Source organism: Pseudomonas sp. 382, from assembly GCF_002759075.1.
GTDB classification, from domain to species: Bacteria; Pseudomonadota; Gammaproteobacteria; order Pseudomonadales; family Pseudomonadaceae; genus Aquipseudomonas; species Aquipseudomonas vlassakiae.
This window is the reverse complement of sequence record NZ_PEMX01000025.1, coordinates 1-56,963: the sequence shown is the minus strand read 5'-3', so window position 1 is coordinate 56,963 and position 56,963 is coordinate 1. Positions and strand designations below refer to the sequence as shown.

Genomic DNA, 56,963 nt, shown 5'->3' with positions numbered 1-56,963 from the left:
GCATCGGCGCGGTCGGGTGCGCCTGCAGGTAATCGCTGCCGCGGTCGCGGAAATAGCCATCCTCGCCCCACAGCCAGCCACACCCACTGGTGCTGGAAATAATCAGGGCGAGTGCGGAAAGACCAGCCAGTCGCTTCATGCGGTGTACTTCCTCTTAAACCAGTACGCCGGACTGGCGCAAGGCAGTACGGACTTTTTCGTGGCAACCTTCGCTCAGCCAGGTCAGCGGCAGGCGAATGCCCTTGTGCATCAGGCCCATTTCCACCAGCGCCCACTTGACAGGGATCGGGTTGGCTTCGCAGAACAGGTCTTTGTGCAGCGGCATGAGTTTTTCGTTGATAGCGCGGGCCTTCTCGGCATTGCCCTCAAGGGCGGCCTCGCACAGGTCGGCCATGCCGCGCGGGGCGACGTTGGCGGTGACGGAAATGTTGCCCTTGCCGCCCATCAGGATCAGCTCGACGGCAGTCGGGTCATCGCCGGACAGGACGATGAAATCCTTGTCGACACCCTCGAGAATGGCCTTGGCACGGGCCAGGTCGCCGGTGGCTTCCTTGATGCCGATGATGTTCTTGACCTTCGACAGGCGGATCACGGTCTCGGCCTGCATGTCGCAGGAGGTGCGACCGGGCACGTTGTAGAGGATCTGCGGAATGTCGACGGCTTCGGCAATGTGCTTGAAGTGCTGGTACAGGCCTTCCTGGGTCGGCTTGTTGTAGTACGGCACGACCAGCAGGCAGGCGTCGGCGCCGGCATTCTTGGCGTTCTGGGTCAGGTGCACGGCTTCTGTGGTGGAGTTCGCACCGGTGCCGGCGATCACCGGGATCGGCTTGTTGCTGCGCTTGACGCGCTCGACCACGTGCTTGATGACCAGGATGTGCTCTTCGACATCGAGCGTGGCCGACTCACCGGTGGTGCCGACTGCGACGATCGCGTGGGTGCCGTTTTCCAGGTGGAAGTCTACAAGTTTGTCGAGGCTGACCCAGTCCAGACGCCCTTGTGCATCCATGGGTGTGACCAACGCCACCATACTGCCCGCAATCATGTAACTGCTCCTGCCGGAAAAAGAGAGCGGTAATGGTACTGGGGGCATCGGCCTTGCACAAGCGAAGCAGGCGGGCGGAGCATTCCCCTCGGCGCCTTATTTCGCTACCCTTGATCCTTTGATCGGTGCAGCGCGGCCCGCCGGGCCGCCGACCCTGCTCCCCGGCCAGCGTCCACGTCCTCGCATGCGAGCCCCGGGCCCTGCCGACAGGAGGCTTTCGCCCGTCCTGCACCGACCGCTCATCGCTTTAGGAATGCTGCATGTCCACCCCCACCGTCCGCGAACAATTCCTTGTCATCAGCGCCTTGGGCCCCAACCCAATGGAGCTGGCCAACGTCCTCAGCCGCGCCGCCTTCGAAAACCGCTGCGCGGTGGTCACATCGCGCCTGAGCCGCCACGGCGAGACCAGCGCCCTGGTGCTGCAGGTAGGCGGCAGCTGGGATGCCCTGGCACGCCTCGAAGCCATGCTCCCGGGCCTGGGCAAGAAACACGGCCTGACCCTCGACGTGGTGCGCAGCGCCGACCAGGAAGTGCGCCCGCAGGCCCTGCCCTATGTGGCCTACGTCAGCGCCGCCTATCGCCCGGACATCATCAACGAGCTGTGCCAGTTCTTCCTCGACCACCGCGTCGAGCTCGAAGCCATGACCTGCGATACCTACCTGGCGCCGCAGACTGGCAGCAGCATGCTCAACGCCCAGTTCACCGTGATCCTGCCGGCTGGCACGCAGATCAGCTGGCTGCGCGACCAGTTCCTGGACTTCGCCGATGCCCTGAACCTCGATGCGCTGATCGAGCCATGGCGTCCACAGAACCCCATGTAAGGAAACCGACCATGGCAGTAGCTCTCGACCAACCCGTCGCCGACTTCCAGGCCCAGGCCACCAGCGGCCAGACCGTCAGCCTTGCCGAGCTCAAGGGCCAGCAGGTCGTGGTGTACTTCTATCCAAAGGACAGCACCCCGGGCTGCACCACCGAAGGCCAGGGTTTCCGCGACCAGCATGATGCCTTTGCCGCCGCCAACACCGTGGTGTTCGGCGTGTCACGCGATGGCATCAAGTCGCATGAAAACTTCAAGGCCAAGCAAGGCTTCCCGTTCGAGCTGATCAGCGACAAGGACGAGGCCCTGTGCCAACTGTTCGACGTGATCAAGCTGAAGAAGCTGTATGGCAAGGAATACCTGGGCGTCGATCGCAGCACGTTCCTGATCGACAAGGATGGCGTACTGCGTCAGCAATGGCGTGGCGTGAAAGTACCGGGGCATGTGGATGCCGTGCTGGCAGCGGCCCAGGCCTTGAATAAAGCCTGAGTTTGACTGGGGCTGCTTTGCAGCCCTTCGCGGGCACGCCCGCTCCCACAAGGACTTGCACGATTCCTGTGGCAGCAACTGTCTTGCCCACATGTTGAAAGCTGGCGCCATTCCTGTGGGAGCGGGCGTGCCCGCGAAGGGCCGCAAAGCGGCCCCAGTTACATTCACAACATCGGCGAGACGCTCGGCTCCTGCCGAGGCCAGGCATCCAGCACAGCCTTGATCAAGGTCGCCAGCGGGATCGCAAAGAAGATCCCCCAGAAGCCCCACAGCCCCCCAAACAGCAGCACCGCGCAGATGATCGCCACCGGGTGCAGGCTCACCGCCTCGGAGAACAGCAGCGGCACCAGCACGTTGCCATCCAGCGCCTGGATGATCGCGTACACCGTCATCAGGAAAATGAACTGGTCGCCCCAGCCCCACTGGAACAGCGCGATCAACGTCACCGGCACGGTCACGACCACCGCGCCCACGTAGGGCACCACCACCGACAACCCCACCAGCAGCGCCAGCAACGCGGCGTAATTGAGCCCCAGGCTGATGAAGGCTATGTAGGTGGCGATCCCGCAGATCAGGATTTCGATGCCCTTGCCGCGAATGTAATTGGCGATCTGCCGGTTCATCTCGCTACCCACGCGGTTCAGCAGGGTGCGCTGACGCGGCAGGTAACCACTGACCCAGCGCCCGATCAGCTCGCGGTCCTTGAGGAAGAAGAACACCAGGATCGGCACCAGCACCAGGTAGATCATCGCGTTGACCAATAGCGGCAGGCTCGACAGCGAGAAGGTCAGCGCCCACTGCCCGAACTTGCCGATTTCGCCGCGCACCGACTCGATCGCATGCAACACCTGCTCGTCCGACACCAGGTGCGGATAACGCTCCGGCAGCAATAGCAGCAATGACTGCCATTTGCCGAGCATCCCCGGCAATTCGTTGAACAGCGTAATCAGCTGATGCCAGAGCAGCGGCACCAGCACCAGCATGAACACCGCCAGCGCCCCCATGAACAGGGCGAACACCAGCATCACCGCGAACCGGGTCGGCATCCGCATGCGCTCCAGGGCATTGACCAGGCCCTGCATCAGGAATGCCAGGACCATACCGGCCAGCACGGGCGCCAGCATGCCGCCGAGGGTGAGCACTGCGGTGAAGGCGAGGAACAGCAGGACCGCCAGCACCACCGCTTCCTCATCGGAGAAGTAGCGCTCTATCCAGTCGCGAAGCACTTTGAACATTGACGATCCTTCGGTTGGCTCAGGCCTTGCGGAGCCAGTAGGTATAGGTACCGGCCTCGGCCGTTTCTTGCAGCAGGGTATGACCGGCAAGCTTGGCGAAAGTGCGGAAGTCGCGCTGCGAACCTGCATCGGTGGCGACGACTTTGAGGATCGCACCGCTGGCCAGGCGATTGAGTTCCATCTTCGCCTTGAGCAGCGGCAACGGGCAGTTCAGCCCGCTGGCGTCGAGTTCGGCGTCGCAGGTCAGGGGGTCACTCATCGGGTGCGTCTCCAGGGCGAGGCAGAAAGTCTTGGGGAAAGCTCGGTAGCATACCGCCACTGGTCGGCTCCGCGCGACCCGGCTACAGTAAGGCTTTTCATCGACGCGAGCTTCTGCATGAATCTACTGCGCCCTACCCTGCTGGCGCTGGCCTGCCTCATGGCCCTTCCAGGCCACGCCGACGACCTGCCGTCACTGGGCGACGCCAGTTCCGCCATCGTTTCACCCAAGCAGGAGCACGACCTTGGCCGCGCCTGGCTGAGCCTGCTGCGCGGCCAGGTCAACCAACTCAACGACCCACAGCTCAAGGACTACGTCGAAACCACCGTCTACCGCCTGGCCGAAACCAGCCAGCTGCAGGACCGACGCCTGGAATTCATCCTCATCGACAGCCGCGAACTCAACGCCTTTGCCGCGCCGGGCGGCATCGTCGGCGTCAACGGCGGCTTGTTCCTCAATGCCCAGACCGAAGGCGAATATGCCTCGGTGCTGGCGCACGAACTCGCGCACTTGTCGCAACGCCACTTCGCCCGCGGTGTCGAGGCCCAGCAGCGCATGCAACTGCCGATGATGGCGGCCCTGCTGGCTGGCATCGTGCTGGCGGCGGGCGGCGCCGGTGATGCCGGCATCGGCATGATCGCCGGTACCCAGGCGGCGGCTCTCCAGGAACAACGGCGCTTCTCGCGGCAGAACGAACAGGAAGCCGACCGCGTGGGCATCCAGAACCTGGAAAGGGCCGGCTACGACCCGCGCAACATGCCGACCATGTTCGAGCGCCTGGCGCGCCAGTACCGCTACGATGCCAAGCCGCCAGAATTCCTGTTGACTCACCCGGTAACCGAATCGCGTATCGCCGACACCCGCAACCGCGCCGAGCAGGCGCCCAAAGGCGGCGTCGAGGACAGCCAACGCTACCAGCTGATCCGCGCCCGCGTGGCACTCACTTACGAGGGCACCCCAGGTCTGGCAGCCAAGCGCTTCCGCGCCCAGCTCGACGAAGATCCAAAACTCGATGCCGCCCGCTATGGCCTGGCCCTGGCGCAGATCAAGGGTGGCCAGCTCAACGAAGCGCGAGAAAACCTCAAGCCATTGCTGGCCAAAGCGCCCAACGACATTACCTACAACCTGGCGCAGATCGACCTGGATATCACCAACAACCGCCTGGCCGACGCACAGCAACGTGCCGAGCGCATGCAGGGGCTATACCCGGCCAACTACCCGCTGAAACAGGTACGTGCCGACCTGCTGGTGAAGCAGAACAAGCCCGCCGAGGCCGAGAAGGTGCTGGAAGACCTGCTCAAGAGCCGACCGGATGACCCGGACGTCTGGTACGACATGGCGGAAGTGCGCGGGTTGTCGGGCAATACCATTGGGCTGCATCGGGCGCGCGCCGAATACTTCACGCTGGTGGGGGATTTCGACCAGGCGGTACAGCAGCTGGACTACGCCAAGCGGCGGGCGGGCGGCAACTTCCCGCTGGCTTCGCAGATCGACCAGCGCCAGCGCGAAATCATGGAGCAGAAGCGCATGGTTCAGGAAATGATGGGCCGCTGAGATCCTGGGGCCGCTTTGCGCCCCATTCGCGACACAAGGCCGCTCCTGCATGGGTACGCGATCGCCTGTAGGAGCGGCCTTGTGTCGCGAATGGGCCGCAAAGCGGCCCCAGCAATCTCAAGCGTTACCGGAGAGCTTCAGGCGAGCCGCCTGGGTAAAGTCGAGCATGCGGTTCAGCGGCTTGATGGCCTTCGGTACCAGCGCCGGGTCAACGAAGATCTCGTTGCTCCCGTGCCGCAGGCAATCCAGCACCCGCTCCAGGGTATTCATCGCCATCCACGGGCAATGCGCGCAGCTGCGGCAGGCCGCGCCGTTGCCGGCCGTCGGCGCTTCGACGAATTCCTTGTCAGGGCACAGCTGCTGCATCTTGTAGAAGATGCCGCGGTCAGTGGCGACGATGAAGGTCTTGTTCGGCAGGGTTTGCGCTGCCTTGATCAGCTGGCTGGTCGAGCCCACCGCGTCGGCCAGCTCGATGACCGCTTCCGGCGACTCCGGGTGTACCAGGATGGCGGCATCCGGGTACAGCGCCTTCATATCGGCCAGCTGGCGCGACTTGAACTCTTCGTGAACGATGCAGGCACCGTCCCACAGCAGCATGTCGGCACCGGTCTGCTTCTGGATGTAACGGCCAAGGTGCTGGTCCGGGCCCCAGATAATGGTCTCACCGTTATCCATCAGGCTTTCGACGATCTCCAGCGCGCAGCTGGAGGTCACCACCCAGTCCGCCCGTGCCTTCACCGCAGCAGAGGTATTCGCATAAACCACCACGGTACGCTCGGGGTGCTGGTCGCAGAAGGCCGAGAACTCTTCGACCGGGCAGCCCAGGTCGAGCGAACAGGTGGCCTCCAGGGTCGGCATCAACACGCGTTTTTCCGGGGTGAGGATCTTGGCGGTTTCGCCCATGAAGCGCACACCCGCGACGATCACCGTCTCGGCAGGGTGGTTCTTGCCGAAGCGGGCCATTTCCAGCGAGTCGGACACGCAACCGCCCGTCTCTTCAGCCAGCGCCTGGATGACCGGGTCGCAGTAATAGTGGGCTACCAGCACGGCGTTCTGGGCTTTCAGCTCGGCAGCGATGGCCGCACGGTATTCGGCCTCCTGCCCGGCGGTCAGCGGGTTGGGCTGCTTGGCGTCAAGGTGGGCCTGAACCAACAGGCGTTCGGAAATCTGGGTCATGATCGCTGGACCTGCAGGCGCGCGTGCGCGTCAAATCGAGTGTATCACCCGGCCCTGGCAGATCGGCTAGGGGTGCCGGACGGCAGGCGTGCCGCCACGGCCCTCTGCGGGCGCGGATTATTATCGGACGCCGAAGGCTACAGACAATCTGGGGAATTCAAAAGCGGTTTTTGTAATGCCTGTGCTGGCCTCTTCGCGGCTAAAGCCGCTCCCACAGACCTGTGCTGACCTCAGGCGCGAGGTGATCCCTGTGGGAGCGGCTTTAGCCGCGAAGAGGCCAGCACAGGCAGAACATCAGCCCTGCGGTTGCATGGCGGCAAAATGCGCCGCCAGCAACATGGCGAACGCTTCGACGGTCATCTTCTTGCCGTTGAAATCGACCATGCCATCGGCATAGTGCAGGCTCGACACCACATCGTTGCCCTGCACGGTGGCCAGGCCGCTCTGCAGCGCCATCATGCCGACCATCTCCCCGGCCTGGCCGGACTGCATGGCAATCGCCTGGGCATCGGTCTGCCCTTCCAGCAGCGCCTGCAAGGTCGCCAGGTCGCCGATCATCGGCTTGGACAAGGTCAGCTTGCTCTTCACTTCGGTGATCAGTTGCTTACTCAGCTGGTCTGGCGGCAGGTCGAACGAAGCCGGGTTGGAAAAGTCCATCGACAGTTCGAAGCGGCTCTCGCCATTGGCAGTGCGCAACGCCAGGTTCTCGATCGCCAGCTTGGGCTTGGAGGCCAGCAACTGTTGCAGATCGCCGTGGAACCGGGCTTTTTCCGCCTCATCCATCTGGATTTCCGGCACCGGTTGACCGGCAGCCTGGGCCGCTTCGAACTCCGGCAGGTGGGCCTGGTACCACTTCGACAATGACTGCAAGGCCGGCGCATTGAGCGACTTGATGCTCACGCCCATCTGCACATTGCCGACCGCACGGCCATCCCAGGTGATATCAGCCACCCGATAATCCACGCGACCCGCCACGGTGTCGGGGCCATCCAGGGTCTGCTGGACAGTCTGCTGGAGCCCCTTGAGCACCAGTTCCTGCTGCTTGTCACCCAAGGTCGCCCTGGCCTGCGCCAACAGCATGTCGACCTCGCCGACGTATACGGCGTCGTGCTTGCTGGCCGTAAGGTTGCCGCCAACCTTCAGGCCCGAAAGTTCGAGGGTGGTTGGCGGCTGGTCGTCGCCGACCAGCTTCATCTCGAAGCGATCCGCGCTGCCGTGGAATTTCGACGCCTTGCCTTCCTGATCACCGCTGACCTCCAGGGTCATGCCGGAGAAGTCCAGGCTGCTGCCATTGGCCTCGGTGTGCTTGAGCGGTGCCACGGTGATGGTGCTGTCGACGTTGCCAGCAAAGCCCAGGCTGGTATGCGCGCGGATCGGCGATTGCTCGCCTGCCGCAGCGAACCACGGGGCAGTCAGGTCATCCTTCTGCAAGCTGCTGTTGCTGGCGGCCAGCACGGGCATCAGTTGCAGCGCCTTGACCCGCGACCATGGGAACGGGCCGTGTTCGATCTGGTCGGTCATGCCCAGGTCGAAGCTGAGCACTTCGCCATGGCCGAGGTTGATGTCCTTGGCCTTGAGCCGATACTGCGCCGTGCTGCTGAACAGATGCTGATCGAGGGATACCAGCTCAACCGTCATGCTCCCGCCATGACTGACCAGGGCTTTTTTGAGCTGTTCGTTGCTGCGGCTGACAGCGTTTTCCAGCTCCCCCGGCAGTTGCTTGCCGGTGTACCAGGCGCCAGCGGTGGTCACGACGGCGATGGCGATGGCCAGGCCGCAAAGAATGCCTACTGATTTCTTCATGAATAGAACCGATCGATGTCCATATGGGCAGATTCGCAGCCAATCGGCTGCGAGGGGTGCAAAAGGATATCATTGCCGCGCCAGACGAGTGACGGCCTCAAGGCAGAAAGGATGAATTTGCGAAGCGTCCGACAATCGTTCATTTTTACGAACATCGAGCTCGCTCGAAACCGCAAAAAAACGCGCAAAAATCGAACATTCAGGGTGTTTACCTAATAAATATTTCAATTTCGCAACATCTTGTCATGTTTAACTTGACGCCTCCCTACCAATCGTTTTTTATTTTCACCACCTCGCTCAGCGCCCGATCCACGAAGAAGAAAAAGTCGCGCCGTCATGATGCTCGGATGCCCCTGCCCGCACGCTTCAACCTCCTCGCCAAGGCACTGCAAGCCTGACGTCGGCGCCTAGCCCGCGCCTATCTCTGCTCCAAACAAAAAGGTGAACAACATGGAGCCACACCAGCATGCAGCATGACCACAACGCCACCGGCAACGGCCAATTCCGTAAATCCCTGCGCCTCTGGCACGTGGTCATCATCGGTCTGGCGTACCTCACGCCGATGACCGTGTTCGACACGTTCGGCATCGTGTCCGGCGTTACCAACGGCCACGTTCCCAGTGCCTATCTGCTGGCCCTGGCCGGCGTTCTGTTCACCGCTGTGAGCTACGGCACACTGGTACGCCGGTTCCCGCAGTCCGGCTCCGCCTATACCTACACCCAACGCGCCATCAACCCGCACGTTGGCTTCCTGGTCGGCTGGTCTTCGCTGCTGGACTACCTCTTGCTGCCCATGGTCAACGCCCTGCTGGCCAAGCTCTACCTTTCGGCGATGTTCCCTGAAGTGCCGGCGTGGATGTGGGTGGCCGGCTTCGTCACCCTGATCAGCCTGATCAACATGCGCAGTATCAATCTGGTCGCGCACTTCAACCTGTTGTTCGTGGTGGTGCAGCTGATGATCATGTCGGTGTTCATCTACCTGTGCATTCGCGGCCTGGGTCAGGGCGAGGGGCTGGGGAGCACCTGGAGCCTGACCCCGTTCGCCGACCCGCAGACGCAACTCAGCGCCCTGGCTGCCGGTGCAACCATCCTGTGCTTCTCGTTCCTGGGCTTCGACGCAGTGACCTGCCTGTCCGAAGAAACCAAGGAGCCAGGCAAGATCATCCCGCGGGCGATCTTCCTCACCGCCCTGATCGGTGGCGTGGTGTTCATCGCCGTGTCGTACTTCATGCAGGCCTACTTCCCGACCAACGCACGCTTCCACGACCCGGAAGCAGCATTGCCGGAAATCGCCTTGTATGTCGGTGGCAAGCTGTTCCAGTCGGTTTTCATCGCCTGCACGGTGATCAACACCATCGCCTCGGGCCTGGCTTCGCAGACCAGCGTATCGCGCCTGCTGTATGTGATGGGCCGCGACAATGTGATCCCGAGCGGCGTGTTCGCCCGCCTGCACCCGCGCTACAAGACGCCAATCGTGAACATCGCCGTGGTCGGCGTGATCGCCCTCTCGGCAATCTTCTTCGACCTGGTCACCGCCACCTCGATCATCAACTTCGGCGCCCTGGTCGCGTTCAGCTTCGTCAACCTGTCGGTGATCTGCCACTGCTACCTGCGCGAGGGCAATCGCCAGGGGCTGGCCAACAAGATGAAGTACCTGGTGCTGCCAACCATCGGCTTCTGCATCATCGCCAAGCTCTGGCTCGACCTCAACGAGAACTCGTTGATCTTCGGCGGCCTCTGGGCACTGGCGGGGCTGCTGCACCTGGCGTGGCTGACCAAGGCCTTCCGGGTCTCGCCACCGAACTACGTCGCTGATTGACTCCAGCCACCGACAACGCCCGCGCCTGAACGCGGGCGTTGTTGTTGCCCGATAAGGAAAGTCCTCATGCTGCTGCGTCGCCTGTCCATCCAGTGGAAGATCACCCTGCTCACCGGCCTCTGCCTGCTGGTCATCGTCGCCTCGCTGGTCGCCAGCTCACTGACCCAGTCGCGGCGTAGCGCGGCGCTGGTCAACCAGGCCAGTACCGAAATGCTCGAACACAGCGCACGCCTGCGCCTGCAGGCCCACGCCGAAACCCAGGCGCTGCGCATCCAGCGCTACTTCATGGACGCCTACCAGTACGGCAACGGCTTCGCCCGCCTGGTACAGGTGCTCAAGGCCAAGGGCGGCACCGACCTGCGCGCCGAATTGACCCGCCAGGCCCATGCCAGCCTGGCCGGCAACCCGGACGTGATCGGCCTGTACCTGGTGTTCCAGCCCAATGCGCTCGACCATCTGGATAACCAGTTCATCGGCCAGGAGACCAGCGGCAGCAACGAAAGCGGGCGCTTCTCATTGTATTGGTCGCAACCTCGCCCAGGCACCCTGGACCTTGAGGCGATGCCCGAATCGATGCTGAACGACAATAGCCCTGGCACCAATGGCCTGGCCAGGAACCGCTGGCTGACCTGCCCGCAGGAAACCACCCGGGCCTGCGTGCTCGAACCCTACCTCGACGAGGTCAACGGCCACCAGGTGCTGATGACCAGCATCGCCCTGCCCCTGCTGGAAAACGGCAAGGTGGTGGGCGTGGTCGGTCTGGACATCGGCCTGGATAACCTCCAGCAACTGAGCCTGGATGGCCGCCAAGAGCTGTTCGATGGCCAGGGCCAGGTCAGCATCGTCAGCGCTGCCGGCCTGCTCGCAGGGCATAGCCGTGACGCCAGCAAGCTGGGCCAGCCGCTGGACAAAGAAGTGGACCAGGGCCTGCTGCGCGTCACCCGGCCGTTCGCGCCGATCCCCGACGCCACCCCGTGGCAGGTGCAACTGGAGCTGCCTGAGGCAGTGCTGCAAGCGCCGGCCCTGGCCCTCAACCAGCGCCTGGACGCTCATAACCAGAGCGCCAACCTGACCAGCCTGCTGATCGGCCTGGGCGCCGCCATCATCGGCCTGCTGCTGGTCTGGCTGACGGCGCGGGGCGTGACCCGGCCGATCCTCGCCGTGGCCGACCGGCTGAAAGACATCGCCAGTGGTGAAGGCGACCTGACCCGTCGCCTGGACTACGCCCGCCAGGACGAACTGGGCCAGCTGACAGGCTGGTTCAACCGCTTCCTCGACAAGCTCCAGCCGGTGATCGCCCAGGTCAAAGGCTCGCTGCTCGAAGCCCGCGGCACCGCCGACCAATCCGCCGCTATTGCCAGCCAGACCAGCAATGGCATGCAGCAACAGCAGCGGGAAATCGAACAGGTCGCCACCGCCGCCAACGAAATGAGCGCCACCGCTCAGGATGTCGCCCACAACGCGGCCCAGGCCGCCCAGGCTGCACGCGGCGCCGATCAGGCCAGCCGTGAAGGCTTGCAGTTGATCGCCAGCACCCGCCAGAGTATCGACCAACTGGCCACCGGCATGGACGCCGCCATGGGCGAGGCCCGAGCGCTGGAGCAGCGCAGCGAGCAGATCGGCTCGGTGCTTGAGGTGATCCGCGCCATTGCCGAGCAGACCAACCTGCTGGCGCTCAATGCCGCCATCGAAGCCGCTCGCGCAGGCGAGGCCGGGCGTGGCTTTGCCGTGGTCGCCGATGAAGTGCGCAGCCTGGCCCAGCGCACCCAGGTGTCGGTGGAAGAGATCCGCCAAGTGATCGAAGGGCTACAGCAAGGCACCCAGGACGTGGTTGGCGCCATGCATGAAGGCCAGCGCCAGGCTCAGGCCAGCGCCACGCGCATGGAGCAGGCGCTGCCCGCACTGGAGCGCATCGGCGAGGCCGTGGCGGTGATCAGCGACATGAACCTGCAGATTGCCTCGGCGGCCGAGGAGCAGAGCGCGGTGGCCGAGGAAGTGAACCGCAATGTGGCCGGGATTCGCGACGTGACCGAATCGCTCGCGGGCCAGGCGGATGAATCGGCACGCATCAGCCAGGCGCTAAATCGCCTGGCGAATCAACAGCAGGCATTGATGGAACAGTTTCGCGTCTAGCCTGTAAGGGCCTCTGCCCGCTCCCACAGGAATATCGCCCAGCGAGCTGCGCTGTATCTGTGGGAGCGGGTTCACCCGCGAAGGGGCCAGCACAGCCAACATAGAAACATCGCTATTTACCGAGCACACCCCATGCAAACCGCAACCCGTTCTTCCTTCTTCGATATCACCAGCGAACAGGGCCTGTTACGCACCTCGATCGCCGTTACCTTGTTCATCGCCACCATCGGTATCGGCTTCGGCCTGGCCTCCGGCTCTTTCTCGATCGTCTTCGACGGCGTCTATTCGCTGGTCGACGCCAGCATGAGCGGCCTGTCGCTGGTGGTGGTCAAACTGATCACCTCGCACGCCACCAGTCTGCAACTCTCGCGCAAGCTGCGCGAGCGCTTCACCATGGGCTTCTGGCACCTGGAGCCGATGGTCCTGGCACTCAATGGCATCCTGCTCAGCGGCGTCGCCATCTACGCGCTGATCAACGCAGTCAGCAGCCTGCTGCAAGGCGGCCGCCACCTGGAGTTCGGCATCGCCATGGTCTATGCGCTGCTGACCGTGGTCGCCTGCGCGACCATCGCCGTGGTGGAACATCGCGCCAACCGCAAGCTCAAGTCAGACTTCGTGCGCATGGACGTCAAAGGCTGGGTGATGTCGGCCAGCATCACCGCCGCCCTGTTGATTGCCTTCTGCTTTGGTTACGCCGTGCAGGGCACGCAATGGGAGTGGGTATCGCCGTACATCGACCCGGCGGTACTGGCACTGGTCTGCCTGGTGATCATTCCGCTGCCGCTGTCGGTGGTGCGTCAGGCGCTGTCAGAGATTTTTTTGGTGACACCGGGCGACCTCAAGCTGCATGTCGACACCATCGCCCGACAGTTCGTCGCCAGGCACGGCTTGAAGTCCTACAAGGCCTACGTGGCCAAGGTCGGGCGCTCACGCGAGATCGAACTCTATTTCATCGTGCCGGCGGACATGCCGCCGCGCTCGATCGCCGAGTGGGATGCCTTGCGTGACGAAGTCGGCGAGGCAGTCGGCGGCGAAGGCCCGGATCGCTGGATCACCGTGGTGTTCACCGGTGACCCGGCCTGGGCGGAGTAACCCCCGCGTCAATACTCGCGGCCGTCCAGCTGGCCGAGGTCAGCAGCCAGTTGCAGGCGCGCGGTGTACCAGTCGACCACCGACGCGACCCGCCGTTGCTGCGCGTTGGCCAGATCGTTCTGGGCATTGAGCAGCTCGATGATGCTGCCGACGCCGGCCTTGTACCGCCCCAGCGCCACCCGGTGCGACTGACGGGCACTGGCGACCAGCCGACGGCTGATGACCAGCGCCTGGGTGCGCGCCTCCAGGGATTGGCGGCTGCGCCAGACACTCAGGGCGATGGCCCGCTGCGCACCGTACAGGTCCTGCTCCCGCGCCGCCGCTTCCGCCTCGGCCGCCCGCGCCCGGCGGCGGGCCAGAAAGCCATCGAAGATCGGCACGCTGACCTGCACGCCCACGGTCCAGGTTTCGATCTGCTGCCGCGAGGCCACCTGTTCGACCGGCGTATCCTCATGCCGGTAGTCGCTGTACAGCGAGATGGTCGGCCGCCCCTGGGCCCGCTCCGCCTCGGCCTTGGCCAGGCTGGAGGCCCATTGGGCGCGAGCGCTGTCCACTGACGGGTGGGTCTGCCGGGCCTGCTCCATCAACGCATCGACACTTTGCATGAAGCGCGCTTCCTGGCCTTGCGGCTCGTCCAGTGCTTCCAGGCGCAGCGGCGCGGAAGGCGACAGGTTCAAAGCGCTGGCCAGCGCACCGCGGGCAATGGCCAGGTCACCTTCGGCCAACACCCGCTCCAACTGCGCCTGCTCGAAGGTGGTCTGTGCCTGCAAGCGATCAGCGCGCTCCCCTGCCCCGGCCTGGTGCTTGGCGGTGGTCACCCGCAAGCTGTCGGCCGCCAGCGCCTCGATGCTGCGCCGGGCTTCGAGCAAGGCACTGCTGGCCTGCACCTGGTAGAACGCCTTGCTGGTGCCGAGTACCACCTGCTGGATCTTTTCCACCCGACTGCTGCTGGCCGCATTGAGCAACTGGCGGGCGCTTTCCACCCTGGCGTCGCGCAGGCCGAAGTCGTACAGCACCCAGTTGAGGCTCAGCCCATAGCCGCTGGTCCGGGCGTCGAGGCTGGAGTTGGCTTCGGGAAAACCGTCATAGCGCGTTTTGCGGTTGGCCCGGCCACTGTTCGCCTGCCCCTGCAAGGTCGGCCAGTAGGCCGAGCGTTCGGCCTCCATGCTGGCCTGGCTGCTCAATTCCGTACGCCAGGCGGCCTGCAGCTCGGGGTCGGCGCACAAGGCCATGGCCACGGCGCGGGACAAGGACAGCGGCCGGTCGGCAGGCCATGGTCCGGGGCAGGCTTGCAGGGGCTGCGCGGCCTGGCCCTGAAGGCCGCACAGACAAAGCAGCATGGCCAGCATTGCGCGGCGCTTCATGATGCGCTCGTCAGCCGCCCGTCGAGCAGCGCCACCACCCGCTGGGCCGAGCGGATGGTATCCGGCCGATGGGCGACGATCACGCGGGTTATGTGCAGCGCTTCCAGCGCCTGGTTGACGGCCGCCTCGCGCTGGATGTCCAGGTGGCTGGTGGCTTCGTCGAGGAACAGCAGCTTCGGGCGGCGGTACAGCGCGCGGGCCAACAGGATACGCTGCTTCTGCCCGCCGGAGAGCACTGCGCCCATGTCGCCGACCAGCGTGTTGTAGGCCATCGGCATGCGCGCGATGTCGTCATGCACGGCAGCCAGGCGTGCACACTGTTCGATCCAGGCCGGGTCGGCGTCGGTGGCGAAAAAGCTGATGTTGTCGGCGATCGAGCCGGCGAACAGCACGTCGTCCTGCAGCACCGTGGCGCTGATCCGGCGCAGCCGGCTTACCGAGCGGGCGTCGATGGGCTCGCCATCGAGCAGTACCTGCCCTTCCACCGGTACGAGGATGCCCAGCATCACGTTCAACAGCGTACTTTTGCCGCAACCTGAAGGGCCGACGATGGCCAGCGACTCACCCGGTTCGATGACCAGCGAAACGCCGTCCAGTACCCACGGCTCGTAGGCGTTATAGCGGAACCTCAGCTGACGCACTTCCAGGCGCGGCACCGGCCCTGCGTCTGCCTCCGGCAATGGCGGTGACTGCGGTTCGGCGGCCTCCAGCACAATGTCCGACAGGCGCTCACCATGCAGGCGCAGCATCACCACGTCGACCAGCTTGTCGATCAGCCCGGACACGCGGCTGTTGAACTGGTCCTTGTAGGCACTGAAAGCGATCAGCATGCCGGCGCTGAGCGCACCGTCCATCACCTGCCGGGCGCCCAGCCAGATCACCAGCAGGGTCACCAGGCCGAACAGCAAACCGTTGAAGGCGCGGTACAGCAGTTGCAGCTTCTGCGGCCGCAAACCGGCATTGATCTCGTCGATCAGCAGGCCACTCCAGGTCGTCGCGCGCTGCTCCTGATGAGCGAACAGCTTCAGCGTGCGCACGCCGCGCATGGTTTCGAGAAAATGGCTCTGCTGCCTGGCTGCATGCACCAGTTCATCTTCGCTGGCCCGTCGCAGCGGCCCGAACCAGGCCCAGCGCGCCAACCCGTACAGCAGCATGGCAAACACCGCAATGAACGCCAACGGCGGGCTGTAGAGAAACATCAGGGCCAGCGTGACCACGGTCATCAGGCCATCGAGCAGGGCTTCGATGAACGAGGTGGTGAGGGTGCGCTGGATCGCCTTGAGCGAACTGAAGCGAGAAATGATATCGCCCAGATGGCGCCGCTCGAAGAACGCCACCGGCAGGCGTACCAGGTGGTTGAAGACATTGATCTGCCACTGGCTGCCAAGCAGCGTACCCAGGTACATCAAGGCCCACGAACGCCCCAGCGACAGCACCTGCTGGGCCAGCAGCATCAGGCCGAAGCCGATGGCCAGCACCGCCAGCAGGTCACGATCGGCACTGACCAGCACTTTGTCGATCACCGTCTGCATGAAGAACGGCGCCAGCACCGTGCACAGCTCCAACGCCAGGCCCAGCGCCAATACCTGGGCGAATACGCTGCCAAATCCCTCGACCTTGCCCAGCAAGCGCCGCAGGGACAGCCGCGTCTTCACCACGCCTGGCTGGAAATCGCTGTGAGGCCATAGCTCCAGGGCGACGCCAGTGAAGGCCCTGGAGACCTCTTCGAGGCCAAGCTTGCACACCCCGCGCGCCGGGTCATGGATGACCACGCCCCGCGGGCCGACCTCCTTGAGCACCACGAAGTGATTGAACTCCCAGTGCAGTATGCACGGCAGACGCAATTGCGGCAGTGCCTCCAGCTCCAGACGCAGCGGTCGCGTGGCCAGGCCCAAGTGACCGGCCATGGCCATCAGTTGCTTGAGCGTGGCCCCTTTCATGGAAGGCGCGAGCTTCTGGCGCAGGCCCTGCATGTCATGCACCTGGCCGTGATAGGCGGCAACCATCGCCAGGCAGGCCTGGCCACATTCGGCAGCCTCGACCTGCAGCATCACAGGCAGCTTGCGGCCGATGCCAAAGCTCAGGGAATGGTAAAGGCTCACAAGCGTTTTCCTATGCCGCGCAGGGGCTCGAGCAACCATTCGTAGAGCGGCAACTCCTCCAGCATGATGTCCGCGTCCAGCTGCATGCCGGAGCGCAGGGGTTCTTCACCGCCGCGGGCGAACAGACTTTGTCGCTCCAGCGTGACCTTGACCCGATACAGCGGCCCTTGTTCGCGCAACGCCTCGGAGGGCACGCCAACGCTCATGACCTCGTCAGCCGGCATGGCGCTGCGGGAAACCGAGGCGACGGTACCGCGGGCCAGGCCAAAATGCTGGTAGGGGAAGGCCTGGTAGCGCAGCAGCACCGTATTCCCTGGCCGCACGAAGCCGGCCGAGCGGCTGGGCACATGGAGCTCCGCATAAAGGCGGCTGTCCTGCGGTACCAGGCTAAGCAGCGGGCGACCGGTATCGGCGCGCGCCCCGTTGACCACGCCTAGCGCCGCCACCTCCCCGGCCACCGGGGCGGTGATCATCACTTGGCGCTTGACCTCGCTTTCCAGCAGGCTGCTCTGGCTCTCCAGCAGCCGGCGCTGCAGCTCCGCCATCTGCTTGGTCTGCTGGTAAGGCAATTCGGCAAGTTCGGCGCGCAACGCGGCGCTTTCGTTGCGCAGGGCCAGCAGCGAGCGGTTCAGTTCTTCGGCGCGCAGGCGCATTTCCAGCACGGCATCCTGGCGGGCCTGGAGCAGGTCACGGGAAACGAAGTCCTGACGTTGCAGCTCGGCGTAGCGTTCGGCGATACCCTGGGCCAGCGCCAGGCGCTGGCGAGTGAGGGCAATCTGCGCGGAGACTTTTTCCTGTTCACCTTCCAGCATGCCGAGGCGACGGGTCTTGCCCTCATGTTCTTGCTGGTGAAGCACGCGGGTTTCGGCAATTTCGTCGGCCAGGCTGTTGTTGCGCCTGGCAAGCAGGCGGCTGATGGCATCCTGGTTGGCAGCTGCCTCACCGTTGCGGGTGTCACTGGCCAAGGTCAACAGGACCTGTCCCGCCTTGACGTGCTCGCCATCGCTGATCTGAAGGTCCTGCACCACTCCAATCTGCGGGGCGAAGACCTTGATCACCCCGGCCTCGGGCACCAGCACGCCGCTCACGGCTTCACGCCGCGTGTAGCTGGCAAAGGTGATGAACAGGCCTACGGCAATGCAGAACAGCAGCGCACAGGCGCTGGCGATGCGCAAGGAGGGTGGCGATACCAATATCACGCTGCCCAGGTCGTTGCGGGCCCCTGATTGCAGTGCTTCCTTACGAAATAGCATTCCCTGGCCTACTTCTGGCAGTTGCGAAATCGCCCGCAGCAAGTCCGGCATCGGGCCAGGCCAGACTAATCAAGCCAGTCACAACGGGCACTAGTACAGATGCACTAGTGCGCGACGCAGCGAGAACGGCATCACATTGTGGCACTAGGACACTAGGTCACCCGTGCTATTGCTTCAAGCGGCAGCCCCTTCACATGATTTGCCAGGTCCGGTAAACGCTTTGCCGGTGACGGAACAACACAACTTGAAGAGGACTCATCCGTGAATACCGAACTTGAAAACCTGCGCACACTCGACGATGACGAACTGGAACAGGTCAGTGGTGGCATTTCAGCTTTTGGCTACCACGCCGATGCCAGCGTCGTTAACTATGGCCAAGGCTCGATCTTGCATGTGAGCTGGGGCAGCAACGGCGGCAAGTACAACTTCTTCGAACTGAAGCTGTGCTGATTGGCCAGGCCCGCAGCCTTTGAGGGTGTGGGCCTTTGCCGTTCTTGAAAGCCCAGAACGACAAAGCCCGCGACCATTGCTGGTTGCGGGCTTTGTGTTACTGCATATGGTGGGTCGTGTAGGATTCGAACCTACGACCAATTGGTTAAAAGACAATTGGGATCTAGGCCGATAATTCCACCTAGGGAGGGGTTTTCAGCACCATTCCGCGCCTAGGCACGCAGCCTCTAATGAAATCCACATTAGAGGCATGGCAATGACACATCCGAAGAAAGCAAAACGAGCAGGTAAGGTTTCAACCAAAGGCGGCACCGGTAAATCCACCGGCTCCACCAATCTGGGGGCATTCACAGCAGACGCTGGGTTGCGCACCCTCCTCATCGATCTGGACCCCGTCCAGCCTTCCGCATCCTCCTATTTCCCCCTGGAGTACACTGCCCCGGGCGGCATTTTCGAGCTGCTGTCGTACAACGAGACCGACCCGGCCAAGATCATCTCCCGCACGTCGATCAAGAATCTCGACGTCATCATTTCGAACGATGCCAACAACCAGCTCAACAACCTCATACTGCAGGCGCCTGATGGCAGACTGCGACTAGCCAACCTGATGTCGGCTTTCGATGCCGATTACGATCTCATCCTCTTTGACACCCAGGGCGCCCGCTCTGCGATGCTGGAGATGGTCGTTCTTGCATCTGATATCATCCTCTCCCCCCTCCCCCCGAACATGTTGGCCGCGCGCGAATTCAGCCGTGGAACCATCCATATGATGGATGGCCTGCGCAGTTACGCTCGTCTCGGCCTCACCATTCCCCACATCAACATCATCATCAACGGCCTGGATGAAACTGCTGACGCGCGCGAGATCCACCGCACCGTCCGTGAAATCTTCGACGGGAACCCAGACTACACCGTCCTGCAATCGATCATTCCAGATGCCGTCATCTTCAAGAAAGCCGCGAGCCAAGGCGTGCCGGCGCATCGGCTTGAATATCGTCAACCTTCGAACCGTAAGTCGCCGGCGGCGCTGAACATCATCCGCAGCTTGGCGATCGAGGCCTTCCCTGAGTGGACGGACCGCTTCGAGGCAATGACCGAAGAGCGTGTAGCCCAAATCGTCAAAGAAGGGCGCTGAGATGGCCAAGAGACCCATCGTCATCACCGATGCCAGCGACATCACTACCGAACTGGTTCTGCAACTCGGGAGAACGCACTCCGCCAAGGACCTTCGCAGCGTCCAAACCCGGCTCACCTCCATCGCAGGTGATCTGCGCAAGTTCGGGTATCACTGGAATAAAGAGTCTGGGCTACTCGGAAAACTCGGAGAGCACCTGACCGATGCTCAACGGCAGCTTCTGCTCGACGCATCGCGCCTGGTTGAATCCATCGGCAACAACGTTACTCATGCCAAGGAAAAACTTGTTCGGACCGAGAAGGACACGAAACGCCGGCAAGATGCCCGTGATGCACTGGCGAAGCAGCTCGTTGCGCGTACATTCCCCTTGCCCACCGAAACCCATGAAGAACGGCTCGAGACGATCAAGGCTGCACTCATCCTGAATCGTGCACGACAGTTCCATACCTCCTACAACCCATCTGAATTCAACCTCTACGTCAGGAGCGATCTGAAGACGCCTGATCGACTCTACGGGGCCTCACCTGAGCAACACCGGGTCGGGAATATCCAAACACTCCGTTACTTCATGATCAGCGACCTGACCAGCCACCTTGCTTATGACGATGGTTCGTCGGTTGAGGAACGTCTGCGACTCCTGCAGGAGAAAGTGGCCGAAGCTGTTGGCCTGGCTGCCTTGACAGCAGACGAACGCGAGACCCTGCGCCTGTGGAAAGAGGCTCTCTCCCCCGATGGGGCGAAGCAGGAGGGCCAAGCATGAACAACGTCAGCCAACAGCAGCTCGACCTTCTCTGGCACACCTTGGGTCTGTCCGCCGAAAACAGACACCGGCGCACAGTTAGCCGCAATTACTTTCTCACAAGCCCAGGTTGCAGCGATGCACGACAGCTCGACGTGCTCGTCGCAGCAGGGCTCATGTCGTGCGGAAAGCCTCCAGCTTTTTGTCCCCAGGATGAAGTTGTTTATCGCGCTACGAGTCAGGGCCAGCACTTCGCAGAGACCAGCCTCCCTCCGCTACCAAAACTCACTCGGTATGACGAGTTTCTGGATGCAGACAGCGGGCTTGAGTTTCACGAATGGCTCGGGATCGAAAAACCCACGATTGAGCATCGTTGTAAGTCATTCGGCTACAGCGAAGTGGGCAGCCTGATCTCTATAGAGTCCGGCTGTCGCATGAGCTCAAGCCGTGCTACGGGCGAGTGGTGCAAGACCAAGAAAGACGCCAAGGCCAGTTACAAAGCGGCCTTAGCGGCTTCGAAGGCTCATCGCGCGGAGGCTGCATGATGAATCCTGCCTCTATTTCCCAGTTCGCTGGCACGCTTTGCCTGTACCTCATGAACTGCTCTGTGGCACTGGCGACCGCCTATGGCTTGGGTTCGATCTTCAAAGCCCCGCTCGCCGAAATCGCTCTGCAGGGTTCGGTCTACTCGGCCTATGCGCTCGGCACGGTCGGGACGCTGAATCTCCTGGTGCTGATCGCATCAGCTATGCGTGGACAACCTCGCCAACTTGGGGAGGGCTCCTGATGGACAAGCAGAAGATCCTCGACAAAGTCACCAAGCTGATGGCCTTGGCCAACAGCCCAGGGGCAAACACGAACGAGGCAGCAATCGCATTGCGCCAGGCCCGCTCGCTCATGGCCCAGTACAACATCGACGCAGACGAACTGCGGGCCAGCCAAGTTCTTGAAGCAAGTATCCCCACGGGCACACGTCGATCCCCAGCGGATTGGTTGCATGCCCTCGCCGGAACATGTGCAGCCGCATTCGACTGCAGCCACCTCTCTTACTACCACCCATTGAAGGGTTACTGCTTCAAGTTCCTGGGCAAGGGTATCGGTCCGGATCTGGCTGCCTATGCCTACAGCAGCCTCGTCCTGCAGTTACAGAAAGCACGTCGCGAGCATGTCTCGCAGCAGAAACGGTGCCAGCTGAAGACCAAACGACGCCGCGGCCAACTGTTTGCGGAGGGTTGGATTGGAGCAGTGGCCTACAAAGTTCGAGAGTTCGCGGGTGACCTGGCTCCGGAGATCAAGGCTGAGATCACGGCCTACTTGACCGTGCATCACCCTGACTTGAAGCAAAGCGACATCACGCCAAGCGAAGCCAAAGGCCACGATCGTAGCTCTCTGTACGCAGGTATTCGGCAAGGCCGGCATGCTCAGCTCCACCACGGAGTTGGCCGCACCGAACAGCCTGGCATTTCCCACGGGGGTGCCAGATGACCGACCTGAGCTATTCACCTCCTCACTCCATGGAGGCGGAACAGGGCGTCCTGGGCGGGCTGATGCTGGACAACGAAGCCTGGGATCTCGTCGGTGACCTACTGCAGGCAGATGACTTCTTTCGGGGCGAACACAGGCTGATTTTCACCGCTATCCAAGAACTGTCAGAGAAAAACAGCCCTTTCGACGTGGTCACGATTTTCGAGCAGATGGCCGTCCCCGAGGAGGTTGGAGGACTTTCCTACCTGGCAGAGCTGGCCAAGAACACCCCGTCTGTAGCGAATATCCAATCGTATGCGGAGATCGTGCGTAATCGCGCACACCTTCGTCGCATCATGTCCCTGTGTTTCCAGGGGACACGGGATGCAGCTGAACTTGCTGCTGACGCGGCGGAGGTTCAGGACACGCTCGAGCAGAAGCTGTTCGCGCTGGGCGAAGGTCGCGTTGTACGTGAATTCGCCAACATGAACGAGGCACTGCTCTCTGTCGTCGACAAGATCGACGCGAATTTCAACGGTCATGTGACCGTAACGGGGGTGCCAACAGGCATCACCGATCTCGATGAAATGACGCGCGGCCTGCAGCCAGCAGACCTGATCATCGTCGGCGCGCGCCCATCCATGGGCAAGACCTCGTTCTGCTTGAGCATCGTAGATGCCGCGCTGAACAGTAAGCCTGACGAGATCGTGCTGGTTTTCAGCATGGAGATGCCTACCGAGGCCCTCATCTACCGAATGCTGGCAATTTTGGGCCACATCGACCTGAGCAGGCTCCTGTCCGGTCAGTTGCAGGACGAGGACTGGCCCAAACTCTCCGCCGCCGTGCATCGCATGAGCGCATACGGCAACCGTCTGGTCATCGATGACAGTGCAAACCTCACTCCTGCTGCGATGCGCGCCAAGGTTCGACGCGCTAGCCGGCGCTTTGGGAGGCCCTGCTTGATCATGGCGGATTACCTGCAACTCATGCGCTGCCCTGGGCAAGAGAACCGGGCCAATGAGATCAGCGAGATATCTCGTTCCCTCAAGGGAATCGCGAAGGAATTCAACTGCCCCTTCGTAGCTCTTTCTCAGCTCAACCGGGCTCTGGAGCAACGTCAGAACAAACGACCAGTCAACGCCGATCTGCGCGACAGCGGAGCGATCGAGCAAGACGCCGACATCATCCTCTTCGTGTACCGAGACGAGGTGTACAACGAAAACACCGAGTTCAAGGGGATTGCCGAGCTGATTATCGGCAAACAACGCCAAGGGCCTACGGGCTATGTACGCGCAGCCTTTATCGCCAACCAAACTCGCTTCGCAAACCTCACTGCTGACCATTGGCAAGGAGCTGCCGCATGACGCTCACAGAATCCCATCTGATTACGCATGGCTGCCTTAACTGTGGCCGGCACTTCGCGCTTCATCAGGTACGGCAGGTGCATCCTGCTGAGCATACCCCTGAAGGTGAGGCAGAGGTTCTGGTATGCCCGGTCTGCGGCAGCTATGACCCCGTTCCTCTCTCGGAGGTGCCCAATGCAGGCTGAGCAGATCTACCCTTCGATCCCTGCAATCGCAAACACCGACCAATCGGCCTTGGCATTCGCGCACCAGTCTGGCGTAAACGCGGTTTGGCTGGATGCTCTCAGCCAGGTTGTCTCACGGCTCACCCAGTTCGGTGAAACCACGGTGCCTGTTGAGCTGAATGAGGCTCTGCAAGAGCTTGCACAGCTGCAGTACGTCGAGCTGGAAAGCCATGATGCTGGAACGCTGGCAGCGACCCTCCTTGGCCAACCAGCCCTGCTGACCAATTACTTCTGGTCAGTATGGGTACCAAGGCACCTCCTGAGCTGCGGTCTGAAGGTTGCAGTAACCCCCCATCTGACCAGCTCCGTGGACGAGGCTCATCACTGCACCGTGGTCTTCCGGATTCCTGGATCGCGCGAGACTGCACGTGAGTTCCTCACCGACCTGGCCACCCAATATCCGGGCTGCACCCCGGAAATCGTGGCCATCCAAGCGGGTGATGCACTTTGCCCGAAGGAGGCCGGATCCAATGCGTAACCTTCTTCGCGGCGCCCACGACAGTGTCCGCCGGCTTGCTGAGTTTGCCCTCTCCGAGGGCTGGACTCTCTCCAGGTCCAATAGCGGCCACCTGAAGTTCAGCAAGTCCGGCTTCGCACCGATTTTCACTTCCTGCACACCTAGCGACCACCGTTCCGAGCGCAACACCCGGGCGTTGCTTCGACGTGCGGAAGTCCAAAACAGCTCCTCGCGGGGGATTCAATAATGCCGATCCGACACGTAATTATTCACCAGCTCGACAAGCAGCCCGACGGCAGCCCCGCCGTCCTTCATGCCCGTGACACTGAGCTCCCACCGTCCGATGCTATCGTGAGTCTCCAGGGCGACCTGAACGACAGCTACAACGCCAAGCAAGGCAAAGCGTGGGGCTTCTTCCATGGGGAGTCGGGTGCGTACCCATTCAGCGGTTGGCTGAAACAGTACCTGGAGGAGCAGCAAGACTTCACCAGCTTCAGCCGTGTGTCTGTCGAACACCTGCAGAAACTGCTTGAAGAGGTCAACCTGTCCACCGGTGGCCACGTGTTCTTCAGCCATTACCAACAAGGCTTGACTGAGTACTTGATGATCGCTGTCCTCCAGCAGGTCGAAACCGTCAGCCTGGACGGTGATCTTAATGTTGTAGCCTCTCGCTACCTGGACACCAGCAACTTCTCCTGCGCGGCCCGGATCAACCTGAGCGAGTGGCGCAACAACCCTAACTCGAAGCAGTACATTTCCTTCGTTAAAGGCAAAAACGGCAGGAAGAGTTCGGACTACTTCCGCGACTTCATCGGGTGCCAAGAAGGCGTCGACGGGCCAGGTGAAACCCGCACGCTTCTCAAGGCATTCACCGACTACGTCGAGAAAGAGGATCTCCCAGAAGAAAGCGCCCGGGAGAAAACCCACGCGCTGCTCGACTATGCCACCACCCAAACGAAGCTGGGGCAGCCCCTCTCTCTTCAAGAGCTGTCCCAGACTCTCGATGAAGACCGCCCTCAGGCGTTTTACGACCACATCCGCAATAGCGACTACGGCCTATCCCCTGAGATCCCGGCCGATAAGCGCACACTCAACCAGTTCCGCCGTTTCACCGGCCGCGCCGAAGGTCTGTCGATCAGCTTTGAGGCGCACCTGCTCGGTTCCAACGTCACCTACGACGCCGACACCGGCTCGCTGACGATCAAGAACCTGCCCACTCAGCTCACCGACCAACTCAAACGCCGCCAGTAAGGAGAACCACCATGAACGCAACCAATTCCCGTACCGCTGACAAGTTCGTGGTTCGCCTGCCGAATGGCATGCGTGAACAAGTGGCAGAAGTCGCCCGCAAGAACCATCGTTCCATGAACAGCGAAATCATCGATCGCCTCGAGCAATCGCTACTCAACGGTCAATTTGAGCCGGCGCAGAAAGCCCAGGGCGACGGCGCCAACGCAGAGGAGTTGAGATCCGAGCTGACCCGCGCATACCGGATCATCGATCGCCTGTTGCAAAATGCTGTTCCAACTCAAGACGACATTCAGGAAGTGCTGCACCTGGTTCGCCACTCTCCTCTGGCTCACCCGCACGTTGCTGCGGTAGGAGCTTGAGATGGCCGCTACAGACCTCAAAGCCAAGCTTCTCGCTCCAGGCTTCACCCCTACAGGCACCACCGCGGCCATGAGTGACCCTATCGCGGACACCCCATTGGTGCTGACTGTCGAGCAGGTCCTCCCTTGGGAGGATAACCCTCGTACCACTCGCAACCCACGATACGATGAACTCAAGGAGTCGATCCGCCACCGTGGCCTCGACACCCCTCCGCCTGTAACACGCAGACCTGGAGAGGAAAAATACCGGATCCGCAACGGTGGGAACACGCGAATCACAATTCTGAAGGAGCTGTTCCAGGAAACTGGCGACGAAAGGTTTCAGAGGATTAATGTTCTGTTCCGCCCATGGGATCAGATCCGAGGCGAGATCGTGATGCTCACCGGTCACCTGGCCGAGGATCTCAAAGGTGAGCTCAAATTCATCGAGAGAGCTGTCGCGGTGGGTCGAGCGAAGGCGCTTTATGAGGAGGAAAGCGGCGAGACCATTTCCCAGCGCGAGCTCGCTCGACGCCTATCTAAAGATGGGTACCCTATTTCTCAGTCCCATATCAGCAGGATGCTGGATACCCTGCAATTTTTGCTGCCTGCAGTGCCTGGTTTGCTCTACTCCGGTCTCGGTATCGACCGGATCACGAAAATAATCGCGCTGAGAAAATCTGCATTGGCTTGCTGGGACAAGCATTACAGCAATGAAGGCGTTGACTTCGAAATGCTGTTCCAGGACGTCCTTGCCCAGTTCGAGGGAGAAGCGGAAGAATTCCTGTTCCAGCGCTTCCAGGACGAGCTCATCGGCACGATGAAAAAATCGCTGCAGCTCGGCTACGAGGACATTCTGCTGGAGATTACCCAGCAGCAGGATAAGCTCCGTCGCTCAACGCCAGTGGTAGAAGTGCCGAGTACCGGCAAGTCCAGTAATCATCCCGCCAGTCTTTTGGGTACTGGTACAGCTTCACCGGTACCGGTACCGGCATCGCAACAGCTACCTGAAGCTACTGGGAGTTCGCCGAAGCCTTCTCAGCCTCCCCACCAGCCAGCTGCTCCAATGCCGGGAGCTTCGCTCACACCAGAGCAAGAGCAGGAACGGATTGCAGGGCATATCGCGTCCCCAACGAACCTCAGCCAGCGGGTGATCGAGACAAAAGCGAAGGTTGCCGCCCTCAGCGGGGAAACGCTGCCCGATTTCAACTCGAACTGCCTGGTCGCCATCCCCGTGCAAGCCGGCGGACTGCACCCCATTACCGACCTCTGGTACATCGAGCGTCAGATTGACCAACCTGGCGAGTTGCGCAACCAGGTAGCCCAACTGGCCGTGGAGATCCTCGAATCTGTCAACGGCCCTGGCGATATCCAGGTAATCGATGGAAGGATCGGGTTCAAGTACAAACAGCCGGAGACCGAAGTTGAAGTCACTGCAACAGCTCAACATACGCTGACACTGCTTCAGTCATTGAGCGGTGCGATGGCTATCGCACTCAAGATGCTGAACGAGCAACCAAACCCTGCCAGTGCATTGGGCGAATTTGAGTTTGCTGCCGGCCTGGGCCAACTGCTGCTGGGCCAACCTCTGGGTGCTGAGCAGGCACCAGGTGACGAAGGTCGTTTGAGTGACGGTGCGCTGGTCAAGTTATTCCGCATCATTCGGCTGGCTCGACGCCTGATCGACTTGGAAATCGAAGAGTTCAAACGGTCCTCGCCAGTCCAGGACAACTGAACACTCGATGAGATGAATGGGAGGGAGTCTCAATGTCCAAGTCAACACTTAACGAAGCGGTTCTCTCACAGCTGCTTGACCTCATGCGTAACGGTCAACTTCAGCGCTGTGTAGAGATGGGAGTTGAACCAGAGGTGCTGGGCCAGATCCAGCACCCAACAGTCCTCAGTTTGCTCCGCAATACCCCTGTTTCATGGGTCAACGTGTCAATCAACAGCTCAATGATCCTCAAGCTGCTGACCGGCGCCGCGCGTACAGAAGAGGAAACTCGGCTTATCGAGCGCGCGATCCGGCTGGGGGCCACGACCAGCTTGCTCGGCAAGTTCTTCGGGCTCACACCTCAAGAGATAGCCTTGCAGCGTACCGTCATTGGGGTGCGTGCCCCACGCGGTCGATGGCCAGAGCTCTCTGAAGATCAGGATCACCATATTTGGCATCGCTGGACCAAGTTGATGGATGAGCACCGCGTCGAGCTCGAGGACAGCTTGGCCATGCTCGACGTGGCCATGCTGGTTGCCGAGGAGCTGAGCACGGACGGTCTCACGCTTGCGCAGATCTGGTCACGGATCACTCAGTGGGTCGAACAAGGCTTGTATCCAGGCAGCACTGAACGCTCCCGAGTCACTGAGCGACGACAGCTCACCCTTTTGGATGAGGGCGGCCTACGTCATGTCGATGAAAGCGGCACCGCCTCTATCCATCCTGGAGAAGGCGATCAGAGAAGATGAAGCTCACACGGTTCCCGATTTCCACGCTCCTAGATTCGGCCTCGGGGCAACTCGAGGCCCATGTGCAGAAGAAGAGAGCTGAGGACACCGCCCCTACTGCAGCGCCTGCTACACCCTACTCCGGGATAATTTTCAGCGGAAATCCGCATGAAACGGTCCCGCGTAAACTCCTACTCGACAATCGGTTGACCCCCTTGGAACGCAATTGCTGGCAAGTCTTTCGACTGCTGGTCAATGAAGATGGAATCACGGCTTTCCCCACCTATGACCAACTGCGGCCCTACCTCGGCATGAATCCAGGTAAACACGCCTCTAGAGAAACCGTGGCAAAAGCCTTGACGGTGCTCCGTCTGACCCGCTGGTTAAGCCTGGGCCGGACGGTGCGGAATGAGATCAACGGCCAGGTTCAGGGGAACGTCTACCTCCTACACGACGAGCCTGTCACGCCGGCGGAGGCCCTGGAGTTCGACAAGGACTATATGACCTTGCTGATGCAATCCATGGAGCATCAGAACAAAGCGATCAAGGACATCGCGGCAATTACCTGGAGAGAATTCACCAGCGATCCAGACGTTGGGCGACGACTTCCCTCGCGCATTGACACGATTAGCGATCGACTGAACGCCCAGACCTGGGCAGTTGAAACCAAACAAAATGCACTGCCTGCGCCTGAGTTCGGAATCCGAACTCAGCAAGACTTAGCCGTGGATGGACTGAGTTCGGAATCCGAACTCAGTACGAACTCAGCGAAACAGGGGGCCCTCCCCCTCAGTTCGGATTCCGAACTCAGCCTGAAACCACTGAGTTCACCCTCAGTTCGGATTCCGAACTCAGCTAGTACGTATACAAATACAGACAAGTCTGTATCTAAAAGCTCTGTACAACCGCGCGAGAGTGCAGGTGTGAACTGGTTACTTGCCCTAGATCTCCTCAAGCCAGAGGACCGTGTGAAGGCACGTGAGATCATGGGGCCGGTACCGGAGAATCTCCGAGAGGCGGTGATCAACCAGTGGAAGCATCGCTGTACTAGCGGGAGTGTCGCCAAGCCCCTCGCGTACCTGACGAGCCTTGCAGGCAAGGCCATACGGGGTGACTTCAACGCAGAGTGGAGCCCTACAGCGCCTGCTGCAACTCCGACGTCATCGCCAGCGGCCAGCGTGGTAGCACGGCCCACTCAGCCCGCCGTTCCCAAGCCGGCACCGACAGCGACTGCGATGCAGACAGCAAATTCCGCGCTGACCTCGCTGCAGGCCCTGCTTGACCCTCGACGCCGCGTGGAGCCCACCGATGAGTGATTGGATGGGTTCTACGATCACCCTGGGATTTGCCTCTGTTGTGATTGGTATGCTGGCGGGCCGCGTTTGTACCTGGGGCGCTTGCTGCCTACCTGCACTCCTCAAGCGCCAATGGCAGCGGGATGCACGGGAACTGCTGGGGCTGGATTCAGAGAAACATTCCGACCTTCAACCGGCCAGAACCCCTTCGCGAGTAATCTGGACCGCGCAGATTAGCTGCGCTGCGTTGTCACTCGTGGTGACAATGCATTTTGGGCCAACTATGCAGGCCTTCTGTGCCCTGCTGTTTACCTGGATGCTTCTGGCTTTGAGCTTGATCGACAGTGAGCACCACCTACTGCCGGATTCGCTGGTAATACCAGGACTCTGGGCCGGCTTAGTCCTCAACTCCTTCGGACTGTTCACGGTACTGCAGGACGCTCTTTGGGGGTGTGTCGTTGGCTTTGGCTTCTTCTGGTCTGTGAGTCAACTAACCGGACTAATCACTGGCCGAGAAAGCATCGGTAGAGGCGACATTAAGCTGTTGGCATTGATGGGTGCGTGGGGTGGCCTACAGGTACTTGGCTGGACTGTAGTTTGCTCTCTGCTAGGTGCAGGTCTAGCCGCAATGCTTCTCATACTCCTGGGAAAGCGATCTACCGACGCAAGAATTCCATTTGGTCCGTTCATCTCCGCCGCAGGCTGGAGCGCATTTGTGATTCTAACTCATTGATTAATAACCCATGGACCATTAGTCGAGTGATGCGGCCCGCATCATTCACCGGCATCGACACCGGCGCGAGCCAGGTCGAGTGGTTCCACCGGAATCCCCTGATAGTGAGGCCCGCATCATTCACTGGCACCGACACCGGCGCGAGCCAGGTCGAGTGGTTCCACTGGAACCACCTGACAGTGATGCGGCCCGCATCATTCACCGGCACCGGCACCGCCGTGAGCCAGGTCGAGTGATTCCACTGGAATCGCCTGATAGTGATGCGGCCCGCATCACTCACCTGATTCGACACCGGCGCCGAGGCCGGGTCGAGTGGTTCCACCAGAATCCCCTGATAGTGATGCGGCCCGCATCATTCACTGGCACCGGCACCGGCGCGAGCCGGGTCGAGTGGTTCCACCAGAATCCCCTGATAGTGATGCGGCCCGCATCATTCACTGGCACCGGCACCGGCGCGAGCCAGGTCGAGTGGTTCCACTGGAACCACCTGACAGTGATGCGGCCCGCATCATTCACCGGCACCGACACCGGCGCGAGCCAGGTCGAGTGATTCCACTGGAATCGCCTGATAGTGATGCGGCCCGCATCACTCACCTGATTCGACACCGGCGCCGAGGCCGGGTCGAGTGGTTCCACCAGAATCCCCTGATAGTGATGCGGCCCGCATCATTCACTGGCACCGGCACCGGCGCGAGCCAGGTCGAGTGGTTCCACTGGAACCACCTGACAGTGATGCGGCCCGCATCATTCACCGGCACCGGCACCGCCGTGAGCCCGATCGAGTGTTGTCACCGGCACCACCTGGGAGTGTTGCGGCCCGCAACACCAGGATGGTGTGCGCCGACTATGACAAATCCAGCACCCCGGGTTCTTCATTTATTACTGCGCGCCCAACAGCCTAAAAGCAGCATGGACATCGTTCACCCACCTTATATAAGGAAACCATGTCCATGGCTGACAACTATCAGCTCAACATCGGCTCCCTCAGGAGCCAGGTCCAGCTGACTCTCCACACCCACCATGCTGCCCGAATCTGGCTGGGCCGCCAGAAGACCGATGACAAACACAGCATCCTCGGGCTGGCGGGCTTCTGCCTCAAGATCAACCAGATCGACCGTGGAGCGGCCCAGGACGACCCATACTCGGACTGGTGGATGATCAGGATCGAAGAGAAGATTCAGGAAGTGGACGATGCCCTGAAGGCCATCGACAGCCGCCTGGATGAAGTGATGGCCCAGTTGCCCAAGGCGCTCGAAATCGGTGAGAACCTCTCCATTCAACCGCTGAAGCTGCCACTCTTCATTTCCAACCCGCTGGGCTTCAAGGGCGTCCATCTACTGACTCAATACGACGAAGTCGTCCGCCGCATCCTGCTGGCTCAGCACGTCGCCATGATCGGCCGCCGCGATGGCGAGATCTGGATAGACGAGGGTGCTCACCTGCTGCGCAGTCTTTTTGGACTGGCCCAGCTCCATCGATTCTCCGGTGCATCGCGTGACGACTTCGCCGCCAACAATGCACGGGCTGAAAACGCGCGCGAGATGTACAAGCGCTACGGCGACATCCCCCAGGACATCCTGGAAGGCACCCGCAGGTCGAACTTTGCCCCGCCCATCCGCCGTGGTTCCGCAGACCCGGTCGAGGATCTGGATGACGATCTCGAAGGCGAGGCCTGATCCTGATGCGTTTGGACCCCCAACCCATGGAGGCCCTGCAACAGGGTGCCTTCAAACCGCTGCAACAGGGTGCCTATCAGGCGCTGCAACAGAGTGCCTCACTAAAAGGCCTTTTAAAGCCCTTTAAAGGTAAGGGGGAGCTGATCCAGTTGGCGGAGCATTGCGCATCGCTGGAGGCAGGGTTGCGCGCCATTACCCAGGAAGTGCTGGCCCAGGTCCGTCAACATCCATTCGCCCTGCTGCCCGTCAGGCTCATCGAGCAAAACACAGCGGCTGGCACAACCTTTCTTCGCTGGCAAAGCGTGCAAGGTCGGCGCATGGGTGTCGGCGTATGGGCCCAGATGATCCACGCCCCCAAAACACCAACCCACTTGCTGCAGGACCTGTTTGCCCTGGAGCAACACCGAATCACCCTGAACATGCAGATCAGCCTCATCCACTCAATCGGCAAACAGGCCGCCGAGTGCGCAGAAAAAATGGGGCAGGCCGAGGCCGAATATCAGGCTCGACTGCAGCAGGTCATGAACCCACCTCAACACTGAACGGAGATACACCATGGGTACACCAGTAGTTTGGGAAGGCAACGTCGGCAACGCTGCCGAGCACCGGTCGTTCGCCAACGGCAACAAAGATCCGCGGCACATGCTGCGACTCAATGTGATGTTCGACAACTCGATCCCTGATGGCCAGGGTGGCTACAAGGATCGTGGTGGCTTCTGGGCCAACGTCGAATGGTGGCACCAGGATGCCGAGCGGTTCGCAGCGCTGTTCCAGAAGGGCATGCGCGTTGTGGTGATTGGCCGCGCGATCATGGACAGCTGGACGGATAAACAAAGTGGCCAGGAGGTGTCTGCGCTCAAGGTCGAAGCCAGCCGGATCGCGATTCTTCCACATCGCATCGAGCACGTATCTCTGTCTGGCGGCGGCGGCGGTCAGCGTCCGACCAACCAACCGCAGGGTCAGGCGCGCAGTCAGACCAGCGGTGGCCAGGCTCAAAACGTGCCTCAGCCGAGCCCCGAGGACATGCGCCACTACGGCGAAGGCTTTGACGACGACATCCCTCTGTAGCCCCCCCTTAATTTGGCGCGCCACATCGCGAAGCTCCTGGTGACAAGGATGTCACTACGAGCTACCCCTCCCTTCGATGAAGCTTCGCCGTAGAAACCCAACTACATCTTGGCAGGCATTTTTCAGGCGCCGTTCGTGAAGTTGCCGATGACAAGGACAGCGCCTCGCCACCTATTTCCGCTTCGAGGTAACGTCCCGTGCACCACGACTACCCGGAATATCCATCCGTCAAAGCGACGGTAGACTCCTCGCGCTACATGGAAGCCGTACATGCTCTCGAAGGCGTTCCCCAGGTCTTTTGCGACGGCGAAACCATCCTCCTGCCCGAGGCTGAGGTGAAGGCCATCGAAATGCTTCGCTCCCAGTTCAAGGCCACCTTTGAGTATGGGCAGGCCGAGGAGTATCAGTTTGCGACCAAGGCCCGGGATGCAGGAGTGACGGCTGAGCTCCTGCGACTTGGGCAGGCAGTTTGCGACATCACAGGCCAACACGCTGAGGTGATGGTTCGTGCCGCATTGGAGGACCCCAGCGCGACGCTGCTGGCTTGGTCGGCACTCTACCGCTCAAGCATGATTCCCCACTAGGTCTGGCACACGGGCATTGGTGTGGGGCCTAATTTTTCCGCCGCCATTCGTGAAGTTTCTGGGAGCCAGAACAGATCGACGCGACCGCCCACTCGACACTTGGCGTCAGATGCCACACAACTCCTGGCGGCCAGAACCTACTGCCCAGGGTCGCGCGCCTCGGGAAGCTCCCGCAACCAGGACGGCAAGTCGTGGCCGAAGGGGCGCTGCAAGCAGCGCTTGCCCAGGTCAGGAGGCGGTTGAAATCGTCGCATTGGCAAATTACCATTTCCTGAAGGCATCTCCACCCTACAGCTGCTAACGTGTTTAAAAATTAGCTACTGGAGTCGAAAAAAGCGCCTTGTCGCGAGGCTTCCGGTATCAAGAATGTTTGAGGCGTGATCTGCCCGGCAGGTGCAGGGGCACTGATGAGGAGCATTCGATGCAGCATGTAGTGGCCCAGGAGCGAAAAGCGGATAGGCGCCAGTTCAACAACCCCCATCCTGCGGTGGAGGCTGCCGGAGTGGAAGCCGCCGAGAAAGGGCTGCCCGTGTATGCTTGTCCCTACAAGCACCCCGCCATGTTGGCCTCTTGGCTTAAAGGGTACAATCGAGCCCAGCAGCTCATCCTCAGCCTCTGACCTCTTGCTCTTACAGCCTCCAGCTTGCGGTGGCCTTCACAGCCAACCTGCTGATTTTGTCTTGACACCCCTCCGCCTTCTCCCTAGAATCACCGCCCAATCGCGCCTGAACCTCTGGTGCTGGCTTTGTCCAGTATTATGTTTGGGCCTTCTTTTATCTGGAACATGGATGTTGCAGCAGCTAGCCCCTCCTAAGCCATTCAAAAATTATTCCGAACTGGTTGAGCTACTGATTACCAGAGGCATGCTCGTACCTGACCCCAACCGAGCAGAACGGAAGATTTCACAGATCGGCTATTATCGGCTCAGTGGTTACTGGCAGCCCGCGCGCGACTTTGATAGGGACGAGCAACAGAATGTCCTTATCTGCCAAGTAACACGCAAACCGCGTAGAAAAAGCAATTTTCTACCTGACACAACCTTCAATGACGCCGTCGATCTTTATCTTTTTGATAAGAAACTTAGACAACTCATGCTTGACGCGATTGAACGGATTGAGATCCAGGTCAGGACTGTAATTGCTCACGAGGTTGGCTACCACTCACCAATGGCGTATACGGACTCGCAGTTCATTCGCCCTAAACAGACCGAAGACTGGAATGACCGCAAAACTAACCAAAAACGAAATACTTGGTTAGAGTGGCAAAAACGCCAAAAAAATCTGTTGGATCGTAGCCAAGAAGACTCCATTGAATGGCATAGACGCGCGCACAAAGCTATTCCGTTCTGGGTAGCTGTGGAGGCATGGGATTTTGGTACACTATCGAAATACTTCGAAATCCTCAAAGGCAACCATCAAAATCGCATTGCGGCTCGACTAGGTATTAGTGATACCCACGTGCTAACTCAGTGGCTACGAGAGATAAATACCTTGCGCAACAGGTGCGCACATCATACTCGTATTTGGAACCAAGTAGCGGCCAACCCGCTCTCCGTTCTTGACAACCCTTATTTTCAAAACCTGGCGCTTGACCAAAATGCCCGATCTCGAATATTCGGGCTAATCAGCGTCATCTGGCTGCTTGTTCAACGCTTGGGGCCAAGTTCAAGCTGGATAAAACAGGTCGCAGATCTACTCGACTCTAAGCCCTCCTTGCCTGGTTGCCAATTCTCCTCACTTGGGCTTCCAGAAGCTGGATTCCCCAGGAAGCTCTTTGGAATCTGATCAAGGAGACTAAATTGCACCACTCCTCATCACGCAATTCATAAAAGCAATCCCAACGAATTCCCGCCCTTTCAGTTGACCATTTCGCGTTGTGCCGCCTCCGGCCGGCGGCAAGAGTGCGCTCTGTTCGAACTGTTCAGGGTCACCTTATGAAACTCATGATCATCGAGGCACCGGGCAAGCTGAAGAAGCTAGGGCCCATGATGAAGAAGATCCGGCCTGGCGAGCAATGGACGGTTGTAGCCACTGGTGGCCACATCCGAGACCTCCCTGAAAAGGGGATGGACGAGACGATGATCACCACTGGGGTGCTCAAGAACCTCCGGCCGGTGTACGAGATGCTGCCCAAGAGTGCCCGCAACGTCAGCACGATCCGCAAGGCGCTAAAGGACGCCACCGAGGTTTATATTGCCACTGACCCGGATCGCGAAGGTGAAAGCATCGCCTGGCACATTCAGCAGGCGCTGCGCATCAGCGAGTACAAGCGCGTCACCTTCAATGAAATCACACAGAATCGTGTGCGGGAGGGTTTGGCTAACCCCCGCAAGATCGACGGCCAGCTCGTTGCTTCACAACAGTGCCGTAGGGTGCTCGACCGCTTGGTGGGCTACCCCGTCACTCAGGAGCTGCGCCGAGTCATGGGGCAACCCACGTCTGCGGGCCGTGTACAGTCACCTGCGCTCTACCTGGTTGTACTGCGCGAACGGGAGATCCGCAACTTCAAGGTCATCCACCACTTCGGCGCAGAACTGACCTTCAGGGACGAAGCTTCCAGCTTGGCCTGGACTGCCGCATGGCAGCCGGTGCCGGATTTTGCCAGCAAAGAACACCCTTACGTCCAGGACGGCACGCTCGCCGCCCGGGTCGCCGCCACCCGTGCAGTTATCGTGGAATCGTGCGAAGACGGCAAGAAGCGGCGTCCGCCGCCCGCACCGTTCATTTCGTCCACTTTGCAGCAAGCCGCCAGCGTGGCGTTGAAGTGGGACCCCGACAAGACGATGCAGATTGCGCAACGCCTGTACGAGCAGGGTGTCATCACATACCACCGGACGGACAACCCCAACCTGGCCGATGAGGCCATGCCTGACATCCAGGCTGTCGCACGACGCCAGGGGCTCGACGTTGTAGACGAACGCCGGACGTTCAAGGCAGCAGACAGCGCACAGGAAGGTCACCCTGCGATCGCGCCAACCGCTTGGGATGATGAGGTTGCGGGAGAGTCTTCCGATGAACAGGCGCTGTACAAGCTCATTCGGATCCGCGCACTGGCCAGCCAGCTCGCCGATGCCATCTACGACGTGCGTACCGCAAAGTTGCTGGCCAAGGGGCCGGATCAAAGGCCGCTGCGCTTCGCTGCGACGGGTAGCTCGGTAGCCTATCTCGGCTGGATGAAGCTCCTGCAGCAAGACGACACGGATGAGGAGTCGACCGACCTGCCCAAAAATCCAGTGCCGGCGCTGCAACCTAAGCAGATCCTCAACGTACTCCAGGGCGAGGTGTTGAACCAGAAGACCAAACCGCCAGGGCGCTTTACTAAGGCCAGCTTGATCAAGGAACTGGAGCGTCGTGGGATTGGCAGGCCCAGCACCTTCTCCGCGATCGTTAAAAACATCACCAGCAAGGGCCTGGTCGTCGAGGAAAAGCGCAAGCTGGTACCAGGACCGCTGGGAGAGGCTACCGTCGCCCAGCTGGAAGGCCGATTCAGCTTCCTCGAGCTGGCTTTCACGAGCACGCTGGAGAAGGACTTGGATCGAATCGCCCGCGGTGAGGATAGGTACGGCCCTGTGGTCGCCAAGTTCTACGAGCACCTCCAGAGTGAGCTGGAAAGCCTCCGACAGGCGCCCACAGTGGCGATGAAGGCGCGGTCGCCTGAATCCTCATCGGGCGCCCAGGACGGCTACTCCTGCGGCAAGTGCGGGATGCCTCTCGCGCGCCGACAGAAGCGCGGCGATGGCGGTTACGACTTCTGGGGATGCACCGGGTTCAAAGCGAACAACTGCCGCGTGAGCTACCCCACAGTGGGCGACAAACCTGATATGACCAAGCCCAGGGGCATGTAGGCGAAATGTTTCGAAGGCGGTAATCCATTTCTCCTGTAGCAGGTTTCCCCCAACTGCCAATCTGCTCGCTCTTACGGGTGCGGGTAGGCGCACCTTGAATGATGACGAGTTGACTACTCATCCTCCCGGAGGTGCTTGTGGCCCGTTCCAAGAAAGTCATTGACCGGTTGAAGGCCGAGCAGGCGGACAATCCGAAGGTCCCTCATTATGAATCCCGGCCAGGCGAGTCGTGCTGGCCGTTACAACCTGACGACATCAAAACCGCTGGGTACTGGAAGCAGGAACGCAGACGTGTGCCGAAGGGCTCAGAGCCTGCGGCGTACGTAATCAGTGGCCAGGGAGGGTCGCTTCATGGCTCAGTACTCTTAACCCGATGGGTGCCTGCCTACCACCTGGACCAGACTGTGCCGATGAAGTCCAAGAGCGCGGACGCCAATTGAAACGGCCACGCCTCCTCAATAGCCAACCAGTGTTGCTCGAAGCCGCCGTATTCGACGGCTACGACATGGGCATCCTCATGCCTTACATTGAAGGCGCAAACAAGGTCATGTTCGCACGGAGCGGGTTCTTCATTCGCCGCAGTGATCACCCGCTCTGCCGCTACTGGCGCGTGCCCAAGGCCAAGCTCATCGACGAGCTGGACCTGGTGTACCACCAGCTGATCGAGCTGGCCGGTGGCAAGGTCACTGAGTCATGGCAGGCCTTCCGCCAGAAGATCGAGAGCGCGCTGGCCAACCCACGCCGGGACGCGTTCATCTCGGGAATGCTACTGCGAATTGCCCCGCTCGCCGACGGCGGTGTGCTGCTGTCCGGAGATTATCATCCTGGAGTAGTTGCAGTGGCCCGCCGGATGCGGGGAGTGTTCCTGGGCAAATCCAGCTCGTGGCGAGTCAACGCCACCGCCGAAATCCTGCGCAGCAACCTGGTCCTGGAGCTCGGTCTTGTGGAGGAGCAGTTCGAGATCCTGGACGTGGTACAGGAGCTCCTGGGCGATGGCTCTGTGGTTCCAGCAGCAGACATTCCACGCATCAGCCTGGGCGGTGCTCCTCAGGAACCCTCGACAGCCGCCAGCGGTGAGGAGAGCTCCAACGACATCTACCTCGCTGCCGTCTCGCCGATTGAACGCACCGAGTTCTCAGATGCCACGATCGCCCAGGCCCTGGTCGGCTATTCCCTGCTCGATCACCAGCCTGCTGGCATCGCTCACCTGCTCCAGCGCACCAGCGCACTGCTGGCTGATGATATGGGCCTCGGCAAGACGCGCCAGGCCATTATCGCGGCGCATATCAGTGCAGCCGGTCGCCCGATCCTGGTGGTGACCCTTTCCTCGTTGCTGATCAACTGGCAGCGCGAAATCCTGGCGGTCTACCCCGACGCGACAGTCGCTGTGCAGAAGCACGACCCGCTGGTCCAATGGATGCTGATCAATTACGAGCGTCTCGGCGACTACGTGCTGCTGGCTGAGCATTACCACGTTCTAGTGGTCGACGAGGCGCACCAGTTGAAGGAGCCGACTGCCGAGCGTACACGCCATGGCTTCGATATCGCAGCCAAGGTGCCGAATCGCTATCTGCTGACAGGCACGCCTGTCCTCAATCGCGAGACAGAGCTGCACACCCTGCTACGTCTATCGGGGCACCCGGTCGGCCAGTTGCCCCTCAGCGATTTCTGCGAACGCTTCGCCGGCAGCCCAGAGTTCCGGCAAAACCTCCGGGCAGAACTGGGCGACTGGATGCTTCGCCGGCGCAAAGACGTTCTGCCCGGGCTCAAGGGTAAGCACCGGCAGTTGCTGCCCGTGGCGATGGGGGTGGAGGAGCGGAAGAAGTACGACAGCATTCGCCTCGAGGACAGGCCCATCTTTGCCAGGCTCGGCGCGCTTCGCCATTACCTGGAACAGGTGAAGGTCAGAGTCGCTATGGACCTGCTGGGCGAGCTGGACCCCGAAGACAAGGTCATCCTGTTCTGCGAGTTCAAACCCACCGTCGCGCGCCTCAAGGAGCTGTGCGATGCAGCCGGTATCGGGAACGTCACCCTGGTCGGCAGTGACACACTCACCAAACGCCAGAAGGCGATCGACAAGTTCCAGGGCGACCCCGACTGCAGGGCTTTCATCTGCACCACCCAAGCCGCCGGTACCGGCAACAACCTCACGGCCGCCAACTACGTCTTCTTCCTGGGCCTGCCCTGGACACCCGGACAACAGGATCAGGCCGAGGACCGGGCGTACCGGAATGGTCAGCTCAGGACGGTGATCGTGAAGATCCCCCTCGTGGAGAACAGCATCGATCAGCAGCTCTGGCAGATGCTCTTAGCGAAGCGCCAAGTCAGCTTGGAGCTCATTGAGCCGGAAGAGCAGCAGGACGCGCTGGCCAAGGCAATGCTTGCAGCGACTATCCAATAAGTAGGATCGCTTGGGAATCACAGTTTGAGCTCATGAATGATATAGCTCCGAAACTTAACCCTTTCAACGTGAACCCAATGACTACTACCAACCTAAATCCTTGGAAAACAGGCCGATGCATTGCTGCCAAACATGGGCCATCAGATTATACCGGCGTCTCTCTGTAACTTGGCGATATAGGAGTTCAACGCCTTAGCAAATACTGGCAGGGTCTCATTCACAAAAACCCAATCAAAAGTCAGTAAGGCGCTGGTCCATCCTACGCTGTAGATAACCCCATCCTCACCGATTTCTTTGTCCCCATGAGTCATGTTGAAGCTTTCGTGATCAAAGTGGGCACCATGCTTGTCTCTGTATCCCTTCGCGGCCTCTAGAAACTCATAAAACTTGACTTTAACGTCACCTGAGAAGGCCTCAGAAATCACCTCAGCGACAATCGGCTCCCAAAACGATTTCTTATTTCCCGCAATAACCCCGGGTTTACCCCAACCAGAATTAAAAATAGTGCACAACTTTATAATGATTTCTTCTGTGATTAATTCATCAATAAGGTGAACATCGTGAACATCAGGAAACAAGGAGCCATGCTCTGATTCAAAACTATCTAATGCCTCGCCCTCAAGTCGCAGACCAGTTTTTAATCTGCGACGTTCCTGATCATACAGCTCAGTAATATTTTTTGGCCTTCCAGTTCTGCAGAAGCGGTCTACTCGTTGCATAAGCGCCAGGAGATCCAAAACCCTAGCCAGTGCTATTTGCCACAAATACAACCTACCTAGTGTTTCTTTCATGGTTATCTTTTTTAATTTGGTATTGAAGCGGACATGATCGCCGACCTGGGCGGTGATGAAATGCACTTTAGGCCAAGAGATACTCTCAGCGATAGGCCGATCAGCCTTACGCCAAGAAAATCATGCCCCCCTGGCCGCTGCCGAGGGCACCCAAGACAACCCGTTGCACGAACTCATCAGCCCACCGGAAAAATCTGGTCCTGCGAGATATTGATTTCCAGCTGCGCGGAAAGCTATCGGCTGTCACCGTTGCCTTCAATGACTACAGGGGGCCTCATGATCAGGCAGTTGACCACTCTCTCGCTCGCCGCACTCGTTGCGGGTTGTGCGATTCAGAAGGCTGAGCAGCCGCCGAAGCCGGCGTTCGATAGCAGCCGCAATCCCGAATGGCTGTCTCCGGACATCTACCCGAACGGAGCAAGTCCGGAGAAGGAACCCGTCGTTCGGTATGGCCGCTACACCTTGGTGAGCACCCAACCCGACGCGAGCCAGCGCGACCTGATGGCACAGATCATCGACGTGACCATCCCATCGAGCATGAACCCCAGCGTTCGGGACGCCATGCTCTACGTGGTCGACCGGTCAGGTTACGCCCTCTGCCCGCCCAGCTCGCAACACGTCAACATCCTGTACACCCGACCTCTGCCAGCAGCCCAGTACAAGCTCGGCCCAATGACTCTGCGAAACACCCTGCAGGTCCTCGCGGGCCCGGCCTGGCAGGTGAAAGTCGATGAGGTGAACCGTCAGGTGTGCTTCGTGCTTCGCCCCGGTTACCAATTGCCAACCCCGTCGACGCCGGCAGGCCAACTCTACGCCGACAAAGCGCGGGCTCCTGGAACCAGCCCCGCCACACCAGCCTCGACGCCAGGCGTAGTCGTCGCCGCAGTGCCTACTCCCGCCCCCATCTCCACGACTACACCCGCTGTCGCAGCCCCAGCGGCAGTGGCTCCCGCGCTCCCCCCAATGGCACCCGCCAAGGATGGCTCTATCCCGGCTGCGATGGTAACCACCGCGGCTAAACCTTCGACACCTGCGTCCCCAGCACCGAATGCGCCCAACCAACTTGCAGCATCCAAGCCAGCGGCTGCCGTGACCACTACAGCAGTGGTGGCCCCGGCCATCGAGGTCAAGCCCGCCACACCACCCCGGCCGCTGCCCCAAGTATGGACGGCCGAAGTTGGATCAACCCTGCGCGATACCGTTGAAGAATGGGCCAAAAAAGCCCGGTGGCGGGTGATCTGGGCCCAGGAAGACCTCAACTATCCGATCGAGGCACCGCTGCACTTCGAAGGCCCGTTCCAGGAAGCCATTAAGCAGCTGTTCCCGCTCTACGACAATGCCCCGCGATCCTTCGTCGTCGACGGTAGCGAAGGCTCCCAGAGCGTCTTGTACGTCGCTGAGAGGAAGAAGAAATGAACAAGTTTTCTTGGGTCCGCTGGGCATTGACCCCGATCGCCTTGGCCCTGCTGAGCAGCTGTGCCGTGCAACGGGTTAATGAGTCGTTCGACCGAGCAGAGTTCCAGGGCCGCACGGCTGGCCAGTACACCAAGTTCCTGCAGAACCAGCAGCCACAACAAAACCGCGACACGGTCGTTTTCAGCAACAAGCCCTGGGTTTCCACTGAGCCGCTGGTGACCAGGCGCGGGCTCCCGTTCAGCCTGGACCGTGACATTGCCTATCGGCCTGCAGGCCCAGTGTCGATCACCGACGTGGCTCAGCTGATCACCAAGGAAACCGGGCTGCAGGTCATTGTAGCGCCTGACGCATTGAACCCCGGGATCCTCTCCTCGAAGTCTGCCGGCACTACCGCTCGCGGCGCCGCTCAGGCTGTACCTGATCCAGACAGCCTAGCGGGTCTTCTGCCAAATGGCATGGCGGGGGCAATGCCTGGCAGCGCAAGCTCATTCGACTTGGGCCTCGGCAGCGGAGGACTGATCTCCGGCCTGAACTACAACGGCAAAACCTCCGGGCTGCTTAACCAGGCCACCTCACGCCTGGGGCTGTCGTGGCACTTCGACCCTGAGCTGCAGGGCGTGCGCATTACCTACTTCGACACCCGCACCTTCGACGTCTGGACATTCGGCGACGAGTTGGAGATCGAGAGTACCGTCAAGTCGGGCCTGCTGACCTCCACCGGCAACGGCGACTCGGGCTCTTCGACATCTTCGGGGGGAGCCACGGGTGAATCCGGCAGCAACCAGAGCACCAAGTCGACGTACAAAACCTCACTGATGAGCGACATCGAGAGCAACGTCAAGGCCATGCTCAGCATGCAGCCTCCAGGGCGGCTGTATCTCTCTCGCTCTACCGGCACGCTCACCGTCAGCGACCGGCCGGAGGTGCTGAATCGAATTTCGGCCTACCTGAAAGATACCAACCGCAGCATCACTCGACAGGTGCTGTTCAACGTCAAGGTCTACGAGGTTAACTTCAGCGACAGCGACCAGACGGCTGTCAACTGGAGCGCTGTCTACAAGTCCATCTCCGGGAAATGGGGTTTCGGCCTGAGCAACACCGTCGCCGGCATCAGTTCCGAGGCGATCTCTGCCAGCGGCAGCATTCTGGATACGTCCAGCTCTCCGTGGGCAGGCTCCAAGGCCGTCGTGCAAGCCCTGTCAGAACAGGGGCGCGTCTCCGAAGTGCGCTCGCCATCGGTGACCACGCTGAACCTGCAGCCGGCACCGATCCAGATCGGCAACGTCCAAAGCTATGTCGCCTCCAGCTCGACCACCACCACCGCTTCCGTCGGTTCCAGCACCGCACTGACACCGGCGACGATCACCAGTGGCTTCAACATGATGCTGCTGCCCAAGCTCCTGGACAAAGAAAACATGCTGCTGATGATCACCCTCAGCATCAGCAGCAAGCCAATCTTCAAGGACTTCGAGAGCAACGACTCCAAGGTCCAGACCACGGACTACGACACCAAGAACGTGGCGCCCAAGGTCCGTCTGCGCAGCGGTGAGACACTGATTCTGACTGGGTTCGACGAGAACGGGGATGACGCCCGTAAATCCGGCGTTGGCAGTCCTAGCTTCTTTGGCTTGGGCGGTGGGCGAACCCGCTCGACGTCCCACAGCGCCCTGGTGGTACTGGTGACACCAATCGTCCTCCCGGACAACCTGTAAGTGGCGGCGCTCATGAACACCGATACACACAAACCTTCGAGCCGGGTGCAGACCATCCAGCACCGGGGGCGTGTCTTCGTCACTGGCATGCTCTGGACGCCCCTGGGCAACATGACCAGCTACATGAAGGAAGCCCGTCAGTATGGCCATGAGCACGGCCTGGACATCGTGGCTATCCGAAGAACGTCGCTCATGATCCAGGCGGGCTTTGTTTCCCGCTCCGCTGACGTTCACAAAGGCATGTACTCGCTGGCTGCGACCTTGGCTGGCCAGCTCGGTGATTCATGGATTGCTGCCTGGGCCGTCGACGCCGATCAAGATCGCTATGCCATCGTCGCTGTCCATGAGGGCAGGATCATCCCGGGTTGCGACCTGATTGCCACGGCATCGGAAGTCCGTAAACGGGTGTTGCAGCAACGCAGTCGCGGCATCCAGTTTGAGCGAGAGTTCTTACCAACCGAGTTTGGCATGGGCGGCGACCTCATCGACATCGATGAGCTGCTCCAGCCGTCCCGGCTCAAGCGTGAATACCGGCTGCGTCCACTCGTGTTCGGTATGTCCAAGCCTGAGCTGGCTCAGTTGCTCCTGGTGGCCCTCTTGATCGGTGGAGGGCTACTGGCCTGGTCACAATGGAAATCCCATCAGGCAGAGATCGCGCGTCAAGCTGCCATCGAGGCGGAGAAGAAACGCCTCGAGGAGCTGGCCGAGCTGCAGAGGCAAACAGGCACGGAACAACCCATCCAGGCGCTGGAGCACCCCTGGGCGAAACAGCCCTCGGTCACCGATTTCGTTGAGGCCTGCAGCAGGTTCATGAACCGATTGCCGCTGAGTATCCGCGGCTGGCCCTTCATGGAGGCAAAGTGCAACAGTTCACAGGTTATTGCGACCTACGAACGCGCAGGTAACAGCACCGCTCACGAGTTCACGATGGCTGTCGCAGAACTCTTCTCTATCCGCCCGGAGTTCATCAATCAGGGTAAGACCGGGCTGCTGAAATTCGACATTTCCCTTGATGCTGCCGGTGACGACGCCCTCATTGAGGCCAGAGATGCTCTGGAGAATTTGACCAGTTGGTTCCATGGTTTCTCTCAGGAACCGCAGTTGCAACCGATCCCCGTTGTTACGCCTCAGGAACCTGCTCTGCCAGGTCAACCCACGCCACCTCCGCCGCCGCCTCCCCAGTGGCAGCAGTACCAGCTGTCGTACACCTCTGGCGTGCTGCCCTACGACTCCTTCAATGGCGCTCCAACCCAAGGGCTGCGCCTGCAGGAGATCAAGACCGAATACAAGGCCGACCACCTGATCTGGTCAGTCACAGGAGTCCTGTATGCGAAATAACTTCAGCCTGATCCTGCTCACGCTCTGGATGCCAATTGCCGGAGCACAGACAGCGACAGATCTCTCAGCCATCAGCGTCGGCGAGCTCGGCAAGGTGCAGAGCGAAACCATCTTGTTCAAGGCAAAAGCCGAACGCGCGAAGGCAGAGCTCGAGGCAAACGGCACACTACCTAGCCCCCCCCAGCCAGTGACGCAGTTTCCTACTGTCGGGCTCACTCCCGCCATGACGGCTACATCCTCAGGGCCGCGCCAATCGGCATTGCCGGTGGTGAAAGAAATCAGCGGCTCCGGACAGAAATTACGGGCAAGCCTGATCTACAGCGACGGCAGCGAGCTTGACGCCAAGCCTGGCAGCGAGCTGCCGAACGGTTTCCGGGTCCAACAGATCACGCTCGATGGGGTCGTGCTGACCAAGGAGGGAAAGCGATACCCACTTGGATTCGGTAACCGGGTGGTATCTCAGCCACAACAGAGCCTCCCCGGCCTCCTGCCCGGCCAACCCTGAGGAGTATTGACCATGACCGAGCTATCCGCAGAGCCCGTCGATCTTGAGCCTGCCGAACTGACTTTGGCGCCGTTGCCAGTGGCGGTACTGACCGCCCCAGGCGGCCCTCATGCGATTAAGGAAGACTTGCGCCAGGTCCTGGCCATGACCGCCGATGGGAAGCTGTACATCTCTCCCCAACACGTCAGTGACCCCTACGTGATGGCATTCATGGACCAGCTTGAGCACAAAGGCATTGACTACGAAGTGGTCTTAGCCTCGATGACTGAGATCAAGACGCTGTATCAAGCCTCGGCGTCGAGGGGCATGAAGGCACTTGTCGAAACCCAGCGCCAAGCCCAGGTGGTGGAGTTCATGGGGGACGCCCACCGGCGCGGCGCCAGTGATGTTCACATCGTCGTTTCGCACGATGTCACCCGGATCAAGTATCGGCTGTATGGGGTCCTTCAGGAGGTACGCCAGGAAAAGAGCGACGTAGGGCGTGAATTCTGCGCTGCTCTGTACAACAGCATGTGCGATGTTTCTGGCGATTACTACCAGCCCCACATCGCTCAGGATGCCCGCGTCAGCCGTAAGTTTGTCGACCAACTGGGCTTGTACGGCGCTCGGGTTGCAACCCGGCCGCTGGTGGATGGCCCGCTGATGGTGATGCGTCTGCTGTACGACGATACCTCCAAGCAGAGCTTCGAAGAGCTCGGCTTCCTGCCTCAGCAGATCGAGCACTTCAGAAGACTGCGGAGCCTGCCTTACGGACTTAACCTGATTACTGGCCCAACAGGATCCGGAAAATCCAAGACCCTGCAGGTCAATCTCAACGCGCTGTATGACGAGACTGGTGGCTCCAGGCACATCCTCACGCTCGAGCATCCCCCTGAGTATCCGCTCAAGGCTAACCAGTCACCGATTTACGCCGGCGAGACTTGGGGTGACGGTATTACCAATGCCGTACGGCTTGACCCAGATGTCCTCATGTACGGTGAGTTGCGCGACCTGGCGTCAGCCCAGGCGGCGTACACCGGCGCCATGACTGGTCACCAGAGCTGGTCAACCCTGCACACGAACAACGTGATCGCCACCATCCAGCGCCTGATTGACATGGGCGTGGCTGATTACCTGGTCACCGATCCACTGCTGACCACTGGGATCGCTAACCAGTCATTAGTGCCGGTGCTCTGCCCTGCTTGCCGCATCCCGCTGCGTGAGCATAACCACGGCATCAGCAAGGATCTCTTCGCCCGGCTGAAGCAGCTGCAGATCGTCGACCAAGTCAATCTGGTCGGTGAAGGTTGTAGCAAGTGCAGGAACCTTGGGGTCGTCGATCGCACCGTTATCGCCGAAACCTTGCTGACCAACGTCAAGCTCATGGATACGTTCACCAAGCGCGGTGCAAGCGCTGCGCGCAGGTACTGGGTCAACGAGATGGGTGGCATCACCAAGATCGCCCACGGGATCATGAAAGTCACCAGCGGGATAGTAGACCCACGCGATGCCGAGCTCTTCGCTGGGCCGCTCGACTTCGACAGGCAGCTGATGGAGCAATCCGATGTTTGAATTGCTTCAGGACTTCTGGACAGGTGTACGGGAGGCCGCCCAGGGCTGGGCGGTCACCTTCTATGCAAAGCAGTTTGGGAAGAACGAGCGAATCCAGTTCTACGAGAGCCTGATGGGCGTCCTGGAGGACGGTATCCCGATCGAAGAAGCACTGGAGACCGTTGCCAAGGCGTTCAGCAATGACGGTAAAACGATGCATCCCGTGTCAGTCATTTGTGGTCAGGTGGCGATGCTAGTGCGGGGAGGAAAATCTCTCGCCGACGCCTGCAGGAGCCATTTGCCATATGACGAGGCTTCCCTGGTCGATACCGGGGAGAAAACCGGCAACCTTGTGGAGGCTTTCCGGGACTGCGTTCGGCTCATCGAGGCCCGCCAACGCATTTCTCGCCTGGTTGTCTCCGTCGTAGCGCTTCCATCGATTACCTGGAGCCTCATGGGGGCGCTGCTGTATGTCATCGCCACCTGGATGGTGCCGTCGATGGCTCAGCGGCAAGATCCAGAGCTGTGGACCGGCATCCCAAGTCTGCTCTATGTAATTTCCAAGGTAGTCACGAACTACGGACTTCTGATCGTTGCAGTCGTGCTGACCCTGGTCGTCGTCTCGTTCGTGACCCTCCCATACTTCTGCGGCCTGCAGGTTCGACCGAACAGCCCGGTTTGGAAAACGCAGCTCAGCTTGCTACTGCAGACCACCAGGCTGCGGCTCGAAGGCATTCCCCCCTGGTCAATCTACAAAGTCCTGCACGGCTCAATCTTCCTGCTGAACATGTCAGTGATGCTCCGCGCCGGGGTGGGCCAACTGAGTGCGCTCAGCATTCTCAGCCGGAGCGCCTCTCCCTGGCTGCGAGAAAGGATCGACGCCATCAACTACGGCGTCAGTTCGGGTAAAGACTTCGGTACAGCACTCAAATTAGCCGGGCACCAGTTCCCGGATCCGATGGCCATCCATTTCCTGCAGGTCTTGGCCACACGCCAAAGTTTCGCCGCATCGATGGAGAGGTTCGCCAATCGCTGGCTCGAGCAAATGCTCAAGCGGGTGGAAACGGTCTCGAAGTCCCTTACAGCCCTATCCGCAGTAATCATGGGCCTGCTCATGATCTTCGTGATGGTCGGCATCTTCCAGCTGGCCATAGGCCTGATGGACTCAATCCAACACTAAGCACACAGCCCAGAGGCAACCAATGACACTCTCTACCCCAAAAAACCAACGTGGCTTCCTGTCCATCGACGGCGTGATGTGGATCATGCTCATTACCATCGCCTTAGGTTTCATCGCCTGGATCGGCTACAAGATGCTGGGGAGTTCCGATGCCGCTGTAGAGCAAAGCAACATCACCACCATCATCACCAACGCCAAAAAGCTGAAGGGATCTTCTGGATATGGCACATCGGGGACTAATCTCGTGCCTTCGCTGATCGCTATCGACGGAACCGGCTCAATGGGCGTTTCGGGCACCACCCTGACCAACCAGTGGAACGGCGCCGTCACGCTTGTGAGCAATGGCATGACCTTCACCCTCTCCGAGAGCAACGTCCCCAAAGCGGCTTGCATCACGCTGACCACCAAGATCGCCAAGGACAAGCAGACCACCACCGCCATCAATGGTGGCTCGGCAACCAGTGGCGAGGTCCTTCCCGCCGCCGCTACAACAAGCTGCTCCAACGAAATGAACTCGATCTCCTGGACTACTTACTGAAGGCTGCCAGCGTGAGCTTGATTGCAGATGCTGAGTTCGTGGACCTCTATCTTGGCCATGATTTTGCCGATGTGAAGGGGCTGGCAGGTCAGCCCCGCAAGGCCGCCGCTCCTCCGGAGTGGTTGACCGAGATCCAGGAACTGAGGGCGCGGTGTCTGCATCAGTACGAGACAACACGTGAGCCTGAATTCGCCCTCGTGTTAGAGGATCGCGTGCTCTTGCGAGTGACGTACAACCTGGACGTCTTCACTAAGCCGTTTTTTGTGCTGAATCGGTCAAGAGCAACCATCATCCCTCTCGAGGATCTTGGGTTACCGGACCATATTTACGAGTGCCTGCTCGCCGAAGAAACCCGGGGCCTGGTGTACTTCGCTGGTGAGATGGGCACCGGCAAGACCAGCAGTGCTGCCTCGGCGGTGAAGGCCCGCCTGACATCACGCGGCGGCCTGGGCCTGACTGTAGAAGACCCGCCGGAAACGCTCCTCCAAGGCGAACATGGCTCTGGCCGCTGCATCCAGTTGCCGGTTTCCCGTATGCAAGGCGGCTATTCAGAAACGCTGATACGCGCTCTTCGAACTCGCGCTGACCTCATCCTGGTCGGTGAAGTTCGAGACACGGCCACTGCCGCTGAAGTCATCAAAGCATCCATCAATGGCCATCTCATTTTCTCCACTGGGCACGGCGGCAGCATCGGGAGCTCCATCCAGCGCCTGGCTGTACTTGCCGAGCCCATCATGCCGAATGCCCTGGAGGTGCTCTCACAGGGGCTGACTGTGGTCATTCACCAAACCCTCCTCCGTCCAGACCACGGACAGCCGCGACTCACACTCCAAACGCTGTCACTGACCCTGGATGACGCGCCGTCCATCCGCGAGAAGATCCGCAGCGGACATCTTCAGATGATCGAGCAAGACATCGTCACCCAATCGAACAGGAGTCTCTGGCATGGCCAGTAAACGCGGGCAGGCTGGATTTTTTACCATTGATGGCCTGTTCGGCCTGATAGTGATGAGCATCATGCTGTCTCTCGCGGGTTGGTGGATGCTCAATTACGGCAACCAGCAGGACTACCGGATCGCCGCGGAACACCAGCGGACTGTCGCTGACGCTTTTGCCAAGTACCTCAAGGACAACTACTCCGTGGTGCTCAGCAATGCTGGCCCGACTACGCCTGTCCAGGTCACCGTAGACATGATGCAAAACACCAAATATCTGCCGGCGGGCTTCAGCTCGACCAATAGCTTCGGCCAGACCATCGTCGGCCTGGCCAGGCGCCTCAACGCTAACCAGCTCGAGGCCATTGTGGTGACCACCGGTGGCCAGGTCATCCCGGAACTCGGCATTCGGACCATCGCTGAGCATCTTGGCGGGCCGGGCGGATTCATATCGTCACTCAAGCCCGGAGTCATCCAGGGTGTGCGAGGTGGATGGGAAGTGGCGCTCAGCAACTACGGCATCAACCCTGGGCAGGGACATACCGCGAGCGCGCTCTTCTTGATGGACGGCGAGCTGGCCAACGACTACCTCTACCGCAACGCTGTCCCAGGCCACCCTGAATACAACCGGATGAACACCGCGATCGATATGGGTGGCAACGACATCAACAATGCCCGCGCGGTCACCGCGACGAGCGACATCACCAGTAAGGACGGCTGGTTCAGAAGCCAGAACGACACTGGGTGGGTGAACGAGAAGTGGGGGGGCGGCATCTACCAAGCTGATGCAGACTGGGTCAGGGTTCTTAACGACAAGGGCCTGTTGACAGGCGGAAAAATCCGCGGCGGGACACTGCAGGCGGACGGACGTGTGACAGTTGGGGAGTATCTGGATATCGAGAGCACCGCTGTTGAAGGACAGGCGTGCCCGAAGATCGGCATCCAGTCGAAAAACAACCTGGGCGCGCCCCTTACCTGCCAGTGCCTCACACCTTCTTGCCAATCCGGGGTGTGGCGTTCAGCTGGCGGTGGAAAGGTTCTTACTGGATTTATCACCCACGGCCAGCAAATCCCTCTTCCAAGCGGCAGTACCCAAGATAGCTGTACTTGGTCGGCTTCCGATGCGTCAAACCCTCACCCTGCCCCGAGACCCGATTATGCTGGCGGTAATTACGCTTACGCTGATAGCAATCGGATCGTAACCTGTGGCTTCTATGACAAAGGTGCATTCAACCCAGGCGGTGCATGTAGCTATGTGATCGCATGTAACTAGACGCCTGAAGCTGCTACTAGGATCGCACGCATCGCGCGTACATACTTTGCCCTCTTGGGTATGAGCTATCAGCAGTTGATAGATACCAGAAACCATCAGCCCCTATGTAAATCTTCCCCCAATAACTATCGTAGTTATTCAAAGAAGCCATGCTGATCAGGGTGGGAAAGCAGAATCCTTCAGTGCTCGCAATCATGCGGACTGTTTGTTGGTAGCCGGCAATGTATTCGGCGGTCAGCTCAAATTTTGCTGCAGCCTGCCGCCACGCACCGGATTGGCAAACCTGTTAAGGCTTGCTGCAAGAGTAAGTTAGGCATGGATTACAGCCACCTATCTGGACACCTCCGATCAGGTTTGGAACCAGTCCCGTCGGGCAGCTATATCCACCGGTAAATCTATTCACGTACTGCCCGGTTATCCCAGTCATAAAGCCAGAACCTACACCATCTGCAGAACCGCCCGATTTCCACACCCCGGATTGGCAAACCTATTGGACACAAAAGAATGGAACTGCTGCTCCACCTGAAGCTATATCTAAGGCTGCGTCACTGAGGCGGAAAGTGAAGGCCGCTGCCGAGCCCCATTCACTAGTCCAGTAATAGACTCCATTATTGAGCCCCATTGATCTCAAAATGTGCATTTCCGACAGGCTTGCCAAATGCCATTTCTCACCCTTGGAACCGCAAACTTGGTTGGCGGCATACCAGGTGTTTGCTGGACTAACTTCATGTTTAAGTTTTCTATCACCACTGCCAGCCCACACCCCGGATTGGCAAGATGGTTACTTTTGGCAAACGTGATACCAATAGTATGGAGTTGCACCTGCGTAACTGAAACCTGTGAGGTTTGAGGAAAATCCCAACGGACAACTACATGCACCTGTTTGGGGGTTGGCAATACCACATCCTGATTCGGTCATTGACCCAACTCCTGTATATGCTCCCCCAAACCTTGCCGACACTGCTTTCCAAGCACCGGATTGGCAAGATGGTTATGCGTTACGTCGAACTGCTTGCCTGGCCTTGTAGTTTTAATAAGTTGTTCAAGTGTTGGTCTAGTGACGAAATTTGGTCGGAATCGGCCAAGCCTCGAGAAATCTGTCGCAAAGTCTCTAATGCTTTAGCAGACTCTGCAACAGCCTCAGAGTGTTCTTTGGTCGCCAACTGCTCAAGAAGAGCATGCTGTGAGCTCAAGCTGGAAATAGTGGCCTTGATGAAAACGAGAAAATCCAAACTATTCATCTCACCACTCCCTTATCGATGAGGTTATTGGTAGGTCTTTAACCCCAACCGTGTACCCATAGAAATTGTAATGGGTAAGGACCCCTGCATTCGCCACAGCACAGCTGACGCTACTGCCACAGAACACGTATCCGAAACCACCGCATACATTGGACCGACACTTGATGGTTCCAGAAAACAGACTACCCGTTACGCTACCGGTGCCGCTGTACCCAGTATTGCCGTTAATGCCGATTTGCCATCCGCCAAGCTCGCCCGAGCCGGCGGCTGTCCACACACCGGATTGGCAATAGGATTGCCCCAAGATGCCCAATCCACAAGGCCTGGGCAATCTCAAGACATCACCTAATCACCGCAAAAAAGTGTGAGCCCCATCTGAGGGGCAATTCTGGCTCAACGGGTCGAGCATGATTATTTCGCCCTCGTTAACCTGCTCCAGATACTGATCAGGAGCTGGAATAGGCTCCTTGTCCCTTAACGACACCATCAGATGACGTAGCAGCGCATCTTCCGCCACTCGCTTTGCCAACTCTGCAGTACCCCCAGCGCCTTGTACACCATCGAAGTCGAGCACCCGCACGGTGACGCCGCTGGGTGTTTCCGAAACGACAGCAGGATACGGCACCAGGTGATTGATGATCACCTGCTGGCCACGGTGCTTGTTCCCCTCAAGCTTTTTCACCAATCGGGACGCTTTCAAGTGGGTGTACCTCTTCAACATCGCCAGGCTCTTGTGACCACTGATCGCAGCAATTTCCATAATGTCGAGTGTGCCGAGCTCGAAGAGGCGCGAGCAGGCTTCATGCCGGAGGTCGTGGAAATGAAGGTCCTTGATGTCCAGCCGTTGCAGCATGATGCGCCAGGCCGACTTCAACCCATTAGCGGTATAGCCAAACACCTTGCCCTTCGTCCGTGCCCCGAGCTGGATCAACGCATCACGAGCTTTGAGGCTCAGGGGCACATCCCTCTTCGGGGCGAATAGAGAAAACGGAAAAAATCGTACGCTAAGGTTTTCCGGGCAGCCTTAGCGGCCGAAACTTCCCGTCCTCCAGCCTGCGGCTCTGCCGCCAGACATAATCGCCGGTCAGATTGATGTGCTCCCACCCCAGCGGCGACAGGTATTGCAGCAGCTCACCATCCACCGACTTCCCCGCATCGCCCATCGCCTGGGTGGCGCGCTCCAAGTACACCGTGTTCCACAACACGATGGCGGCCGTCACCAGGTTGAGGCCACTGGCCCGGTAGCGCTGCTGCTCGAAGCTCCGATCCCTGATCTCGCCGAGGCGGTTGAAGAACACCGCCCTGGCCAGGGAGTTGCGGGCTTCGCCCTTGTTCAGTCCAGCATGCACGCGCCGGCGCAGCTCGACGCTTTGCAACCAATCGAGGATGAAAAGCGTGCGCTCGATCCGGCCCAGCTCGCGCAGGGCCACGGCCAGGCCGTTCTGGCGCGGATAGCTGCCGAGCTTGCGCAGCATCAGCGAGGCGGTGACCGTGCCCTGCTTGATCGAGCTGGCCAGGCGCAGGATGTCGTCCCAATGGGCGCGGACGTGCTTGATGTTCAGGGTGCCGCCAACCATTGGGCGCAATGTCGGGTAGTCCTGGACGCTATTCGGAACATACAGCTTGGTTTCTCCGAGGTCGCGGATGCGCGGTGCGAAGCGGAAGCCCAGCAGGTGCATCAGGGCGAAGACATGATCGGTGAAGCCAGCCGTGTCAGTGTAGTGCTCCTCGATCCGCAAGTCGGACTCGTGGTACAGCAGACCGTCGAGCACATAGGTAGAGTCGCGCACGCCGACATTCACCACGCGGGTGCTGAACGGTGCGTACTGGTCGGAGATGTGGGTGTAGAACAGCCGCCCCGGCTCGCTGCCGTACTTCGGGTTGACGTGGCCGGTGCTTTCGCCTCGACCACCCGCCCGGAAGCGCTGGCCATCGGAAGAAGAGGTCGTGCCGTCGCCCCAGTGAGCGGCGAAGGTATGACGGTACTGGTGGTTGACCAGCTCGGCCAGGGCCGCCGAGTAGGTTTCGTCTCGGATGTGCCAGGCTTGCAGCCAGGACAGCTTGGCGTAGGTCAGGCCGGGGCTCGACTCGGCCATCTTGGTCAGCCCGAGGTTGATTGCATCGCCCAGGATCGCTGACAGCAGCAATGTCCGGTCTTTGGCCTCGGCACCGTCCTTCAGGTGTGTGAAGTGGCGGCTGAAGCCCGTCCAGTCGTCCACGTCCATCAGCAGTTCGGTGATCTTGATGCGCGGCAGCAAATGGCTGGTCTGGTCGATCAGCGCCTGCGCGGTATTGGGCACCGCGGAATCCAGCGGGGTGATCTTCAGCCCGGACTCGGTGAGGATGGCATCGGGCAGCTCGTTGTCCTTGGCCAGGCGGGTGACGGTGGCCAGCTGCTCGTCCAGCAGCTGCAAGCGCTCTTCCAGGTACTGGTTGCTGTTCGGGTTGATCGCCAGGGGCAGAGCCTGCGCATGCTTGAGCGCGGCGAACCTCTCTGCCGGCAGCAGGTAGTCGTCGAAGTCGCGGAACTGCCGCGAGCCCTTGACCCAGATGTCACCGGAGCGCAGCGCGTTCTTCAGCTCGGACAGGGCGCAGATTTCGTAGAAGCGCCGGTCGAGGCCTTCCGGGGTTATCACTAGCGGCTTCCAGCGCGGCTTGATGAAGGCGGTGGGCGCATCGGCCGGCACCTTGCGCAGGTTGTAGGCGTTCATCTCGCTCAGGGTCTGCACGGCTGCCAGCACGCCTTGCGCAGCCGGGGCAGCGCGCAGTTCCAGCACCTCCAGCAAGGCCGGCGTGTAACGGCGCAGAGTGGCGAAGTTCTCGCCGACCAGGTGCAGATGGTCGAAGCCTTCCGGCCGGGCCAGCAGCTCGGCCTCGCTGACGCTCTCGGTGAACTCGTCCCAGGGAATCACCGCCTCAATGGCGGCATAGGGATCGCTACCGCTTTCCTTGGCTTCCAGCAGAGCCTGGCCGATCTTCGAGTACAGGCGCACCTTGTCGTTGATCGCCTTGCCCTGCTTCTGGAACTGCTGCTGATGCTTGTGCTTCGCGCTGCTGAACAGCTTGACCAGGATACGGTCGTGCAGATCGACCAACTCATCAATCACCGTCGCGGTGCTCTCCAGCACCACGGCGGCCAGGGTCGCGTAGCGTCGCTGCGGCTCGAACTTGCCGAGGTCTTTGGGCGTCATCTGCCCACCCTCGCGGGCCAGCTTGAGCAGGCGGTTCTGGTGGATGTGTCGGCCCAGGCCTTCGGGCAAGTCCACCAGCTGAAATGTCTTCAGCCGCTCGATGTGTTCGAGCATGTGGCGGGAGTTCGGTTTCAGCGGTGCCTGTCGCAGCCAGGTCAACCAGGTGATGCTGCTGCCGGCCTTGAGCTTCAACAGCTCGTCCAGCTTGGCCCGATGCGAGTCCGTGAGTGGTTCGACCAGGGCGCGGTAGACTCGGCGATTGGCCCGCGCAATGGCCTCCGAACAAGCTCGATCAATTACGCTCAACGCCGGCAGAATGCGCCGCTTCTGTCGCAGGCTCTCCAGGGCCTGACCGGCCAGCAGTAAGCCCTTGTCGGTCTGCTGGGCCAACTCGGTCAGCTCGCGCACCAGGGCGCGGAAGTCGGACAGGCCGAACGGGGCCAGTTGTAGGTAGGTGCGCAGTTCCTGGGCGTGCTCGCGGCGAGTCACGTCGCGTTCGCCGTACTTCAACCAACTCGCCGGGTCGGCCTGAACTTGCTTGGCCACCCACTGGATGACCGGCTCGGGCGGCTCGCTGTCGGTGCCCAACGCATAGCCGGGGTAGCGCAGCAGGCTGAGCTGCACCGCGAAGCCCAGGCGGTTGGCGTCGCCGCGCCGCTGGCGGATCAGCGACAGGTCGGAGTCGTTGAAGGTGTAGTAGCGGATCAGGTCATCCTGGCTTTCCGGCAACGCAAGCAAGGTGTCGCGCTCCGTAGCCGAGAGAATCGAGCGACGCGGCATGGTTCAGTCGTCCTTGCGAAGGTACTGATAGAGGGTTTCTCGGCTGATGCCGAACTCGCGGGCGAGCTGCGCCTTCGGCTCGCCCGCAGCGGCCCGCTGCCGCAGCGTGATGGCTTGCTCGTCGGAGAGGGCTTTCTTGCGGCCCCGGTAGGCACCGCGCTGCTTGGCCAGGGCGATGCCCTCGCGCTGCCGCTCGCGAATCAGGGCGCGCTCAAACTCGGCAAAGGCCCCCATGACCGACAGCATCAGGTTGGCCATCGGCGAGTCCTCGCCGGTGAACACCAGGCCTTCCTTCAAGAACTCGATGCGCACACCGCGCTGGGTCAGCTTCTGCACCAGGCGGCGCAAATCATCGAGGTTTCGTGCCAGGCGATCCATGCTGTGCACCACCACGGTGTCGCCTTCGCGAACGAAACCGAGCATGGCCTCCAGCTGGGGACGCTGGGTGTCCTTGCCCGAGGCTTTGTCGGTGAACAGCTTGCCGACCTCGACCTGTTCAAGTTGGCGTTCCGGGTTCTGGTCGAAGCTGCTGACCCGGACGTAACCGATGCGTTGTCCCTGCAAGATGCCTCCATGGGCTGGATGGGCGGCAGGGCTTGCGTTGGTTTTTGGTTCCATTGCGCCCGAAGCCTTGAATTTGTCAGGCTGAAATCTATGACCTTGGCAAGCATGTGTCAAAGAATGTGAAAGCGGACTCTATTCTGACGGCGTGATGCGCCTTGCCTGACATCCAGTTAGGTGTCACTTTCAGAAGGCGACAGCACGAAATATCAAAAGTCGACCGCACGGTCTTTTCTGACGTTGGAGTCGCCTCAGAAAACGGAAAATAAAGCACGCTAAGGCGTAGTTCCCTCGGGCTACACCGCGTCCGCACTGCGCGGTTCTTTCTTCCCTTGCAGTGACGCAATCAGCGGGCAGGAAACGTTCCCC

General features: G+C 60.2%; 53 protein-coding genes and 2 pseudogenes (1 of these 55 running past the window's edge). 38 read left to right on the top strand and 17 right to left on the bottom strand.

Translation table 11 applies throughout. The features are described 5' to 3' along the window. Together bamC and dapA are read right to left on the bottom strand one after the other, a co-directional pair. Nucleotides 1-139: the beginning of an outer membrane protein assembly factor BamC gene (gene bamC / locus CQW31_RS22650; RefSeq protein ID WP_099815436.1), read on the bottom strand. 980 nt of this gene lie to the left of the window's left edge; only the first 139 of its 1,119 coding nucleotides appear in the window; it begins with the start codon at nt 137-139; its stop codon lies beyond the left edge, outside the window. Between the two features lie 15 nt (nt 140-154). After that, nucleotides 155-1,042, bottom strand: coding sequence for a 4-hydroxy-tetrahydrodipicolinate synthase (gene dapA / locus CQW31_RS22645; RefSeq protein WP_054883375.1), 888 nt, complete (start codon nt 1,040-1,042; stop codon nt 155-157). Nucleotides 1,043-1,302: 260 nt separating this feature from the next. On the opposite strand from dapA, the gene CQW31_RS22640 reads away from it, so the two are divergent. After that, nucleotides 1,303-1,863 carry a glycine cleavage system protein R gene (locus tag CQW31_RS22640; protein WP_013973793.1) on the top strand — a complete coding sequence of 187 codons (561 nt, stop codon included), beginning with the start codon at nt 1,303-1,305 and terminating at the stop codon, nt 1,861-1,863. Between the two features lie 11 nt (nt 1,864-1,874). Then, entirely contained in the window at nt 1,875-2,348 is a 474-nt protein-coding gene (locus tag CQW31_RS22635; protein ID WP_054883376.1) for a peroxiredoxin, read from the top strand. A gap of 164 nt (nt 2,349-2,512) precedes the next feature. On the opposite strand, the gene CQW31_RS22630 is transcribed toward CQW31_RS22635, so the two are convergent. Continuing rightward, the gene (locus CQW31_RS22630; RefSeq protein WP_054883377.1) at nt 2,513-3,583 is read right to left on the bottom strand and encodes an AI-2E family transporter; all 1,071 of its coding nucleotides are present in this window, start codon (nt 3,581-3,583) and stop codon (nt 2,513-2,515) included. Between the two features lie 19 nt (nt 3,584-3,602). Further along, nucleotides 3,603-3,842 carry a sulfurtransferase TusA family protein gene (locus tag CQW31_RS22625; RefSeq protein ID WP_054883378.1) on the bottom strand — a complete coding sequence of 80 codons (240 nt, stop codon included), beginning with the start codon at nt 3,840-3,842 and terminating at the stop codon, nt 3,603-3,605. Between the two features lie 117 nt (nt 3,843-3,959). On the opposite strand from CQW31_RS22625, the gene CQW31_RS22620 reads away from it, so the two are divergent. After that, nucleotides 3,960-5,396 carry a M48 family metalloprotease gene (locus CQW31_RS22620; RefSeq protein WP_099815435.1) on the top strand — a complete coding sequence of 479 codons (1,437 nt, stop codon included), beginning with the start codon at nt 3,960-3,962 and terminating at the stop codon, nt 5,394-5,396. 117 nt (nt 5,397-5,513) lie between these two features. Here the strand turns inward: CQW31_RS22620 and nadA are convergent, their stop codons facing one another. Both nadA and CQW31_RS22610 read right to left on the bottom strand, forming a co-directional pair. After that, nucleotides 5,514-6,572 (bottom strand): quinolinate synthase NadA, encoded by a 1,059-nt coding sequence (nadA, locus tag CQW31_RS22615; RefSeq protein ID WP_054883380.1) that lies wholly within the window; start codon nt 6,570-6,572, stop codon nt 5,514-5,516. 294 nt (nt 6,573-6,866) lie between these two features. Further along, nucleotides 6,867-8,375, bottom strand: coding sequence for a YdgA family protein (locus CQW31_RS22610; protein WP_099815434.1), 1,509 nt, complete (start codon nt 8,373-8,375; stop codon nt 6,867-6,869). 466 nt (nt 8,376-8,841) lie between these two features. Between CQW31_RS22610 and CQW31_RS22605 the strand changes: the two genes are divergently transcribed. From CQW31_RS22605 to CQW31_RS22595, 4 genes and pseudogenes are all read left to right on the top strand, one after another. Further along, nucleotides 8,842-10,194, top strand: coding sequence for an APC family permease (locus CQW31_RS22605; protein WP_099815433.1), 1,353 nt, complete (start codon nt 8,842-8,844; stop codon nt 10,192-10,194). A gap of 66 nt (nt 10,195-10,260) precedes the next feature. Further along, nucleotides 10,261-11,469: pseudogene (locus tag CQW31_RS32215) on the top strand (HAMP domain-containing protein); the annotation flags it as partial. 102 nt (nt 11,470-11,571) lie between these two features. After that, nucleotides 11,572-12,327 carry a methyl-accepting chemotaxis protein gene (locus CQW31_RS32210; RefSeq protein WP_371858390.1) on the top strand — a complete coding sequence of 252 codons (756 nt, stop codon included), beginning with the start codon at nt 11,572-11,574 and terminating at the stop codon, nt 12,325-12,327. Between the two features lie 132 nt (nt 12,328-12,459). Continuing rightward, complete coding sequence (locus CQW31_RS22595) at nt 12,460-13,419, top strand: cation diffusion facilitator family transporter (RefSeq protein ID WP_054883384.1); 960 nt, start codon at nt 12,460-12,462, stop codon at nt 13,417-13,419. 8 nt (nt 13,420-13,427) lie between these two features. On the opposite strand, the gene CQW31_RS22590 is transcribed toward CQW31_RS22595, so the two are convergent. Genes CQW31_RS22590 through CQW31_RS22580 form a run of 3 tightly spaced genes read right to left on the bottom strand, consistent with a single transcriptional unit; the run spans nt 13,428 to nt 18,138 of the window. Next, nucleotides 13,428-14,783: a TolC family protein gene (locus CQW31_RS22590; RefSeq protein WP_099815431.1), complete on the bottom strand. Its 1,356-nt coding sequence runs from the start codon at nt 14,781-14,783 to the stop codon at nt 13,428-13,430. Then, nucleotides 14,780-16,834, bottom strand: a complete 2,055-nt coding sequence (locus CQW31_RS22585) for a peptidase domain-containing ABC transporter (protein WP_249342024.1) — start codon at nt 16,832-16,834, stop codon at nt 14,780-14,782. Before CQW31_RS22585 ends, CQW31_RS22590 begins: the two co-directional genes overlap by 4 nt. 47 nt (nt 16,835-16,881) lie before the next feature. Then, nucleotides 16,882-18,138: an HlyD family secretion protein gene (locus CQW31_RS22580; RefSeq protein WP_099815446.1), complete on the bottom strand. Its 1,257-nt coding sequence runs from the start codon at nt 18,136-18,138 to the stop codon at nt 16,882-16,884. A 261-nt stretch (nt 18,139-18,399) separates the two neighbouring features. Here CQW31_RS22580 and CQW31_RS22575 point away from each other — a divergent pair, with 261 nt between their 5' ends. The 14 genes from CQW31_RS22575 to CQW31_RS32205 all read left to right on the top strand — a co-directional run bounded on the left by CQW31_RS22575 (nt 18,400) and on the right by CQW31_RS32205 (nt 30,030). Then, nucleotides 18,400-18,588 (top strand): bacteriocin, encoded by a 189-nt coding sequence (locus CQW31_RS22575; RefSeq protein WP_099815429.1) that lies wholly within the window; start codon nt 18,400-18,402, stop codon nt 18,586-18,588. A 256-nt stretch (nt 18,589-18,844) separates the two neighbouring features. Next, on the top strand, nt 18,845-19,723 hold the full coding sequence (locus tag CQW31_RS22570) for a ParA family protein (RefSeq protein WP_023628762.1): 879 nt from the start codon (nt 18,845-18,847) through the stop codon (nt 19,721-19,723). Nucleotide 19,724: 1 nt separating this feature from the next. Then, complete coding sequence (locus CQW31_RS22565) at nt 19,725-20,483, top strand: hypothetical protein (RefSeq protein WP_023628763.1); 759 nt, start codon at nt 19,725-19,727, stop codon at nt 20,481-20,483. Next, the gene (locus CQW31_RS22560) at nt 20,480-21,007 is read left to right on the top strand and encodes a hypothetical protein (RefSeq protein WP_023628764.1); all 528 of its coding nucleotides are present in this window, start codon (nt 20,480-20,482) and stop codon (nt 21,005-21,007) included. The genes CQW31_RS22565 and CQW31_RS22560 overlap by 4 nt, the downstream gene beginning before the upstream one ends. Continuing rightward, complete coding sequence (locus CQW31_RS22555; protein WP_023628765.1) at nt 21,004-21,249, top strand: hypothetical protein; 246 nt, start codon at nt 21,004-21,006, stop codon at nt 21,247-21,249. The genes CQW31_RS22560 and CQW31_RS22555 overlap by 4 nt, the downstream gene beginning before the upstream one ends. Then, complete coding sequence (locus tag CQW31_RS22550; RefSeq protein WP_023628766.1) at nt 21,249-21,947, top strand: DUF2786 domain-containing protein; 699 nt, start codon at nt 21,249-21,251, stop codon at nt 21,945-21,947. Before CQW31_RS22555 ends, CQW31_RS22550 begins: the two co-directional genes overlap by 1 nt. Beyond that, the gene (gene dnaB, locus CQW31_RS22545) at nt 21,944-23,290 is read left to right on the top strand and encodes a replicative DNA helicase (protein WP_028692976.1); all 1,347 of its coding nucleotides are present in this window, start codon (nt 21,944-21,946) and stop codon (nt 23,288-23,290) included. Before CQW31_RS22550 ends, dnaB begins: the two co-directional genes overlap by 4 nt. 174 nt (nt 23,291-23,464) lie before the next feature. Continuing rightward, nucleotides 23,465-23,992, top strand: coding sequence for a hypothetical protein (locus CQW31_RS22535; protein ID WP_028692975.1), 528 nt, complete (start codon nt 23,465-23,467; stop codon nt 23,990-23,992). Nucleotides 23,993-24,217: 225 nt separating this feature from the next. Beyond that, the gene (gene yejK, locus CQW31_RS22525) at nt 24,218-25,222 is read left to right on the top strand and encodes a nucleoid-associated protein YejK (protein ID WP_023628769.1); all 1,005 of its coding nucleotides are present in this window, start codon (nt 24,218-24,220) and stop codon (nt 25,220-25,222) included. Nucleotides 25,223-25,233: 11 nt separating this feature from the next. Next, nucleotides 25,234-25,581: an Arc family DNA-binding protein gene (locus tag CQW31_RS22520; protein WP_023628770.1), complete on the top strand. Its 348-nt coding sequence runs from the start codon at nt 25,234-25,236 to the stop codon at nt 25,579-25,581. Nucleotide 25,582: 1 nt separating this feature from the next. Continuing rightward, complete coding sequence (locus tag CQW31_RS22515; protein ID WP_099815428.1) at nt 25,583-27,295, top strand: ParB family protein; 1,713 nt, start codon at nt 25,583-25,585, stop codon at nt 27,293-27,295. A gap of 32 nt (nt 27,296-27,327) precedes the next feature. Then, the gene (locus CQW31_RS22510) at nt 27,328-28,023 is read left to right on the top strand and encodes a DUF2857 domain-containing protein (protein WP_023628772.1); all 696 of its coding nucleotides are present in this window, start codon (nt 27,328-27,330) and stop codon (nt 28,021-28,023) included. Further along, the gene (locus CQW31_RS22505) at nt 28,020-29,318 is read left to right on the top strand and encodes an STY4528 family pathogenicity island replication protein (protein WP_023628773.1); all 1,299 of its coding nucleotides are present in this window, start codon (nt 28,020-28,022) and stop codon (nt 29,316-29,318) included. The genes CQW31_RS22510 and CQW31_RS22505 overlap by 4 nt, the downstream gene beginning before the upstream one ends. Beyond that, nucleotides 29,311-30,030, top strand: coding sequence for an A24 family peptidase (locus CQW31_RS32205; RefSeq protein ID WP_023628774.1), 720 nt, complete (start codon nt 29,311-29,313; stop codon nt 30,028-30,030). Before CQW31_RS22505 ends, CQW31_RS32205 begins: the two co-directional genes overlap by 8 nt. Here CQW31_RS32205 and CQW31_RS30980 read toward each other — a convergent pair. Then, nucleotides 29,984-30,352 (bottom strand): hypothetical protein, encoded by a 369-nt coding sequence (locus CQW31_RS30980; protein ID WP_143524245.1) that lies wholly within the window; start codon nt 30,350-30,352, stop codon nt 29,984-29,986. The genes CQW31_RS32205 and CQW31_RS30980 overlap by 47 nt on opposite strands. Beyond that, nucleotides 30,307-30,666, bottom strand: coding sequence for a hypothetical protein (locus CQW31_RS30975; protein ID WP_123902454.1), 360 nt, complete (start codon nt 30,664-30,666; stop codon nt 30,307-30,309). The genes CQW31_RS30980 and CQW31_RS30975 overlap by 46 nt, the downstream gene beginning before the upstream one ends. A gap of 314 nt (nt 30,667-30,980) precedes the next feature. On the opposite strand from CQW31_RS30975, the gene CQW31_RS22485 reads away from it, so the two are divergent. The 8 genes from CQW31_RS22485 to CQW31_RS22445 all read left to right on the top strand — a co-directional run bounded on the left by CQW31_RS22485 (nt 30,981) and on the right by CQW31_RS22445 (nt 39,603). Then, nucleotides 30,981-31,706, top strand: a complete 726-nt coding sequence (locus CQW31_RS22485) for a PFL_4669 family integrating conjugative element protein (protein WP_023628776.1) — start codon at nt 30,981-30,983, stop codon at nt 31,704-31,706. A 26-nt stretch (nt 31,707-31,732) separates the two neighbouring features. Further along, a complete protein-coding gene (locus CQW31_RS22480) occupies nt 31,733-32,248 on the top strand; it encodes a DUF3158 family protein (RefSeq protein ID WP_230852995.1) in 516 nt (171 codons plus the stop codon). Between the two features lie 13 nt (nt 32,249-32,261). After that, nucleotides 32,262-32,774, top strand: a complete 513-nt coding sequence (locus CQW31_RS22475; protein ID WP_023628778.1) for a single-stranded DNA-binding protein — start codon at nt 32,262-32,264, stop codon at nt 32,772-32,774. Nucleotides 32,775-32,971: 197 nt separating this feature from the next. Further along, nucleotides 32,972-33,358, top strand: coding sequence for a hypothetical protein (locus tag CQW31_RS22470; protein WP_023628779.1), 387 nt, complete (start codon nt 32,972-32,974; stop codon nt 33,356-33,358). Nucleotides 33,359-33,779: 421 nt separating this feature from the next. Next, nucleotides 33,780-33,977, top strand: a complete 198-nt coding sequence (locus CQW31_RS22465) for a CrpP family ICE-associated protein (protein WP_023628780.1) — start codon at nt 33,780-33,782, stop codon at nt 33,975-33,977. 169 nt (nt 33,978-34,146) lie between these two features. Next, the gene (locus tag CQW31_RS22460) at nt 34,147-35,142 is read left to right on the top strand and encodes an Abi family protein (protein ID WP_023628781.1); all 996 of its coding nucleotides are present in this window, start codon (nt 34,147-34,149) and stop codon (nt 35,140-35,142) included. A gap of 149 nt (nt 35,143-35,291) precedes the next feature. Continuing rightward, the gene (gene topA, locus CQW31_RS22455) at nt 35,292-37,202 is read left to right on the top strand and encodes a type I DNA topoisomerase (protein ID WP_023628782.1); all 1,911 of its coding nucleotides are present in this window, start codon (nt 35,292-35,294) and stop codon (nt 37,200-37,202) included. A 436-nt stretch (nt 37,203-37,638) separates the two neighbouring features. Beyond that, nucleotides 37,639-39,603 carry a DEAD/DEAH box helicase gene (locus CQW31_RS22445; RefSeq protein WP_023628784.1) on the top strand — a complete coding sequence of 655 codons (1,965 nt, stop codon included), beginning with the start codon at nt 37,639-37,641 and terminating at the stop codon, nt 39,601-39,603. Nucleotides 39,604-39,743: 140 nt separating this feature from the next. On the opposite strand, the gene CQW31_RS22440 is transcribed toward CQW31_RS22445, so the two are convergent. Next, complete coding sequence (locus CQW31_RS22440) at nt 39,744-40,460, bottom strand: hypothetical protein (protein ID WP_212632384.1); 717 nt, start codon at nt 40,458-40,460, stop codon at nt 39,744-39,746. Between the two features lie 210 nt (nt 40,461-40,670). Here CQW31_RS22440 and CQW31_RS22435 point away from each other — a divergent pair, with 210 nt between their 5' ends. Genes CQW31_RS22435 through pilV form a run of 9 tightly spaced genes read left to right on the top strand, consistent with a single transcriptional unit; the run spans nt 40,671 to nt 50,821 of the window. Then, nucleotides 40,671-41,810, top strand: a complete 1,140-nt coding sequence (locus CQW31_RS22435; protein ID WP_038707446.1) for a TcpQ domain-containing protein — start codon at nt 40,671-40,673, stop codon at nt 41,808-41,810. Further along, complete coding sequence (locus tag CQW31_RS22430; protein ID WP_023628786.1) at nt 41,807-43,522, top strand: PilN family type IVB pilus formation outer membrane protein; 1,716 nt, start codon at nt 41,807-41,809, stop codon at nt 43,520-43,522. The genes CQW31_RS22435 and CQW31_RS22430 overlap by 4 nt, the downstream gene beginning before the upstream one ends. A gap of 12 nt (nt 43,523-43,534) precedes the next feature. After that, complete coding sequence (pilO2, locus tag CQW31_RS22425; RefSeq protein ID WP_028692969.1) at nt 43,535-44,860, top strand: type 4b pilus protein PilO2; 1,326 nt, start codon at nt 43,535-43,537, stop codon at nt 44,858-44,860. Then, nucleotides 44,850-45,365, top strand: coding sequence for a type IV pilus biogenesis protein PilP (pilP, locus tag CQW31_RS22420; protein WP_023628942.1), 516 nt, complete (start codon nt 44,850-44,852; stop codon nt 45,363-45,365). Before pilO2 ends, pilP begins: the two co-directional genes overlap by 11 nt. 12 nt (nt 45,366-45,377) lie before the next feature. Beyond that, complete coding sequence (locus tag CQW31_RS22415) at nt 45,378-46,916, top strand: GspE/PulE family protein (RefSeq protein WP_023628941.1); 1,539 nt, start codon at nt 45,378-45,380, stop codon at nt 46,914-46,916. After that, nucleotides 46,909-48,075, top strand: coding sequence for a type II secretion system F family protein (locus tag CQW31_RS22410; protein WP_023628940.1), 1,167 nt, complete (start codon nt 46,909-46,911; stop codon nt 48,073-48,075). Before CQW31_RS22415 ends, CQW31_RS22410 begins: the two co-directional genes overlap by 8 nt. Before the next feature lie 22 nt (nt 48,076-48,097). Beyond that, nucleotides 48,098-48,613, top strand: coding sequence for a type 4 pilus major pilin (locus tag CQW31_RS22405; protein WP_023628939.1), 516 nt, complete (start codon nt 48,098-48,100; stop codon nt 48,611-48,613). Nucleotides 48,614-48,624: 11 nt separating this feature from the next. Continuing rightward, entirely contained in the window at nt 48,625-49,569 is a 945-nt protein-coding gene (locus tag CQW31_RS22400) for an ATPase, T2SS/T4P/T4SS family (protein WP_023628938.1), read from the top strand. Then, a complete protein-coding gene (gene pilV, locus CQW31_RS22395) occupies nt 49,559-50,821 on the top strand; it encodes a shufflon system plasmid conjugative transfer pilus tip adhesin PilV (RefSeq protein ID WP_023628937.1) in 1,263 nt (420 codons plus the stop codon). The genes CQW31_RS22400 and pilV overlap by 11 nt, the downstream gene beginning before the upstream one ends. A 998-nt stretch (nt 50,822-51,819) precedes the next feature. Here pilV and CQW31_RS22390 read toward each other — a convergent pair. The 5 genes and pseudogenes from CQW31_RS22390 to CQW31_RS22370 all read right to left on the bottom strand — a co-directional run. After that, nucleotides 51,820-52,062 carry a hypothetical protein gene (locus CQW31_RS22390; protein WP_038705588.1) on the bottom strand — a complete coding sequence of 81 codons (243 nt, stop codon included), beginning with the start codon at nt 52,060-52,062 and terminating at the stop codon, nt 51,820-51,822. A 349-nt stretch (nt 52,063-52,411) separates the two neighbouring features. Further along, a complete protein-coding gene (locus CQW31_RS22385) occupies nt 52,412-53,023 on the bottom strand; it encodes a site-specific integrase (RefSeq protein WP_023628936.1) in 612 nt (203 codons plus the stop codon). Nucleotides 53,024-53,066: 43 nt separating this feature from the next. Then, nucleotides 53,067-56,033 carry a Tn3 family transposase gene (locus CQW31_RS22380; RefSeq protein WP_003090772.1) on the bottom strand — a complete coding sequence of 989 codons (2,967 nt, stop codon included), beginning with the start codon at nt 56,031-56,033 and terminating at the stop codon, nt 53,067-53,069. A 3-nt stretch (nt 56,034-56,036) separates the two neighbouring features. Next, nucleotides 56,037-56,597 carry a recombinase family protein gene (locus tag CQW31_RS22375; protein WP_003090771.1) on the bottom strand — a complete coding sequence of 187 codons (561 nt, stop codon included), beginning with the start codon at nt 56,595-56,597 and terminating at the stop codon, nt 56,037-56,039. Between the two features lie 293 nt (nt 56,598-56,890). After that, nucleotides 56,891-56,963, bottom strand: a pseudogene (locus CQW31_RS22370) (MerR family transcriptional regulator); the annotation flags it as partial.

What these genes read in the sequence shown, in the direction of transcription:
- CQW31_RS22430 (WP_023628786.1), top strand. Translation starts at nt 41,807, where the DNA reads ATGAACAAGTTTTCTTGGGTCCGCTGGGCATTGACCCCGATCGCCTTG.
- CQW31_RS22460 (WP_023628781.1), top strand. Translation starts at nt 34,147, where the DNA reads ATGTTGCAGCAGCTAGCCCCTCCTAAGCCATTCAAAAATTATTCCGAA.
- CQW31_RS22630 (WP_054883377.1), bottom strand. Translation starts at nt 3,583, where the DNA reads ATGTTCAAAGTGCTTCGCGACTGGATAGAGCGCTACTTCTCCGATGAG.
- CQW31_RS22565 (WP_023628763.1), top strand. Translation starts at nt 19,725, where the DNA reads ATGGCCAAGAGACCCATCGTCATCACCGATGCCAGCGACATCACTACC.
- CQW31_RS22510 (WP_023628772.1), top strand. Translation starts at nt 27,328, where the DNA reads ATGTCCAAGTCAACACTTAACGAAGCGGTTCTCTCACAGCTGCTTGAC.
- CQW31_RS22585 (WP_249342024.1), bottom strand. Translation starts at nt 16,834, where the DNA reads ATGCTGCAGGTCGAGGCTGCCGAATGTGGCCAGGCCTGCCTGGCGATG.
- yejK (WP_023628769.1), top strand. Translation starts at nt 24,218, where the DNA reads ATGCCGATCCGACACGTAATTATTCACCAGCTCGACAAGCAGCCCGAC.
- CQW31_RS22435 (WP_038707446.1), top strand. Translation starts at nt 40,671, where the DNA reads ATGATCAGGCAGTTGACCACTCTCTCGCTCGCCGCACTCGTTGCGGGT.
- CQW31_RS22465 (WP_023628780.1), top strand. Translation starts at nt 33,780, where the DNA reads ATGCAGCATGTAGTGGCCCAGGAGCGAAAAGCGGATAGGCGCCAGTTC.
- CQW31_RS22550 (WP_023628766.1), top strand. Translation starts at nt 21,249, where the DNA reads ATGGACAAGCAGAAGATCCTCGACAAAGTCACCAAGCTGATGGCCTTG.
- topA (WP_023628782.1), top strand. Translation starts at nt 35,292, where the DNA reads ATGAAACTCATGATCATCGAGGCACCGGGCAAGCTGAAGAAGCTAGGG.
- CQW31_RS22515 (WP_099815428.1), top strand. Translation starts at nt 25,583, where the DNA reads ATGGCCGCTACAGACCTCAAAGCCAAGCTTCTCGCTCCAGGCTTCACC.
- CQW31_RS22410 (WP_023628940.1), top strand. Translation starts at nt 46,909, where the DNA reads ATGTTTGAATTGCTTCAGGACTTCTGGACAGGTGTACGGGAGGCCGCC.
- CQW31_RS22590 (WP_099815431.1), bottom strand. Translation starts at nt 14,783, where the DNA reads ATGAAGCGCCGCGCAATGCTGGCCATGCTGCTTTGTCTGTGCGGCCTT.
- CQW31_RS32210 (WP_371858390.1), top strand. Translation starts at nt 11,572, where the DNA reads ATGCAGCAACAGCAGCGGGAAATCGAACAGGTCGCCACCGCCGCCAAC.
- CQW31_RS22405 (WP_023628939.1), top strand. Translation starts at nt 48,098, where the DNA reads ATGACACTCTCTACCCCAAAAAACCAACGTGGCTTCCTGTCCATCGAC.
- CQW31_RS22620 (WP_099815435.1), top strand. Translation starts at nt 3,960, where the DNA reads ATGAATCTACTGCGCCCTACCCTGCTGGCGCTGGCCTGCCTCATGGCC.
- dapA (WP_054883375.1), bottom strand. Translation starts at nt 1,042, where the DNA reads ATGATTGCGGGCAGTATGGTGGCGTTGGTCACACCCATGGATGCACAA.
- dnaB (WP_028692976.1), top strand. Translation starts at nt 21,944, where the DNA reads ATGACCGACCTGAGCTATTCACCTCCTCACTCCATGGAGGCGGAACAG.
- CQW31_RS22605 (WP_099815433.1), top strand. Translation starts at nt 8,842, where the DNA reads ATGCAGCATGACCACAACGCCACCGGCAACGGCCAATTCCGTAAATCC.
- CQW31_RS22625 (WP_054883378.1), bottom strand. Translation starts at nt 3,842, where the DNA reads ATGAGTGACCCCCTGACCTGCGACGCCGAACTCGACGCCAGCGGGCTG.
- CQW31_RS22380 (WP_003090772.1), bottom strand. Translation starts at nt 56,033, where the DNA reads ATGCCGCGTCGCTCGATTCTCTCGGCTACGGAGCGCGACACCTTGCTT.
- CQW31_RS22555 (WP_023628765.1), top strand. Translation starts at nt 21,004, where the DNA reads ATGATGAATCCTGCCTCTATTTCCCAGTTCGCTGGCACGCTTTGCCTG.
- CQW31_RS22580 (WP_099815446.1), bottom strand. Translation starts at nt 18,138, where the DNA reads ATGCTATTTCGTAAGGAAGCACTGCAATCAGGGGCCCGCAACGACCTG.
- CQW31_RS22570 (WP_023628762.1), top strand. Translation starts at nt 18,845, where the DNA reads ATGACACATCCGAAGAAAGCAAAACGAGCAGGTAAGGTTTCAACCAAA.
- CQW31_RS22475 (WP_023628778.1), top strand. Translation starts at nt 32,262, where the DNA reads ATGGGTACACCAGTAGTTTGGGAAGGCAACGTCGGCAACGCTGCCGAG.
- CQW31_RS22390 (WP_038705588.1), bottom strand. Translation starts at nt 52,062, where the DNA reads ATGAATAGTTTGGATTTTCTCGTTTTCATCAAGGCCACTATTTCCAGC.
- CQW31_RS22480 (WP_230852995.1), top strand. Translation starts at nt 31,733, where the DNA reads ATGGAGGCCCTGCAACAGGGTGCCTTCAAACCGCTGCAACAGGGTGCC.
- CQW31_RS22610 (WP_099815434.1), bottom strand. Translation starts at nt 8,375, where the DNA reads ATGAAGAAATCAGTAGGCATTCTTTGCGGCCTGGCCATCGCCATCGCC.
- CQW31_RS22535 (WP_028692975.1), top strand. Translation starts at nt 23,465, where the DNA reads ATGCAGGCTGAGCAGATCTACCCTTCGATCCCTGCAATCGCAAACACC.
- CQW31_RS22560 (WP_023628764.1), top strand. Translation starts at nt 20,480, where the DNA reads ATGAACAACGTCAGCCAACAGCAGCTCGACCTTCTCTGGCACACCTTG.
- pilO2 (WP_028692969.1), top strand. Translation starts at nt 43,535, where the DNA reads ATGAACACCGATACACACAAACCTTCGAGCCGGGTGCAGACCATCCAG.
- CQW31_RS22635 (WP_054883376.1), top strand. Translation starts at nt 1,875, where the DNA reads ATGGCAGTAGCTCTCGACCAACCCGTCGCCGACTTCCAGGCCCAGGCC.
- pilV (WP_023628937.1), top strand. Translation starts at nt 49,559, where the DNA reads ATGGCCAGTAAACGCGGGCAGGCTGGATTTTTTACCATTGATGGCCTG.
- pilP (WP_023628942.1), top strand. Translation starts at nt 44,850, where the DNA reads ATGCGAAATAACTTCAGCCTGATCCTGCTCACGCTCTGGATGCCAATT.
- CQW31_RS22415 (WP_023628941.1), top strand. Translation starts at nt 45,378, where the DNA reads ATGACCGAGCTATCCGCAGAGCCCGTCGATCTTGAGCCTGCCGAACTG.
- CQW31_RS32205 (WP_023628774.1), top strand. Translation starts at nt 29,311, where the DNA reads ATGAGTGATTGGATGGGTTCTACGATCACCCTGGGATTTGCCTCTGTT.
- CQW31_RS22640 (WP_013973793.1), top strand. Translation starts at nt 1,303, where the DNA reads ATGTCCACCCCCACCGTCCGCGAACAATTCCTTGTCATCAGCGCCTTG.
- CQW31_RS22505 (WP_023628773.1), top strand. Translation starts at nt 28,020, where the DNA reads ATGAAGCTCACACGGTTCCCGATTTCCACGCTCCTAGATTCGGCCTCG.
- nadA (WP_054883380.1), bottom strand. Translation starts at nt 6,572, where the DNA reads ATGACCCAGATTTCCGAACGCCTGTTGGTTCAGGCCCACCTTGACGCC.
- CQW31_RS22595 (WP_054883384.1), top strand. Translation starts at nt 12,460, where the DNA reads ATGCAAACCGCAACCCGTTCTTCCTTCTTCGATATCACCAGCGAACAG.
- CQW31_RS22520 (WP_023628770.1), top strand. Translation starts at nt 25,234, where the DNA reads ATGAACGCAACCAATTCCCGTACCGCTGACAAGTTCGTGGTTCGCCTG.
- CQW31_RS22485 (WP_023628776.1), top strand. Translation starts at nt 30,981, where the DNA reads ATGGCTGACAACTATCAGCTCAACATCGGCTCCCTCAGGAGCCAGGTC.